The sequence below is a fragment of the Luteolibacter pohnpeiensis genome (genome assembly GCF_016595435.1).
GTDB classification, from domain to species: Bacteria; Verrucomicrobiota; Verrucomicrobiia; order Verrucomicrobiales; family Akkermansiaceae; genus Luteolibacter; species Luteolibacter pohnpeiensis.
The window spans coordinates 1-57671 of record NZ_JAENIJ010000009.1 but is presented as its reverse complement, the minus strand read 5'-3'; the positions used below and the strand labels follow the sequence as shown (position 1 = coordinate 57671).

The window sequence follows — 57671 nt, the reverse complement described above, 5'->3', positions numbered from 1 at the left end:
CCAAGGTCTTGATGGCTTTGGCGGAACGTTCGTCAAACGCGGATCCGCAGCTGAGCCGGAAGCAGTTGCGCATTCGTCCTGTTGGCGTGAATACGGTGCCTGGCACCAGACTGATCCCTGCGGCGAATGCACGCACGGCGAACGCTTCAGAGTCAAATTGGCGTGGCATCTCCACCCAAAGGACAAAGCCACCTGAAGGAAGATTCACCCGTGTTCCTTCCGGAAATGCTTCCAGCACTGCGTCGCGGATTTGCGTGCAGCGCTGCACATACAGGGTGCGGATGCGCCGCAAATGTCGATCATATCCGCCGACGTCGAAAAACTCCGCCACTACCAATTCAGAAATCGTTCCACTAGCCATGTAGTAGACGGATTTCAGCCGGCGTAGGCGTTGATAGTATTTCTCATTGGCAACCCAGCCGACACGCAAACCCGGAGCGAGGATTTTCGAAACGGCACCGCAGTGGATCACCCGATGATCCTGATCGAAATGAGCGAGCGGCAGCGGGCGCACGCCGTGGTGGCAGATTTCCCCATGAAGATCGTCCTCGATCAGGACGAAATCGTGTTGGATCGCCAATTGAACCAGCTCGGCCTTCGCTTGATCCGACATGCAGGAGCCGACTGGATTCTGGTAACTGGGTTGTACGATGCATGCCGTAACAGGAAATCGCTCAAGGAGATTTTTGAAGGTTTCCAGATCGAATCCGTTGCGGGCATCCACTGGGACTTCCAACGCTTGCAAGCCCATGTCGTTGAGCATTTGCAAAATGCCGAAATAGGTTGGCGATTCGACGGCGACCAAGTCCCCTGGCTTGGTGGTTGCCATTAATGACAGGGCAATGGCTTCGGTTGCGCCTTGAGTTGTTAGAATTTTTCCCGCGCCAATTTTCACGCCTGCGGAAAGCAATCGGCGGGAAACTGAGGCGCGCAGTTCATTGCGGCCTGGTGACATCGTGTAACGAAATGCCGCTGCGCCGTGGCGGCGTAAAATTCCATTGGTGATCGATGCCAGTCTTGCACTTGGAATGATGTCATCGCCCGGGATGGATGCCCCGAAAGGAACGACATCCGGGTTGGAAGTCGCATCCATCACGGCTTCAAAAATTTGGCGATATTCCACTTCTACCGGCTTTGCCACATGACGGGCGGCGCGCGGCAGTTCACCACTGGAGATTCGTGGCGGTCGGACGTAGTAACCGGAGCGTGGACGGCTTTCGATCAACCCCTGATCTTCCAGCCGGCCATACGCTTCCAAAACCGTAGTCACACTGACCCGTTGATCGCGACTCATACGCCGTACCGAGGGCATTCGCGATCCGGCAGGAAAGGTGCCGGAACCGATCAGCGTTGAAAGCCGTTGCGCGAGATCTTGATAAAGCGGTGCGGTCATGAACATGGAGAGATTATTTGAACCTCACGAAACCAAATAGTTACAGATTTGATGTTGCGACACCAGTACAGATTTAGAAAATAGCTCTGTACTGCATAACTGTTATTTATTCTGTATCTGTTATGGTGCCGGAAATGATGCGAGGTTGGTTCGTCATGAAAGCAACTTGTCCATCAAATCCCGTGGCGCCAACCGGTCGCGTCACAACCCGTGGGAATTTGAACTTCCCACTCCTCGCTAAATTGAAAGCTGCCTGGCAGTTTTATATGTCGACTCCGTTCAGCTGTGAGCTGACTGCTGGCTGGATGACCCGGTCCTCCCGGAAGGAAAAACGCTGAGCTGCGGCGGACTGAAGCGGACCAGGTTGTCAAAATCCGGCAGCCTGGCCATCTTTGCGGCTTTCCGAGGCACCGTGATAGACTCCGTTTTCGGGGTCGCGCAGGATGCCTTGGTAGCCACCAAAGGCGCCATTGCCGATGCGAATGTCGTGCCCGCGCTGTTTCAGGCCGCGAACGGTTTCCCAAGGGATTCCGGTTTCAAGCTCGACGTAGCCACCATCGGTCATCGTTTCGCCAGTCGGTTCGGATGAGCCGAAGTGCTGCCAGCGTGCGGCATCCCCGGCTTCCTGAACGTTCATGTGGAAATCGATCAGGTTCACCAGGATCTGCACATGGCCTTGCGGTTGCATGCCGCCGCCCATCACGCCGAAACTGAGCCACGGTTTGCCATCTTTGGTGACGAATCCGGGAATGATCGTGTGAAATGGTCGCTTGCCGGGCGCGTAGACATTCGCGTGCCCGGGGATCAGCGAAAAAAGCTGGCCGCGATCCTGAAAGCCGAAGCCAAGCCCGGGAACGACAACGCCGGAGCCCATTCCACGGAAATTGCTCTGGATCAGCGAAACCATGTTGCCCTTGGAATCCGCAGTCGTCAGGTAAATCGTGTCACCGCTGCGCAGCGGTTTCCCCGCATCGATGCGTTTTGCGGCCCGCAGTGGATCGATGAGAGCATCGCGTTGCGCGGCATACTCGTCGGACAGCAGGAAATCGATCGGTGCTGCGGTAAAATCCGGGTCGGCATAGAATTTTGCCCGATCTTCGTAGACCAGTTTCTTGGCCTCAATCATGAGGTGTAGAAACTCGGGCGTGTTGTATCCGAGTGCTGCTAATTCGTGCCTTTCCAGAATCTTGAGCATTTGCAGCGCGGCCATTCCCTGCCCGTTTGGCGGCAATTCAAAGACGTCGTAGCCGCGGTAGTTCACCGAAACTGGATCGACCCATTCCGAGTGATGGGCGGCAAAGTCGGCCCTGCGCAGATAGCCGCCATTCGCCTGGAAAAAGGCGTCGATTTCATCCGCGATTTCACCCCGATAGAAAACCTCCGCTCCGCCTTGGGCGATGCGTTCGTAGGTGCGGGCAAGGTCTGGATTGCGGAAAATTTCGCCACTACGCGGAGCATGGCCATTCAGTGTGAAGGTTTCCCGAAACGCGCCGGGCTGGTCCTGCAAAACCGGGACAGATTTGTCCCAGTAGTAGGCAATCAATTCACTGACCGGGAATCCGTCTTTCGCGTAGTAGATCGCCGGGGCCAGAACTTCCTCCATCGGCAATTTGCCAAATTTCTCGTGCAGGGTGAACCAGCCATCGACTGCGCCAGGAACCGAAATCGAAAGCATGCCGTAGGGCGGTAGGGCTTCTAGATTTTGTGCTGCCAGTTCCTGTTTCAGGGCGTCGAAACTGAGCCCCATGGGTGAGCGACCGCTGCCGTTGAGCCCGTAGAGTTTTTGAGTTTCCGCGTCCCAGACGATGGCAAACAAATCGCCGCCGATGCCGCAGCTGACGGGCTCCATCAGCCCGAGTGCTGCGTTTGCAGCGATGGCGGCATCCATGGCGGAACCGCCGTCTTGCAGGATTTTGAGGCCAACCTGAGTGGCGAGTGGCTGGCTGGTCGCAACCATGCCGCCGCTGGCGACGATTTCGGAACGGGTGGCGAAGGGTTTTCCAGTTAAGCGATCCACTTGGGCGTGCGAGCTCCCTGCGAGCAGCCAGAGACTAGCAAGGGTCGCTCCAAAAGCATTGCTGATTCGAATTGGCACGTGTTTTTCAAGTTTTTGGGAGGAAAGTGGCGGCATCAGTCCGGTCGAGCAGTGAGCGGGCCAATCGATCTACCGTGTAGTGGATTGGATGAGTAAAGCTAGGCGGGGTCCAGAGAGTAAATGGTTTGCGCATGTTGAAGGGTAGCTTATGCCATTATAAAATCGGGGCGAGCCCGTCACACAATTTGCGTTGAGGTTGCTCAAATCCGCATGCAGGAATGCTTCATGCATTCGAGTAAAACCCATACGAATCGATTGCCGGGCACCGCTGTGGCGATGTTCGGTCTGATGATGTCTAGTGGCCCGGCGCTTGCCGCCGGGTATGAGTCCTCCGTATTGGCGGACGAACCGTTATTTTATCTGCCTTTGGGGGTTGTGCCGCCGACTGAGTCGGTGGCTCCAAACCGGGGAACAGCGGAAGTTTTAGCGCCTGATGGAGTTCACCAATCGGTGCTCTACGGTTTTACCGGAGCACTGCCGGGAACCTCGTCAAATACGGCGGTTTATTATGAGTCTGCTGCCCGCACGGTGGTCCCCTATTCTGCGGCCTTGAATCCAGCCGCCAGTGAATCCTTCACGATCGAATTCTGGGTGGAGAAGTTGGTGAACGACAGCCCGACCGACGCAAGTCCGGTGTTTAACCGGGAAGAAGCCGATGGCGGGAATTATCAAGGTTGGGCCTTTTTCCAAGGCGCGGATAATGCCGGGAACATTGAGTTCAAAATGTATGACGGAACGAGCAGCTCGCCGACCGCGACTCTCTCCAGCGGGACCAATCTCTTTTTCTGGAACCACATTACGGTGACTTGGCAAGCGGACACGCAAACCGCGACGCTTTATGTCAATGGCACCCAGATGGATACGGCGACTGGCGTGTCCTACAAGGCGGTTGAAAGCAGCGCGTTCAGCCTCGGTGGTGCACCGGATGGCAGCTCAAATACCTTTGCAGGTGCTCTGGATGAGATTGCTTTTTATCCGGAAGCCCTTTCCGCGACCGATATCTCATCACACTACACGATCGGCAGCAGCGAGGCTCCGACCGAGTCGTATCCGGAAAAAGTGGAGGAAAGTGGGCCTGCTCTCTATTTGCGCCAATCGGGCTACTCCCCTACCCGCTCGATTGCAAACAACCTCGGCTCTGTGGGATCGGATGCCAATGGTGTGCATTTCCCAGGACTGGAGCATCAAGTGGCAGGTGCGCTTGCCGGAAGCGAGGACACCGCTGCCGGTTATCACCTGATTTCAAAGACCAGTTCCGATGGATCATATCCGACGGTTCTTCCGTTTCGCGAAGAGCTGAACACTTCGGTGTTTTCGGTTGAGGCCTGGATTCGCCCGACCATTACCGGAAATAGCAATGCCCAATGTCCTCTCTACAATTACAATCCCTCAGACGGGGTACGCAGCGGTTGGGTGATTTGGCAACGCAGTCCGTCGACTGGATGGAACTTCCGCTGCTACAACGACCTGGCAAGCGGGACCAAGACGGCGATCGATGTTGAATTCGGTCCATACGTGATTGGCGAATGGCAGCACGTGGTCGTCACCTTCGATGGCAGCAAGGCGATTTGCTATTTGAATGGCCAACAGGTCGCCACCAAGAATGTGAACGGTACCTACAACCCGAACACGATTGCGGATTCGACCTTGATTCAGGCCAGCATCGGCGGGTTTCCAAATGGCTGGGAAAACGGCTTTGAAGGCGATGTCGATGAAGTCGGTTACTACGATAAAGTCCTCACAGCCGCTCAAGTTGAGGCGCATTATGCCAACGGTGTGGACGCCAACCGATCGGTTCCTTATGAGGATCTGATCCTGTCAGACGGTCCGGTGGGCTACTATCGTTTGGATGAAGCGGCAGTTAGCGTCCAGGACAACCTCGGCACCTTGGGTACTGCGGCAAACGCGACCGTCGTCAACGCCCCGGCCACTACCCCCGCCCCATCGAATGGCGGATTTGCTTCGGGTGATTACGGCAACGTGTTTGACGGTTACTACACCTACGTGGAAATGAACAACCCGACGGGTCTCAATTTCACGGGGCCAATCACTCTCGAAGCCTGGGTGCAACCGGCTTCTGAGCAGGTGAATTATTCGAACAACATCATCGGGCACGGCTTGGCCCAGGACGGATCGGAAGTTTTCCTCCGAATCGAAAATGGAGAGTATCAGGTCGGCGCCAACGGCGGCAAAGCGGTCTACACCGTGCCGGAAGAAGATCTGACTGGTGATGCATGGGTCCATTTGGCCGGAACCTGGGATGGCAGCAAATGGACGCTTTATCGGAACGGGGTAAACGTTGCCGAAGCTGAGGACGCAACCGGTCCGGGATTGGTGGATACCGCCAACTGGGCAGTCGGTGCAAGGGGCCGCTGGCAAACCGCGACTGGATATCCGGATGTTCCAGATAGCGCAGCACGGATCTTCAGCGGTGGCATTCTCGGTGCCGCGATCTTCAACAAGGCACTCACGGAGGAGCAAATCGACGCTCATTATGCGGCGGTGCTAGCCGACATGAACATCCAGATCACACGCCCTGATGGAGTGATCACTCTGACTTGGGAAGGTGGCGTGCTGCAGGAATCAGATAACCTCGTCGATTGGCAGGACGTGACGGTGGACGGAAATGCCGCTGTCTCACCCTATCAGCCAAATGACGGACCTCGTCATTTCTATCGAGTCCGCGAGGCCGATTGAACGGCTTGGCGTTGATTTCCACTAAAAACGGCCCTTGGGAAATTGCTCCCAAGGGCCGTTTTCGTGATAGGAAAATCAGCGATTATGCCCGGCGGCGGCGGCCGAAGGCGAGCAATCCGCCAAGAACTGCCAGGCCGATGCTACTTGGCTCTGGAATGGTCTCGTTGATCGACATCGCGCCCAGATAGCCATATTGCGTTCCTTCGTTACCCGTCACTGTCAGGGTAATTTCTCCGGAGGCATTCGGGGTCAGGCCCGTGAAGATCGCGAAATCATCGTTGTTGCCGGTCGGGTTAGCAGCATTTCCGGCACCGGTTCCGGAGGTTTGCAGAACAAGGCTCGAAGAGCCGGAATCATCGGTCACGGTGTAGAGGGTGTTACGATCGCCATCGGTGGTTCTCGTCGCAAACAAGGTCAGATCGTAAGTGGCACCCAAGGTCAGGCCGCTGATCGTAAGAGTCATGGTGCTGAACTCGCTGAAGAAGTAGTCCCCGGTGGCAGTCGAGTAGGCGAATTCTCCAAGCAGTGCTGAATCCGGTGTCAACAAGCCCCCATTTCGATAGCCGTTGGCCCGCACTCCTGTGGCGCTGATGCTGATGGAGCTGCTATTCCCCGTCGAATCGATGAGGTTGCTCACCGAATAGTCAGTGAGAAGTGTGGTGTTAGAACCACTGGTGAGGTTGTTCCACTGATTCCCGCCAGAGGCAGGAGTGGTTGTGCCGTCCAAGCCGTTGTTCGGGCCGAGATCGACGTAATAGGTCGATGCTGCAACAGTGGATGCCAAGCCGATCCAGGCAGCAGCAGAAACAGGAAGCAGCGTTTTGAGATTGGATAAATGGGTTTTCATACCGATGTTGTTTTGTATACAAAACCGATCTTCGTCAATACATAGATCTGGAAAACCATGACGGAACGGCAGTTGGGAAAAATCCACCCCCGTTTGGGTAGAATGAGATCAATCGTTCGAGACATGTAAGGACAAGCTTGCCTGCCGGGTATACCCGGGATGGCCTGTGCGTGCGGAAACGCGCGGGCTCGAATCGAACCCATGAAATCCAAATTCCCTACGACCTCATCCTTTTTATCGATTGGCGCAGCCACTGTAGGCATGGGCATTTCTTGCGTGGATGCCGTGCCGGAAGGATTCGAAATCCACGAATTCGCCGGCCCTCCGAATGTTGAGTATCCGACCGGGGTGAGTGCCGCTGCGAATGGCGACCTTTATATCTCATCGGATAAAAACGGATCATTGGGCCACCGCGAGAGCTTTGGCAAAGTGCTCGTTGCGAAGGACACAGACGGCGATGGGAAAGCGGATGCGTTCAAGGATTTCGTGCCAAGTGTGAATAGCCCTCGTGGCGGGCATTTTGTCCATGGCACGCTTTATCTGATTCACCCACCCTATCTGACGAGTTACCGCGACACCGATGGCGATGGGGTTGCTGATCAGGAAAAGCAGCTGGTGAAAGGTTTCGGTTGGGGAATTGAGCATCCACGCGGGGCGGACCATACCACCAACGGAGTGCGCATGGGAATCGATGGCTGGCTCTACGTTGCGGTTGGGGATTTCGGCATGCCGGATGCGGTCGGGGCCGATGGGAAACACGTCACCTTGCAAGGTGGCGGGGTTGCGAGAATCCGCCCGGATGGATCGGAATTGGAGATTTATGCTTCGATGACGCGGAACCTCTACGACCTCGCGATTTCTCCCTATCTCGATTTGTTTTCGCGCGACAATACGAATGATGGCAAGGGATGGAATACCCGCTTTCATCATTTCACGGAACTGGCGAACTTCGGTTACCCACGGCTCTATAAAAACTTTGCCGACGAAGCTGCACGATCCCTTGATGACTACGGTGGTGGCTCAGGAACGGGCGGCCTATACCTGCACGAACCCGGATTTCCGGGAACCTTTGGGGATCGGGTCTACACGTGTGATTGGACGACAGGGAATGTCTACGATCATCCGATGACACCAGATGGTGCCACCTTTGTCGCAAAGCAGGAAGTTTTTCAAACGCTCCCACGGGCGCTCGATATCGATGTGGATGGATTTTCACACCTGTATCTCGCGGACTGGCGAAATGGTGGTTTTGATTTTGCCGGGCCGGATGCAAAAATTGGAATGATCCAGCAGGTCACCGCACCGGGAGAAACTCCTGCCAGTTACCAGGATGTGACGAAGGTCGATGACGGTGAACTGGTCAAATTGCTGGCTTCACGCAGTGGAGTGCAGCGCATGGAAGCACAGCGTGAAATTCTCCAGCGCGGCTCCAAAAAATCGATCGCTTCGGCGGTTTACACGATCTGTAAAAACCAGGATTTACCGCTCTATGGTCGCGTGGCAGCAGTGTTTACCTACAAGCAATTGTTAGGTGCAGAAAGCGCGGCTGGGCTGGTTGACCTAAGTCATGATGCGACCATCCGGGAGTTCGCCTTGCGCGCGCTGGCAGATCGGAAGTCAGAACTTGAGAATGCACCCATCGAGCTTTTTGCCGCAGCGCTGGACGATGCAGCGCCACGTGTGCGATTGCAGGCAGCCATCGGGCTGGCTCGGTTTCCGCAGGCGCGATCAAAGGAATTTGCGACTCCCCTCCTGACGGCGACTGCACGCTGGGCAACTGATGGAGTTGAGGATGATGGCGTGCAGCGTTTGGTCCACACCGGTATCAAAGCACTGGTTCAAATCGGGAACGTCGATGCCTGTCTTGCCGCGATAGATATCAACTCCCAACGAGAAATTGCTCTGCGCGCTTTGCAAGAGATCGGTGGAGAAACCGCCGTGGATGGGTTGATCCTGAAGCTGAAAAACACCACGGATAACCAGGTTCGACTGGAGCTCATCAATTGCCTGGCGCGCCTTTACCATCAGGAAAAACCTTGGGATCTGGAATCCTGGTGGAGCACCCGGCCAGATGACCGCGGGCCGTATTATGAACCGGTTGAGTGGTCGGCGACGGCAAAGATCAAGACCGCGATCGAACAGAATTTCGGAGCTTTGCCAATTTCGTTGCAGAATGAGGCGATGCAGAATCTGTCTAAAAACCGGATCAAGATTTCTGATTTGAATCTAGGCGAAGTGGATCCCTTGGTCATCGCTCTGGCAGCGCCAAGATTGGATGAATCCCAGCTCGGGATGCTCAAGGATGCGGCACTCAATCCCAAACTGGATTGGGCGAAAAAGCTGGAACTCTACCGGGCGATGGAACGCGGCCCAGATCATCTTGTTTTACCTACGAAACTCATCGTACTGGCTCATTGGTCGGAACAAAAAGATGCGCCACAATCTGCTCGAGATGCCGTTTCGGATTTCATCAACGATACCCAACGTTTTGGTGAAGTGGATGTGTTGAAAGAGTTGGCTGCAGGTTCTCAGGACCGCGAAAGCACCCTGGCTTGGAAGGCGCTGCTCACGGTCTTGAAGAGTCCCCTGTCCAAGCAGGATGCGAAACAGAAAGTCCAGAAAGCGATCGATTCGAATCCGAAAGAGATCGGGTTTTTCCATGCCATTGCAGAGTTGGGATTGGTCGGCTTCGGGCCACAAATCGAAGCTGGTTTGAAGAGCGACAACCATCAATTGATCGAAGCTGCGCGGGCTGCTCAAGTTTCTGGAAATGCGAAGGTTGCGAGTGGTGGCAAGGTCGGCGATTTGCCGGCTGGGGAGGTCGAAAAATTCGCTTTGGAGCACCACGGTGACGCAGCGGAGGGCAAGCGGCTTTTCACCGCTCAAGGCTGTATTGCCTGCCACGCCACGAGCATGGAAGAAGCTCAAAAGGGGCCGTACCTCGGAGCTGCGGGCTCCAAATTCACTCGTGATTATTTGATCGAATCGATCCTTGATCCGGGCAAAGTCGTGGCTCAGGGATTTCGCACGGTGGTCTTCAACATGAAGGACGGAAGCACTCAAATGGGCTTCATCACCGGCGAAGCGGATGGAGTGATCAGCCTGCGGGATCTTACCGGTCAATCGAGCCAAATCAAACGATCTGATGTCCGCGAACAGTCGGAGCTGACGACTTCCATGATGCCGCAAGGGCTTGCGAACCAACTGACGCTCGATGAGTTTGCCAACCTCATCGAATACCTTTCTTCGCTCACACAAAAGGGCGGCTAATGATTTTTTTCTCTATCAATTGATCCACTACCGAAATGAAACGCACCGCCACAGTTCTCTCTCTCCTGCTCGCCGCAGCCACGTTTAGTCATGCTGAAGACGCTCCATGGGTTCAGTTATTCAATGGCAAGGATCTCACCGGATGGACGCCTAAAATTCGGGGCTTTAAAGCGGGTGACAACTACAAGAATACCTTTCGTGTTGAGGACGGTGTTCTGAAAGTCGACTATTCGGAGTATGCCGAATGGGGGGATCACTACGGCCACCTTTTCTATAAGGAGAAATTCTCGAACTATCGCTTGCGGGTCGAATATCGATTCGTCGGCGAACAATTGAAAGGCGGAGCAGGATGGGCGCTGCGCAATAGCGGCATCATGATTCATAGTGAATCCCCGGAGACCATGGAATTGGATCAGGAGTTTCCGAGCTCGATCGAGGTCCAGTTGTTAGGCGGCACAGGCCAAGGCACCCGACCAACGGGTAACTTGTGCACGCCAGGGACCAATGTGGTGATGAATGGCGAGTTGAAGCTGGACCATTGCTTCAACTCAACTTCGGAAACTTATCACGGCGAAACCTGGGTAACCATGGAAGTCGAAGTTCACGGGAACAAATTGGTGAAACACATCGTGAATGGAAAGGAAGTGATCCATTACACGCAGCCACAACTCGATGAACGCGATGCTCATTCAGTCGAATTGATCAAACTTGCCAGCGGAGAAAAGCAACTCTCGGAAGGCTATATCTGCCTCCAATCAGAAAGTCATCCCGTTGAATTCCGTAAGGTTGAAATCCAGAAGCTCGACGAATAATCGGCCGGAAGCTGGTGAGTTACTACGGTGAAAGCCGTAGTTGCTCACCGCGGGGAAAAAATGGGTCGTTTTTTGCCGACCCAAAGATCATGGATGGCTGAAATACGAGTTTAATACCTTTTTGATTGCCTACTACCTTGCTTTGCAAGATACATGGTGGCGATGAGTAACTTGGAGGCCAATTCCGAGTTTTCGAGAGAAATGTTCGAGAACTGGACGATTCAAATGCGCAAGGGCGTATTGGATCTCTGTATTCTTAACGCATTGGCAGAGAGGGAGTGGTATGGCTACGAGCTGGTGAAAGCACTGGTCGCTGTGCCGGGAGTAGGTGTGGCGGAGGGTTCGATTTACCCGCTTTTGGCCAGGCTTCGAAAGCAAGGTCTGGTGGAAACAAGACTGGAAGAATCCAGTGAGGGGCCCGCCCGAAAGTATTACCGGGCAACGACTGCCGGGCGCTCACTGGCAGTAGAAATGGCCGCCTATTTCGAAGAAATGACCCGTGGAGTCCGTGGCTTTCAACAAGCGTCCGATGCCGCGGCAAATCCCGACGGTTCGTCGAGCTTCAATCATTCAAAAGACAAACTTTCATCATGAAAACTTGGACACCACAAGCCGAGCAACGATTTACCGAATACCTTCAGGAGCGCGTGGTCCGGGAGGGACTCGATGCGGAAGATGGCGCTGACTTGAAAGAAGATCTGCGCCGCCATGTGTACGAGGAAGCAGAGCGTGCGAAGGCAGGGCAAATCGGTTTGCTTGAATTGGAAACGATTTTGGCTCGGATGGACACGGGCTACCGTCCTTTGCCTCCGCAACCTGTGAAGAAACAGAGGGGGTGGCTGAAGCGAATCCAGCGGATGATGCTATGGTTAAGTGCCGTGATCTTGCCGTTGGCGGCGGTCATGATCGAGTGGACCACTTCCATGTGTGGCACCATATTTTTTGATCCGATTCCAAGCTATTGGCATCTGGGAATGGTTTCCTTGGTTCCGATCGCGAATGCCTGGTTCCTGTTTGGTGCGCCGAAGGGAAATGAAATGCTGAAAGGGCTCATCGCCGGAATGGTCGCAATCATTTCCGGGTTCTACGCCGTGTGCTTTCTGCCACTGGTACCATTGTCCCTGATCGCTTTGATCTTTTTAGGCATGGGATTTCTTTCGCTGTCGCCACTGCTCGCATGTTTCGCTTCCTGGAGGATTCGCAGGAGCCAACGAACGAACTCGGATCAACCGAATCAATTCCGTAAAGGTTGGTATTTTGGAGTAGCTACGATACTCATCGGACTTCTGATTTTGGAAGCACCCGGTGTGTGGACAAAAGCTAACCTTTCGCTGATTCGCGCAGGGGAACCAAATCCATCAGCAATTGCCAGATTGCGGATTTTTCACTCAGAGAAAACACTGCTCACCTCCTGCTATCGCAACACGGGCCGTGGTGCTCAAACCGATCTGGAATCCTGGCTGTTTGATGGATGGAGGTATGCGTTATTGATGTTCAATGACATGATCGCAACTGACGCGGTCCCGCTGGAGACGTATCACGATGTGTTTTTCCGAGTGACTGGGAAGCCTTTTAACTCCGTAAAGCCACCGGATCTAGCCCTCAAAACCTATTCCAGCCGAACCATGGATCAGGAGTGGGAGTTTGATCCGGATATCGGTGGCGACAACGTGGCGATTCGACTGAAAAATCTGAATTTGAAAGAGTCGAGATTTGATGGTCATTTGGACTCAGTTTCCGAAATCGGCTATGGCGAATGGACCCTCGTATTTCATAACACCTCGCGAAATCCGTTAGAAGCACGCTGTCAGGTAAAACTCCCTCGTGATGGTCGGGTTTCACGAGTCACGTTATGGGTGAATGATGAGCCGCGTGAAGCTGCTTTCAGCACAGTTTCCAAAGTGAAGGCCGCGTATAAACAGGTCGCCGTGGTGCAACAAAGAGATCCGGTTTTGGTGACGATGGCAGGGCCTGATACGGTGATGGTGCAGTGTTTTCCCGTGCCCGCCGGTGGTGACATGAAAATCCGCATCGGCATCACCGCTCCGTTCGATGGAAATCGATGGGAACTACCAGAAATGATCGAACGCAATTTCGGTATTCTCCCGCAGGTTGAGCATGCGGTGTGGCTGCAGGCGGATCGCGATTTTCAGCTCAAGGGCGCAGGGAAAACCTATAGCCCGACCGCAGATGGACCGGGAAAATCTCTTGCAGTGACCTTGAACGAGGCCGCGATCACCGGCCCCGATTATGCGGTGGAGATGATGGAAACCTCCGCGCCCCAAGAATTGGTTTGGTGCGAAGATCCATTTGCGTCCGGACCAGAACAACGAATCCTGATCCGCGAGTCCAAACGGGTCATGGTGCCCGGAGCACCAAAAGTGGTTCTCGTGATTGATGGATCGGTTGCACTCGGCGCATCGAAAAATTGGCTCAAGCCTGCCATTGGCCCGAATGTCATCGCCATCCTGGCGGACGATCACGCGGTGGAGTTGGATGTGAAAAAACTTGATGACTATCGATTCAGTGGTGGTCGCGACAACGAGCCAGCTTTGAAAAAGGCGATCCAACTCGCGAAAGAGCAGGGGGGATTGCCGATTGTCTGGGTTCACGGACCACAGGCCGTCAAGCTTTCGCAAACGGAAGCCCTGCTTCAGTTGTTAGAGCGAGGCTTGATGCGGCCGGTGATCTATTCAGTTCAGGCCGTTCCGGGCCCGAATCGCCTCGCGGAAGCGATTTATCGAACCGGCTCATTGCGTCGTGGCGCAACCTTGCGGAGCCCTGAAAAAGATTTTGCAGAATTTCTAACAACTCTCGAACAAGGGGGCCAACATTTCGATTGGGAGTGGCGCAGAGCGTCCGCTGCTGAGGAAATCGATGGCAAGCAGGTCTGGGATCAGCTTGCCAGATGTTGGGCCGCAAAAGCCGTGGAAGATCCTGCGATGATGCTGCCGACCGATCAACGCACCGCAACCGCCGCCCGGTATCAATTGGTAACGCCATTCTCCGGTGCCGTCGTTCTCGAAACACAGGCGCAATATGTGACAAACGGCCTGGAACCGATCGATCCCAGCGCCGCACCTCATGTCCCAACAGTGCCAGAACCATCGGCTGCGCTTCTGATCTTTCTCACCCTCGGTGCCGGCTTGTTGCGCCGGAAACGCTGAACCTTCTAACCTTATCTAACCCATGAACCGAATTGTAAAACGAACCATTTTGATTCTCGCCGGTGCGGGAGCTGGCTGTCTCTTCGCCGGAATCGGGATGTTCCTCGCAATCGTCCAGCCTGGGGGCAGTGGCGTGATCGCTTCGAAGCGGCTTCCCGATGGGTCCGAATACATGGTGATCCAGCATTGCAATTGGAGTATTGAGCCTTACACGGTGCATTTTTACGAAAAGCCGAAAGGAGGACAGTGGGGGAGTTTTTATCTGGATCACGAAGCGGATCGTTGGAAGGGGGTGACGATGAATTGGGATCAAAGTACGGACACCATCGTAGTCAAAGAGCGTGGGAAAATTCGTGCCAAACTGGACCGCCATACCGGAATCTTTCGCTACGATAATTCGAATTTTGCGTCGCTCGCCGACAATGGATTTCACGGGATGCATGAATCCAATGAGCCACAATGGCGCGATGAACCACGGTATCCATTTCCCTAAATGTCAGGAAATTCGGAGGACATCCTTTGATGGTTTTTTCTCCGATCTGCGCGGTGCTGAATTTGGCGGATTTGCTTGGGTGAGAGCTCTTCTTCCCGATCTCGCCATGATTTCCCGGAATCGCCTGCCATGATGCACCCTAGCGGACGGATCTCGCCAACGACTTCCGCGAGATTGAACTTCGCGATCTGGGATTTGACCTGTTGCGCATTCTTGTAAGCGACTGGTGTTTCGCTCAGATCCGGCTTCCCGCAATACCAGCGAACATCCAGACCTGCCGTCGCGCGCGCGATTTCTTCGCTTTTCGCCAACTCACCAGGAAACCTTCGGCGTAGCGCCGCACGTGAGATGTTTCGCCCCGCTCCGTGCGGCGCGAAGGAAAGGAAATCGGGATTATCCGCTCCAAGGACCACAAGAATTGGCTCCGCCATGTTTAACGGAATCAGGCCTAACAACGGCTTTCCATCGGCATCACGCCAAGCGGGAGTCGCACCTTTACCGTGGAAAAAAGTATCGCCACGCTGCCAGACGAAATTGTGCTCGTTCGCGATTTCTGCGACACCGCTAGCACCAATTCGCTCAAGGAACCGCCGATGGATCGAGCGATGATTCGCCTTCGTCCACATGGCGACGTATTGCAGCGCTTCCCAATAGGCAGGTCCGTCGCCAGATCTGGCATCTAACCACGCGGCATTTTCTGGAAAACGATCGAGCAGTTTTGCAGTGTGTTTCATCGCGGCGATCTGGCCACGCTTGAAGACGTGAGCGCCAAGCCCGCGCGATCCGTGATGGGTTACCAAAACCCGATAGATCTTGCCTGCTGTCAGACCAGCGGTGACAGAGTGATGACCGGTGAGCCTGAGCACGGCTAGCATTTCCTCCGTCACCTCGATTTCGCCAAGAAACGCGAAATGGTTTCCATCGCCTTGATCGGCCATGTGCAATTTCGCCCGATCGCGCAGTCCGGTTAGAAATGGATTCGACCAAACGTCTTCATCGTGCACCGGATCATCGACCAGCAGATCGAGATGGCGATGTCCGGTACCAAACCGGGTGGATGACATCAGGGCATCCATTTCTGATGAAACACTACTACGGGCTTCGTAGAAAGTTGCGAACATGGAGCAGCAAATGTCGGACGAATGGGCTGCAGGGATGATTGCATTCTCCACGGCAATGGCACCGCCCACCGGAATGGATGCGGATTTACCACCCATGGGACAGGCATCGGGCAGGATGACTCCTTTCGAAATGACCGGTGTTTTCAGCAGCTCCTGCATGTGGCGGCGCACGGCGTAGAGATTTTCCTGTTCGTCCCTGCCGTTCGCTTCAATGGCTTCAGCGCATTCGACCGGTTTTTCCCGCAGAACGAGCTTTGGCGGTGGCTCGCCAAATTTTCGGCGAATCAGTTTGAGCGCATACTTGGAATCGGTGATGCCTTTTTGGTCGAGTTCGACCAGATGTTGCAGAATTTGCTCCAGCAGCGGCCCTTCATGATAGCCTGCCTCAAGGAGCTGTTTTTTTGAAATGGGATTCATAAACAAAGGTTCATGCCGGACCCTTGCCAGCATGGTTGGATTGGAGATACGATTCTCGGAAAAACGATTGGGTTGACTCACCGGATTTGAACCGGTCCCTCGGCATTCACAGTGCCGGGTGCTACCACTACACCAGAATCAACATGGAAATTAGACATAACTCGACGGTGATCTATAATTTCGAAATGATGACATTCCGAAGGTTTATAAACCTAATAAAGATAAAATGATTTGCCTTAACCTATGAGTTAAGATCGAGCTGGAACGATTCGTTCCGTTAGAACAAAGTCATGGTCATAAAAGGATTGAAAAATGATCATAAAAAACCCGCATCCAGATGGAGGCGGGTCGGTGAAATTCCTGAAGTCCTTGAAATGAAATGGATCAGGAGAATTCAGACACGATGTCGTGTCGACCGGCTTCCGAGAGGTCGGGTCATCGGGATTTGATCGCGGTGGCTTTCATCCAGCCCGGATGAATTTCCGGTAAAGATACCAAAAAGGTTCCGCACATCGCAGCCCGACTCACCAACAAGTGAGTTGATATTGGCTTCATGATGTGAATGTTTCAGGAACATGGCGAGCGGATTTAAGTTGGGATGTATCGATATGTCAAATTTAAATGACATATCTTTTCAGAAATACAGTTGTGGAAAATCATTCTGCGTGAATTCAAAAATGAACGGATCATACGGGTCGATCGTGTTGGAGATCGTGGTTCCGTGATTTTGCGGTGTAATGCTTTCGATTTAGGTTTTTGTTGTTTCTTGCCTGATTATCCGCTGTGGTGAAGCCGTTCCTTATGACCCGCATTCGATTGATTCCACTGTTCACCGGTTTGCTCCTGTCGGTTCAAGCCTCCTATGCCCAGCCTACTGGAGCGCTGGTTCCATCGAGGTTGCGATGCGAATCTTTAGAGAATCCGATCGGCCTTGATGTCGAGCATCCAAGGTTTTCTTGGGTCGATTCCGCGACTGAACGCGGACAGAAACAATCAGCCTATCAAATTCTGGTTTCAAGTTCTGCAGCCAAGCTTGCCGCGAATCAGGCAGACATTTGGAACAGCGGCAAAGTCAGTTCCGATGTGACAACGAATGTTCCGTATGAGGGCAGAACTCTCACTTCCGGCCAAATGGGTTACTGGAAGGTCCGCGTTTGGGATGCAAATGGGAAACCTGCGGGAGTCAGTGAGCCCGCCACTTTCGAAATGGGATTACTTTCCCAAAAGGACTGGGGTGGAGATTGGATCGCTAGAACCGATGACATCAACGAGCTCCCGGCTCCGATGTTTCGCCATGAGTTCAGGGTGAGTGGCAAGGTCAAATCCGCACGGCTTTACATCTGTGGCCTCGGATATCACGAAGTGGAATTGAATGGCTCGAAGGTCGGAGATCGCTTTCTGGATCCTGGCTTCACTCGTTACGATCGCTGCATTTTATACGTCACTCATGACGTCACGGATCAGATCAAGGATGGCGAGAATGCGATCGGTGTGACTTTGGGAAATGGTTGGTTCAATTCGCAGACCATCGCCGTTTGGAATCTGGAAAAAGCGCCGTGGCGTGCGGCACCGAAGATGATTCTCAAACTCGAAGTCGACTACACCGATGGGCGGAAGTCGGTTTTGGTATCCGACAAGACTTGGAAAACTTCCACCGGCCCCATTGTTTTCGACAGCATCTACGGTGGGGAAATCTATGACGCCCGCTTGGAAAAATCCGGTTGGTCCACGGCTGGATATGACGATTCCAAATGGGACGAAGTGAAAATCGTTAAGGCTCCCACGGACAACATGGTCGCGCAGGCGATGCCTCCCATTCGCGCGACGGCAACGATCAAACCGGTCAAAATCACCGAGCCCAAACCCGGGGTTTTCATTTTTGACATGGGTCAGAATTTCGCTGGCCATGTGAATCTAACCGTTAGCGGTCCGGCGGGGACATCGATCAAGATGCGCTATGCGGAATTGCTGCACGGCGATGGCACGTTGGATAACGATGACATGTCGAAGCACGTGCGTCGCGGCGGAGCGGATCAGGCTTTCCAAACCGATACCTACATTCTCAAAGGTGAAGGCACGGAGAAGTGGCATTCACGTTTCAGCTACTACGGCTTTCAATATGTTGAAGTCACCGGCTTTCCCGGCAAGCCGACACTTGAGAGTCTGGAGGGTGTCTTCATCCATTCGGATGTCGAAAAGATCGGCCAATTCGAATGCTCAAATCCTTTGTTCAACTGGATCACTGAGGCGGCCCGCTGGTCTTACCTGAGCAACCTCTACGGACTGCCAACCGATTGCCCACACCGCGAAAAGAACGGTTGGACCGCTGACGCCCACATCGCCGCTGAGCAAGCCCTATACACCTTCGATCCAATCACCATTTATGCGAAATGGATGAACGACATCGCCGATGAACAGCGCCCGGACGGCAATATGCCAGGCATCATTCCGAACGCAGGGTGGGGCGATAACATCGGTCCCGCCTGGGATTCCGCATTCCTGATCATTCCGGATTATATCAACACCTACTGCGGCGATTCCTCAATTTTGCGCGACCACTACGAGGGCATGAAGCGCTATGTCGATTTCCTCGGAACCCGTGCGGAAAACGGTATTGTCTCCTACGGATTGAATGACTGGGCACCTGCCAGCACGAAAACTCCGGCGGATATCACGTCCACCGGCTACTACTATCAGGATGCGCGAATTGTCGCCCACACCGCTGAGTTGTTAGGAAAATCGGGTGAGGCGAAAAAATACAACCGCCTGGCGGATGATATCAAAAAGGACTTCAACAAAAAGTTCTACAACGCCGAGACCGGTCTCTACGGCAATGGCAGTCAGGCTGCATTGAGCTGCGCGCTCTACCACGATTTAGTCGACCCGGAAAACAAGCAGCGCGTTTTCGATCATTTGCTTGCAGCAATTGAAAAATCCAATGGGCATATTGATGCCGGGATTCTCGGAACCAAATACATCTTTCGTGTTCTAACAGCCGGGGGGCGCGCTGACGTTGCCTACGCGATGGCAGATAAGAAAGATGCACCTGGCTGGGGTTGGTGGAAGGCTCAAGGGGCGACCACGCTGTGGGAACAATGGAACGGGACCGAATCACACAATCACATCATGTTCGGTGACATTGTGGCATGGTTCTATGAATCTTTGGCAGGGATTGGTGCTGATCCCGCGCAGCCCGGATTCAAGCACATCATCGTCCGCCCACAACCGGTGGGAGATCTCACCTACGCCAAGGGCGTAATGGAATCGGTCCAAGGTAAGATTGAGAGCAGTTGGAAGATCGAAGGTGATCAATTCAAGCTGCATCTGCTGATACCCCCCAACAGCACGGCGACTGTTTACATAACGGGAGCAAAAATGGATGAGGTGATGGAGGGTAACTCTATTGCGGCAAAAGCGGCAGGCATCCGATCGGCAAAACAAGAAAAAGGTGCAGCGGTATTCGAAATCGAGTCGGGAAGCTACGATTTCACAGCTCCAAAGGCGATTGCAGGCGAATAAGCCTTACAATCCGTGCCGCTGCTTGAACGCATCTTCGCTTCCCGGGTAGATGCTCTCCATGACCGAGGCAATCCTTTTCAAGGCGGAGTTGCGTATTGGCCCTTCAGGCAGTTGAAGGGCCCATTTCTCCGCAGTCTGGGGTTTCACAAATACGATTTGAGATACGTACGCAGAAATCGCTGGAACCTTTGCTGCATTGTCCGTTGCGCTTTCGAGCCATTCACCTGCCGTCTTATAGTCATTATTTGTCCAAGTAGAAAAAGACTTGGTTACTTGATTTGGAAGCGCCTCGTCAGGTAGATGACTTACCATCCAGGAAATCCATTCACCGGTATTTGCGCATGGGTTCTTCAATGCGAGACCTGAGGTGATGGTGCTAATTTCCTCAGGCGAAAAATCTGAATTTTCGAGCCAAGCGGTTGAGCCTTCAAAATCGTCCGGATCCAGAGAGGCTCCGAGTCCTGCCATCACAGACTCTTTCAGCTTACCCATCTCGGTTGTGTCGAGACTCGTCACGAAAGATGAATTGATTTCCTCAAGAATGGCCATTCTCTGTTCGTTGGACAAAGCATTCTTGGCGATTTTGGCAGCCAAATCATCGCGGTCGGAAGGATCAATATTTTTTAGCCATTGGATCGCTGTGCCAGGTTGTTCACGAGCTATTCCAAGCAATGCAATTTCCAGATTTTCCTTTTGACCCACTTCTGGATGAACTTCCCGATTGTCTTCGATCCACTTCAATGCACCGGCGGGATCGCTATTCGCAAAGCTTCTCAAGGCATTATTGATGATTGCGTCCTCCCACATGAGCGAGCCATTGGGGTCGTGACTGGAAATCACTAAATCAAGTCCAGCGCGTGGGTTCTGGTCACTTGCAAGAATCAGCACAATTCCCATCACTGATTTGCGTAGTTCGTCATCAATGCCGTCTGACTTATGGATTTCTGAAAGGAGAGATTTAATTTGTGAAGGACTGAATTCGGATAAAGTGGCAAGGCTGTTCATCAGTTCGCCCCTATCTTTGGGACTTTCAGATTCCGGGATCATTTTCACCATCTCGATCAAGTTGTTCGCTAGCTGTCTGATATCGACTTCAGGGTCGGCATGCCGCTGTCTGCTGCGACTTGAATAGCTCGCCTTAGGCATCGAAGTGGGGCTATTGCGTGAGATTCCCAATCCCGCGGCGGTTTTATTTAGGCTCACTTCAATCAATCTTAAGCGCGAAAGATGACGATGATTTACCTGAACCGTAAACAAACCGAATAAGATGATGATTAAGGTCGTAATAATGGAAGGTTTCATCAAGAGACTAGTTATGATTTTCGCTCAGTTGAGCGCGTAGCTGAGGGTCTGAAATGTGCCCGATTAATTTCGTGATTTCCTCTTCAGAACCATTTTTGGCATTTTGGATCAGTGACTTCAACAGGAGATCTCGATTCAAATTCCCCTGATAATTGAGGATAATCTGTGCTATCTCGTCTAGAGATTTTACGGACGAGTTAGAGAACCTCACGAGTGCGCGACCCAACGTATCGGCAGTCGTTTCAGGTTCTATGTTTGCACCCCAGTCAGCGACTTCTGAAAAATTATCCAGACCATTTGAAAAGACGTTCAGTGATGTGGTAACATTTTGTCTAACAATCGAGTCAATCTCGTCTGACGTGAAATCGGCACTTTTCAGAAATGCATCAATTGATTCCAGCCCATCCCTAGTTGCCATCACTCGAGCGATTACGCCCAAAGCCTTGGCCTTCATCAGATGGACTTTCAAAGGTGTTGTGAATCAAAGCTAAGTAATCTCGCGCGTTCTCTGAAGAGATCGGGGCTTCAGCAAAAAGGGTTATTTTTGCTCCACGACTCAAATTCTTGAGCCGGGCCATTGCAGCCGATGGATCTGATGCCACCAGCTGGGAAAAGAGCAAGGACTCCAGACGAACCCTGCCGTCCGAATTATACGCAGACTTCTCCTCCAACTGTCCTCCCGCAATCTTTTGATCAAGCCAGCGAATTGCCGCAGCTTGATCTTCATTCACCCACTCATTGAAAGCCTTCGATAGATTTGCCTGGGAGCTGGAATTAAACTCGGAATACCGTCCGATAAATCGGTCTAAAGCGGCTTGAGGAAATTGGACTAGGTAGTATTCAAGAATCGCTTCTTCCAATGCAAGGCGCCGTGATTTTGGAAGATCGAGAGCGGCGAGTTCATCCAGCGCAGTCTCGAATTCCTCCTCACTGAATTTCATCAAGCGTTGTTCGAGATACATTTTGGTCGCAATGCCCGCAATACCATCATCCTGAGCGCTCAAGATCAAACTACGACCTAACAATTCCCAATCGATGGGCTCATCCAGATTCGCGAGCTGGTTTCGCTTCCGATTCGGCTGATTCTCGGGGCCTGACGCTTTAGGTCGACTTGCTTTGGCAATTGCTTGTTTGAGAAGTCGCGAATTGGTTTCAGATTCGGAAATGGACTGACGCTGGAGACCGTCCCAGATTCCGAAGAACAGCAGTGCGGCGATCGGTGGAATCCAATATCGATAGTTCATGCTTTGAGGTAATTTTAAAAGGTTATCGATCTACTTCAAACCGTGGCGTTTCTCGAATGCGGCTTTGCCATCGGGATCGGATTCCGGCCATTGGGAGCGAATCATCTGGAGTGTCTGGTCCCGCGTTTCACTAGCCGGCAGGGTGAGTGCCCATTGTTCGGCAATTTCTGGCTCATAGGGAGCAACCGATCTCGCGTATGCTTGGACAGCTGGTGCTTTTGCGGCGTCATCAGGTGCTTGCTGCAGCCATTTGCCGGCGGACTGATAGTCATTTCGAGTCCATTCAGAAACCAGATTGTTCACGCTACCCGCAAGTTGTTCAGACGGCATGTGATCGCTCATCCAGGCAATCCATTCGCCGCTCGATTGCAGGGTGTTGGCGTATTGCATGCCACCAGCAATGAGCGCGTTTTCCTCCTGAGAAAAATTTGCCTCGTCCAACCAGGCGGTAGAGCTTTCGAAATCTCCTCGAGCGAGTGAAGCAGTGAGCGAACTGATGAAGGAGCCCTTGACCTGCTGGCGCTGCTCATCGCTATCCAGATTTCCGAGCTCGGAGCGCATCGCTTGCAATAGTGCCGTTCGCTCTTCATTGGTAGTGGCGGTTTGTGCCAGCATCGCAGCGCCGCGGCTCATTTGATCCGGATCAAGGTCCTTCAACATCTGAAATGCCAGCACCGGATTATTTTTGGCTGATCCTGTTAGGATGGAAATCTGAGTGTCACTGTTGGCGGCGTCGGAGAATTCTTTCCCATGCTGATCCAGCCATTTTTTTGCGGCGAGTGGATCTTCCCTGGCAAGCAGACTGAGAGCTTCAGTGACAATCCGGGATCTCATCTGTTGCTCATGAAAGCGGGTGTTGGACTTTTGAATGAAATCCAATGCCAGAGAAGGATTTTTCTCTGCGATCAGCATGATTGCCAAACCTTTGATACCATCCTCCATTTCCTTCGGGATGCCGGTGATTTGATCGAGCTCCCCAATGACATATTTGATTTCCGCGGAACTCATCTCGGACAGTTTGCCAAAAAGTTCCATCGCTCTTGCCTGCAAGTCGGCATCGTCGACCGAGTTGCCTGCGTCCTGTGCCGAAGCCATCTCCTCCATATCCTGCACCAGTTGCAGAAGATCCTTGGAAAGGTTTTTCGCGTTTTGGCTGATCTCAACCTGATTTCTGATATGGCTCGCATAGCGGAGCTTGGGATCCGGGTTTGAAGGGTCGCCTGAGATGCCTAGCGATGTTGCTTTCGCAACGAGTTTAACTTTACGCAACTTCAGATCAATCAGCTCGTGCTGATTGCGCGTAATGAATATGCCTCCAACTACGAGAATTATCGTAGCAATGATGAATGAGAGCTTCATGGGGAAATCAGTTTTGGAGTTGCTGCTCCAGCTCAGCACGAAGTGTTGGATCTGAAACGGATTGTAGTAATTCCATCGCTCTCTCGCGATTTGGATTGTTCGTTGTATTCCGAATAAAGGCAGCGATCACGGCATCATTATTGCCATCGGGATCATAACTTTTCGCAAGGGCTGCAAGATTCTCGTAAGTATTTTTTTGCGACCAGCTGGCGCGCGCGAGTGCCAAGCCCACCGCTTCTGCGTCACTTCCAGGTGATTTTTCTGCAGCCCAAGCACCGATGGCCCGGATATCTTCGCTGGTCACGGCGCGATCGCTTGCGAGATATTGTGGGGCGCTTTGCTTCACTACCGCATCGATTTCCATTTGGCTAAGTCCTGCATCCTCGATGAAGCGATTGACTTTTTCGAAGCTGCCCGGGCTGGCATGGCGACTTCCTAGACCTCCCAACGCGTTGATGGATTTCGAAGATTCCGAGAATGAATCTCGCGCCAGTTTGGCGAGAGCTGCAAAGTTATCCGGTTCGTTTCGCATCGATTCTAACAGCTCAATGCGCTGATCTTCCGGCAAGTCCATCACCCGTGCTTGTGCCGCTGCTGGATCGGACTGAATCAAGTGATTGAGCAATTGCGCTTCAAATCGGATTCTTGCTGAATTCCGGTTGTCGAGGGATTTGCTATCAAATTTGCCTTCTTGGATCGCTTGGTCCATCCAGGCGATGGCGGTGGGCAAATCTTGATTGGCCCATTGATTGAATGCCTTTGATAGATGCCATGATGCCCTGGTATCATCACCTTGGAGCCGATCGGAAAACCGCCTGAGCGCGCCCTGTGGATCCACCGAAGCATAGCCTTCGATCAACAAATTATCCAAAGTCAGGCGTTGCGCCGGTGATAAGTCCAATTGATCAAGTGCGGCAAAGGCAGCTTCGAAGTCATCCAGACTGAATGCTGCAATTCGATTGTGTAACCGCAGCATCGCTCCGAGGTCGTCCGGCCTGCCGCTTCCTGGTGACATCTGTTCAACAACCGCTTTCCAATTGATCTCATCAACTGGCCCGTCCAACCCATACTTATCGCGTTTCGGCGCGGGGGGAGTCGCTTCTGCCGCCATCACCGGCGTACGGGCGATGGCTTGCTCCAGACTCACCGTTTCTTCCCGGAGACTGGAGATCGACTTTTGTTGAAATCCAACCCAGGTCCCGACCAGGAGAATTGCAGCAGCTGGAGGTGCGATCAAACGAAGCTTCACACTATGAGTTCATGCGAATTTGGCCCATGGATGTCAAGAGGCTCCAATCAGCGCCAAACATGGGAAATGCGCGGGGCGAGATTTCGACTAGACGCAGGTGCAGACCGCATCTTAGTTCCGCGAGCTCGGATGTTCATCCCCGCGCCATATCATTCCCATGGACTTCGCTTTTCAAATTCTCGCCTTGTTGGTGATCGCTGGAACATTTGTTCCACGACTTCGCAGTGATATTTGGATCGTTCGCAGCTGGGATTTCCCGCAGGTGCAACTGGCCTTGGTTGGAATTTTTGCGGGTGCGGGAATGTTGATCTGCGATTTCCAAGGATTGTGGTGGCACGGTGCCATCCTGATTTTGTTAGGCCTTGCTCTGGTTCGGCTGGGCTTGGTGATTTTTCCATATACCAGGCTGGCAAAGCAGCGCGTCGTTTCCGGGAATGGGAAAACCCGTCTCAGCGTCATGGTTTCGAACGTGCTGATGTCTAACCGTGAGAGTGAAAAGCTGATTGAACTACTACGAACCTACGAGCCAGACCTTTTTGTGGCACTGGAAACCGATCAGTGGTGGGTCGATCAGTTGGCGGAAGTCGCCGGGGATTATCCACACGCGGTGGAGCTGCCGCAGGACGATACTTACGGGATGTTGCTGCGTTCGCGAATTCCGTTAGAGAATGCGGAGGTCGAGTATTTGGTAAGAAAAAATATTCCATCGATCCATTTTGCCGTTGAGCTGGACGATGGCACTCATGTGCAAATGCACGCGCTGCATCCGAAGCCGCCATTTCCAGATGAAGATACCTCATCGACCGATCGGGATGCGGAGCTGATGATGGTAGGCAAGCGGGTCAAGGATCATCCCGGCCCCTCCATCGTCTTTGGTGACATGAACGATGTGGCTTGGTCGCATACGACTCGCTTGTTCCAGCGCACCAGCTCTCTGTTAGATCCACGAATGGGGCGGGGCTTTTTCAGCACGTTTCACGCGGAGCACCGGTGGATGCGCTGGCCGCTGGATCATTTGTTTGTGTCACGTGAATTCCGGGTCTGCCGGATGGAACGATTGCCATATGTGGGCTCTGATCATTTTCCGATCTTTGCGGAGTTCTCCTATGAACCGGATAAACAGGCGGCGAATGATCCTCTGGATGGAGATGCGGACGACCGCAAAGAGGCGGCGAAAAAAGTCGCGGCGGTTCAACAAAGCTGATCTGGGATCGGATCGCTCTAGCCGAAATTAAAAAACCACGCTGGTAACTCGTGGCGGGACTGCTCCCGACCGGACGAGATGCCAGCGTGGCGAATGATGAGACGAGAGATGTCCTTCGCGCGAACGAAGGGCGATCAAGCGTTACGGGAGCGGCGATTGCGGCCGAAAAGCATGAAGCCTGTTACTGCTGCACCTAGGAGTGCCGGAACACTTGGTTCAGGCACAGATGAGACGGTATTGAAAACCTGGCCGAGTGTGAGATCGCCAGTGAGAGAATAAGCGTTGTTGCTGTTGAATAGTGGATTGGAGGCTGCGTCCACCAAGCCACCGCGGTAGCCGTTGTTTCCGTTCACCACGGTTGCGTCGGCGATTCCGAAGCTGGCGGTGCGGTTGCCTGCCCAGTTCCAGCTGGAAGTGATGCCGGAAAGGGCAAAGGTGGTCACGATCGAATCTTGGCTGATCAACAGGGTGCCGTTCGTGGTGTTGAGTGAAGCGAAAATCGTCGATTGCACACCCGCAGTGACGGCGCCGAGCTGAACTCCGATCGAGTTATCCGAAGCATCCACGTCTGAGGACGATGAGGGAGCGGTGGTCGCGGTGGTGCTACTTCCGAGCAACCAGAGGTATCCATCAATGATGTAAAGACCGGTGCCGCTGGTGGTGCCGCCAATTTCGATGACGGAGACCGCTCCGGTCGTGCTGTTGAGGAGATCGGATGCATTCGCAGTAAATTGAGCGGCCAGAGTAACTCCTTGGGAAAGAGTGACTGTCCCAGTCGTGGTGGTGTTTGCCGTGGACTGGCTGTAGATGGCAAGGGAATCGTCAAGGTCAGGGACGATGGTGCCAGCGTGCGCTGCCGATGTTGCACCCAGGAGTGCGGAAAGACAAATCAGGTTTTTCAGGTAGGGCTTCATGTCCAGATTGGTGTGGCAGGACATGAAGGTGTTACCTTTTCGCTAAAAAAATTTTCAAAAACCTTCAGAAAGGTGAAACAGCATCATTTTCCATGGCCTCGCAGGCGCGCGGCGAGTTGCGCGATGCGTTCTGGCCCAAGTGCTGCTTCGAACACATAGACCTCGTCAATTTCACCCCGGAATGCCCGTCCGGCTTGGGGTCGGTCGGTGTAGCCGATGACCAGTGGCATGGATCGTTCGTCACGGGTCAGGGTGAGCGGGCCACGGCTACGGTACGGCTTCACCGCGGAGTATCGCGGGTTGAGCTTTTCCGGTTTACCATCGACGTAGATTTGGACGATGGGTTTTTGGTCTGCAGAAACTTTTGAAGATCCGGCAACATGATGCCATTTGCCATCGGCAAGATTGGTGGTGCCGGAGAACAGATATTGGTCAAACGAAAGGCGCAGCACCGTGGAGGCGGACGGAGTGGGTTGATAAAGAAGGAGTTCGCATTTGCCGGCTTTTCCAATGGTGGGGTCGCCCCAGCCGGCGATGGTTTGATAGGGTTTCCATGGCCTGTTGGCGTCCGCCTTGATCCACGCACAAATCGTTCGCGGGGCGAAGCCTTCCACGCCTTCCCAATTGGTCATGACGGGGGTTGCCTTGCCATTGAAGCGGGCTGCTTTTCCTATCGGGCCATCCACCAAACCCGGACCTCCCGGATACAGCAGGGCCACGGTGGATGCGGCGGCAGGATGGCTGCCATCGACTTTCAACGCGCCTCCCGGACCTTCATCAAAGGACAAATGAATGAATGGCAGATCGCTCGGAAGTTGTTGGTAGAACTGATCCGGCGTGATCTGGATTTTCTCAAGATTTCCAGAATTGGTGGCCATCACCGCGTTGCCGGCACTCAAGATTTCGCTATTTCCGGCACCTTCTTTCGAGGCGATTTTGACCCGTCCCTTGAAAACATGCAGCTGTGGATTGCGGCCAGGGCGCTGGACAATTCCGAACTCGGTTCCCAGGTCAATCGCCACCAGTTCAGGAGTGATGACCTTGAATCCGTGAGCATCCTCCGGCACTTGAAACCGAGCGCTGCCTTCATCCAGTAACACCTCCATCGGATGGTGCACGGTGAATTGCGCCGGACCGCGGACAAATCCGGTGACACCGCTGGAAAAACGCAGCTCCAGTGTTCCTTCACTCAGATCGACCCGGGAGCCGGAGTCGAGATTGGTGCTGCTGGTGGCGTTTCCACTCCCGTCCAATGTGGTGAAGCTGCTCCCTGGAGCGGGCGTGATGGCCAGGGTGGGTGGGTCGACCGGTGGGCGCGCGAAGTAAAAAATCAAGCCGGCGATCAAAACCACCGCCGCGGCCATCAGACCGATGGTGACTTTGCGATGGCGGTGCTCCTTTGCCAGACGGACATTGGTTTCTGGGAGTTCAACCTCGTCGAGATCCGCGAGACTGGGTGCTTCCATCATCAACATTTCGTGGATCAAAAAAGAATCCAGGTAGATCCGCCGATACGCTTCGGATTCGAGCATGGCCGCTTCGAGCTGCTTGAGCTCTGCTTCCTTGCACGTGCCTTCGACCGCCCGTTGGGCCAGACTTTCGAATTGATCCTGGTTCAAGATGAAGACGGTTGATCCCGTAGTTCGTTTTCCACGCATTTCCGCAACGCGATGCGTAGCCGGAAAAGAATGCCCCGAAGTGCGGCGGCACTCCGGCCAATAGCGCGTGCCTCTTGCTCGACCGCGCCGTGTTCTGAATACCGATCCAGCAGCAAGCGCCGCTCGTTTTTCGGCACTTTGAGCAAGCAGCGACGCAATGCCGTGAGTCGCTCCTCGAAATGGGGATCAGCTCGTTCGAAATCTTCCGCCAGCGCTTCCATCAGTTCGTCGCTAAAAACCAGGCGTTTGTCGCGTTTCGCCTTTTTCTGGTAATTCATTACCACATATCGGGCGAAGGTGTAGGCCCAATTGCGGAAACTCGTTCCCGCTTCAAAGCTGGATCGCTTTTGCCAGAGCAGAAGGTTGACCTCCTGCAGCACATCCGCCCGGATATCGATCACCGGGGTGAGGTGCCCGATGAATGCGCGCAGTTGCGGTTGGAGATCGATCAACTGAAATACGAAATCGCCGGTAGCCGAGTCTTCGGGATGATCACTCGGCGGAAACATGAGAGCGGTGGAATTGGAATTAGAGCTGCTGATCGTTTTGCATGTTTCGGGTGAGGCAAGCGTTCGCGGATTTTCGAAAATTCGCACGATTTCAGGTCAGGTTTGTCGGCCAAGCGGCACTTCAGCAGTGTGAGGAATTCGACTCATCTTCGATCTTCAAAGACCTCGTGTCATGAAAAAAGCCCCTTTTGATGAACCATATGGTGCCGAAAAGCGATGAAAATCAGTTCGTTGTGCCAGGTGATGAGTGAACCATGTTTGCCGCGCTTTTCCCAGTCTCTGCGTGCTTTCCCAGCGCCGCCGCAGAAAGCTTTCTATCGAGTTGAGTCAGTGCCCGAACCCTGATCGGAAACTTGATTCAGAAAACTGGCGGTGGCCTTCTCGATGAGGGTCACCGCTTTTTTCTACCACGATTTTTGAACCGGAGGTGACAACTCGACTCAGGAAAGGGATGGGGCTTGCCAAACAATCGTTTCGTGCGAGCTAATCCCGCGCTTTCCCGCTGCCCCACATGGATTCCCTTGAAACCAACCCGGTTGAAACTCCACCACGCCTTCTGTCTGAACGACTTCTTCTGCTCCTTCTGGCCGCCGTCCAATTCACCCACATCATGGATTTCATGGTGATGATGCCGCTGGGACCGCAATTGATGCGCGAACTGGGAATCAGCCCGGAACAATTCGGCAATTTAATCTCCGCGTTTTCCCTGACTGCCGGCATCGTCGGCTTCTCGGTCGCACCGTTTCTGGACCGCTTTGATCGACGGCATTTGCTTTTATTCTGCTACGCCGGATTCGCCCTCGGAACACTGGCTTGCGGTTTGTCCCACACGGTTGGGATGCTGATGCTCTCCCGGGCGCTTTGCGGTGCCTTTGGCGGGGTTTCCGGGGCGACCTTGATGGCGATCGTCGCGGATGTTGTGCCGCCGGAACGCCGCGCGCGTGGCATGGGCATCATCATGACTGCGTTTTCCGCCGCTGCTGCATTGGGCGTTCCCTTCGGCCTGAAATTGGCTCAACTCTGGAAGTGGGAAGCGCCTTTCCTAACGGTCGCCACTGTTGCTGGCATCGTTTGGATCATGCTGTGGAAAGTGCTGCCTCCGGTTCGTGGCCACCTTCGGGATCAAAATAGTGCTTTGTCCGGCAAGCCGACGGACTTTTTCTCACTGTTGGCTAATGGAAATGCCTGGATGGGCATGCTTTTAATGACCATGGCGATTTTCGGGCACTTCACCGTGATTCCATATCTTTCGTACTACCTGAAACACAACGTGGGCATGGATGAAAAGAATCTGTTCCTCTTTTATCTCGTGGGTGGTTGGGTGTCGATTTTTACCGGCCCGCGCGTTGGCCATTTGGCGGATCGCTTTGGCAAGCTAAAGATTTACGCCATCCTGGTTGCATGTGCATCGGCGATCATCTGCTTTCTCACCAACACCGGCCCGCTGAGCCTGACGGAGGTGCTGCTTTTATCGGCGGTGTTTTTCATTTTTGCCAGCGGTCGCTTCATCCCGGTGCAAGCCACGGTTTCGCTCGCGGTTCCCACGTCGCAACGCGGGGCTTACATGAGCTTAATCTCCTGCTCGCGCGACTTGGGTATAGGGATCACCGCATTTGTGGGAGGTAAGGTGGTGATCGAAGGGGCGGATGAAAAACTGCTGCATTTCAACTGGCTCGGCTGGATCGCGATTACCGTCAGTGTGAGCAGCCTGCTGGTATTTCGCAAAGTGCGGGCAGTGGAGTGAATTCTGGTTTGAATCGATATTCCGATTTTTTTGTTGTGTCCGGTTGCTCAGTTCGGCAGGACGATGAGCAATGAAACGGGTTTTGATTGCAGCGGCGATTTCGCTTTTTCCATTTTTCGCCCAGGCAATACCGGCGGGTTTCAAGCCGCGGGTGGATCTCACGGAATCGACCAATTTCTCGTCGAGTGTCTGGATTGATGCCGATGGCAACGGGGTTGAGGAATTGGCGGGGATCAGTGTGGAGCGCAACCAGCTCATGTACAGCCCACGTTATGCGGCGTCTGGAGCCTCGAGTGGCCGGAAGTTTTTGCCGGGTGTGCTGATTTCTCCACACGGCTCTGTGCTCAAAGCCGACATCGATCGAGACGGACGAAAGGATTTGGTGATGCAGGATGAAAACCGACTCGTCTGGTGGCGAAGTGTCCCTGATGCGGAAATGGTTTTCATGAATGACTGGGTCACGGATCTACCTCAAGGGAGGCAGATCGATTTCATCGTGGATATGGATGGTGACGGGGTGTTGGATTTGTTGATGGGGCCGGAAACTGAGGTGGTTAACTTTGATACCGTAACGCATTCCGCCGAGATTGGTTATGGTAATGGCAACGGTGCCTTCGAGTGGGTGGTGGTGATCGCTGAAGGTGGAGACGCTGCTGGCAGCGCGGGTTTCCCCGTCGATGTTGATGGAGATGGCGATCTCGATTGGCCGGTTAATTCGAACCTGATCGCGCTGATGCAAGGCCGTTCGGTAGTAACGCTACAAAATTATCCAGAAGGTGTATCGAGTTACAGAACGATCTTTGCGGATATCGACGGTGAAGCGGGCGCTGAGTTGTTGTGCATGCAAGGGTTCAGATTCACAAACGAACTAAATCCCAAAATTGAGGTCATGAAATGGCAAGCAGGTGGTGGGTGGAGTATGATTGACGATTTTAGCTTATCCGATCTGGGGGTTTCGTATTTTGAGAGGCCGACTGAACTCGGAGTGGTGGTAGGAAATTTCGATAGCGATCCTGCAGAAGACATTTTGATTTGCAGTGGCAACTATGCTTATAAGCTGGGCTGGAGAATTGGCTCGTTAGTAAAAGATCAATATTTATCGTGGGAAAACGGGCCAGCCGTCGAGGATTGGGCAAGTGTCATCAAGAACGATGCAGGGGGACTGGATTCGCTGCTGATTGATTCAAGTTTGAAATGCGACAACGTCTTGGGAGAAACCGTGGCGCTTGGGGGTGGCCCCTTGTGGCGGGTGGATTTCTCGGAGAGTAGGTCCATCCCTTCAATACCGGTGCAAGTGACCTCGTTTCATGATGCTCGCAGTTTTGCGATGTTCAATATGGATGGAAAGCCGACCCTCGCTAGTCTGGGAGGGAAGGATAAGAGCCTGTCGGTGTGGGATGATCTGAGTGGTGTGTCCGGGCGTAAAACCATCACAACCATGAGTCTCCCTGGCATCGGGATCTTCGGTGGAAATTTCCGCGGCAATACCGATAACGAGTTGGTTTGGATGACCTCAAGTGAGTATTCGACGGTATCGTTTGTTGCTGATTATTCCTACCTGATGGCCGGACGTCCATACACCAATGATGGCCAGAGTTATGGCGATAGCCGGAGCACAGCCTTCTTTGGATCGAGACCTGCCGCCCTCTTGGGAGCGGGTGATTTCGATGGCGATGGAATTGATGATGTTCTTTATGCAAGATCCAGTAATGGAATGTTGATCTGGCGTTCCGGCGTGGAACCCTCGACTGCCGACCTGGCATTGAAAACGTTTGGCATTGAAGAGCACGAAATCGCTGCAGCCCCGTTTCTTTTCAGCAATTCGTCGGGATTCGGCTCGGTATCAGAGAGAGCTCAAATCACAGGTGCGGAGCCACAGAACTATGTTGTGCGTGACATGGATGGCGACGGGGATTTGGACATCATCCAGTTCCCCTCCATTTACGGAAACGTCGCTGCATTATTCAGCAATGACGGAACCGGGGAATTCACCAGCAAGCCCATCGGCCCCGAAAGTGCGGATGCAGGTGCTGCCGTGGCAGTCGGAAATTTTGACGGCAGCGGCGCCCTTGATTTAGTTTTGATTTACCGCAGTTATAGCAGCTCTGGGGAAAACGCATGCACGGTGAAAATCTGTCCAGATGTCGGAACCGGGCCGACTGAAGATATGCAATTGGATCTCCTCTTCGGCAAAGCCGCCGTCGCGGATTTCAATGCGGACGGCTTGGATGATCTCGTTCTAGCAGGTGGAATTGGCCTCAAAGTTATGGGTGAGCCAATCACCGATTCTCAGCTCATCGTTTACGCCAGAAAACACTCCCAATCATTTGAACCGCCGTTTCTTTTGAGTAACGAGGTTCGCGCCGCATCGGCATTGATGGCTGGCGATTTCAACGGCGATGGGAAAGCGGATCTCGTGCATGGGTCGGCCATTGATGGCACGGTGTCTTATTTCGAATCGGCGGATATGGATGCCTGGCCTTCGTTTTCAGATTGGGCCGCTGCTAACGGAGTTGAAGCTACCAATCAAGATGCGGATGGCGATGGAGCGACGAATTTCCAGGAATACCTGACCGGCAGAAATCCGAAGCTCGCGGAAGATGCAGGCCACACTGGAGGGGAACCGGGCGAGGCACCATGGATCGAAGTCGAGATGGATGATTCATACTTCATGACTTACCACGGCACTCTCCATGCGAAACATGCGATCCCACGGCAGTTGGCATCCGGCACGTCGACGGTGGTGCTGGAGCAATCCGATGATTTGATTGAATGGGAGCCGGTCGAATCCAGCCCGACCGCGACTCAATCGACGACGGACCCCAACTGGCTGACTTTGTCCTGGGATTTGAACGTCTACATTCAAGAGGGTGGGTCCGCGAAATTTTATCGATTCAACACCTCCCTGAACTGATCTCATCGCAATCCACCACGGACTGCCGCATCGCCACATGGAGTCGGGTGAGCGTCGATGATGGACAGGCCTAATTTTTCGGAGTGGGAGTCCAATTCAAGACCTGGCCGTCAGCGAGAAGAGCAGCTGCTAGTTTTTTGTAGGGGAGTTTCTGCACGCTTGTTCCCTCATCCAGTGAAAGTACGGCAGCAGTTGCTGCGGATTGGCCCAGTGTCATGAAAACCGGTTCCATCCGGATCGAACCGAAGGCCATGTGGGAAGCGGAAAGGCTCCACGGCACGACCAGATTTTCACACTCATCCGCTTTGGGAATGAGGGAGCGGTAGGAAATCGGGTAAGGTATTGGCAGTTTGATCTGCACATCGCCTTCGTTTTTTACCATGCCATTTCTCACGATTCGCTGGGTGTGGTGCGAGTCCATGGCATAGGCAGCGAGTCCGACGGAATCATCCGCGACGCGCGCGCCTGTGCAGTTTTTTTCCTGCATCACGTAGTCGGAAATCATGCGCCGCCCTTCCCGCACATAGATTTGCCATGGCCAGTGACCGTTGTCGGTGAATTCGTCAGCGGGCAGGCCGATGTTCTGATAGAGGTTCGTTCCGCCATTTGCTGCCGCTACCCGGGGATGGTGCTGCAGGGTCCAGATTAAGCCGAGTTGCCAATTCCGGTGTTTGGCGGCAAGGGCCTCGCGCTGTTGATAGTTCAACGTGGTCCAGTCCCAATCGTCTCCATAATTCTCCCCGATGAAATCGGTGGAGATGCCGCCGGTGTTGTTCGAGTCCGTCTTGAAATTCGGCATCGCGTCGAATTTGAAAAAGCCACTCTTCTGGCCTGCTTCGATGGCGCGGAAAAGGAGTTCATAGTTGGTCTCGTCGTAATCCGCAGGTTTCTCGATTTCCACCCGGTTTGGCGCGTAGCGGGTCAGGCACATGCGGAAACAGTAGGCTTGGAGCCGGTGATCCGCCGTGCCGTCGGCACCACCGGCATCAGGATGGACGCCTGGGAGAAGTCCACTCGCGGGATCACCTTTCACCACATAGGGATCGATGCCGTCCGGGAGCTGGTTTTTTCGCGATTTTACCGCCTGAATGCCACTAATCGTTTCGCTGTAGGTGGCGTTTGCTTCGCGGCCTACGGTAAAACTGACTCCAGCGCCGGGCAGTAGGTCACCTTCGTAGGTTGCATCGATGAACATCTGTCCGTGGAACTCCTGACCGTTCTCCATTTTCAGTGCCCGAATGCGTTTTCCTGCCATCAAGACCCCGTCGCTGAGATCGAGCTTTTCGGTAAAAACCTGAACGTGATTTTCGGCGAGTAGGTCGTTAAAAATCGCCTCTGCCACCTTCGGTTCAAACACCGAGGCCGTTTCGGTTTCACGGTTGAAGGCCGGGCCGCCTTGGCCCTTGTTGCCGTAGGCCGCCCGGGTTTGCAGATTCCAGGCGCCCTTTTTGGTCATCGGTTCAGCCGTTTCATAATGCAGGTAGACACGGTGGTAGAAATCGCGGCTCAGACCGCCGAGAATTTTCTCATCGCCCAGATCAGTCCATCCCAGGCCGCTGCTGGTCATGCCGCCGAGGTGCTTGGTGGGTGAAATCAATGCGACCGTTTTCCCCATTTTGGCAGCTTGCACGGCAGCCGTCACCCCGCCGGAGGTCCCCCCATACACGATTACGTCGTAGGGTTTCGGCTGACTATCCGCTAAGGCGGCATCGAATGCGGTGAGGCTGAGAAATGTGGCGCTGATCAAGGAAAGGAAATGCATCTCGGGCAAAGGCGTTCTGTGGGGCAATAGCAACGGTGGCAGCAGGATGGCTCTATCAATCCGGATGTTCCGGCATCGCGGATTGTCATAGCGGGTTTGATGCGCTGGAATGCGGCGAATGGCACGGAACAAGCGACGTTGGACTCTGGAAAACCTGATCGATTTCGAGCAGACGCTCGCTTCTGGAAAATTGGACACGACTTCGTCAACACGGACGGTGGTGGCGGAGGCTGTGAAAGGAAAAACCGGATCGGAAGCACGTCGTGCCGGGCTTCACGCGTGGCTGGAGCAAGTGCGTGGGCCGGTCTCGATGGGCCGGAAATTCACTTCGGTGCTCGCCTTGATGGGTGCCGCCTTGATCATTTTCATGTGGTTTGGCGGAGTTTCCGCCGTGATGGGCATGCTCGACCCGGTTCGCGGCGGCATCAATGTCACTTGGTTTCTCGCCGCACTCATCGGCGGGCAATGGCTGGTTCTGGTGCTCGCCTTCGTTGCCTTGGCCATGCGCAGTCGGGTCGGTGAAGGTTTCAGTGGACTGCAAGCCCTGATCGGAAAACTCGCGCGCCGCTACACCGCTGGTGGGGAAAAGGAAAACCGCTGGTGGCGTGCCGTGATGGATGGCGGCGGAGCGCCGCGCGCGGTTGTGCTCTGGCGATTGGCGCGCCTCGCGCAATCAGCCGGAATCGGGTTTAACATCGGCATCATCTGCGGCCTGTCCGGACTCGTGCTGTTCCGCCAGGTTGGATTTTACTGGGAAACGACCACCCAATCCGCGCTGGAAGAAGGCCTGCATGTTGCGGTCAAATTGCTGTCCATCCCCTGGGCGGCGGTGTTTCCGGCAGGCGTGCCCGATACCTCGGTCATTCATGAATCTCTCTGGAAATCCTCCGATCCGGTGCGATTGGGACCGGGCCCTTCGCAATGGTGGCTGTTCCTGCTGATGACCACGTTTTTCTGGGGATTGATCCCGCGACTGATCCTGTGGGGCATCGCCTGGCGCTCCGGTATCACTTCGCTGACCAAGCTCGATTTTCAGGCACGCCACCATCGCTCGCTGTGGCGTGAACTCACCGGGGTGGATCGGGTTGAAACCACGGAAAAACCGCTTGATGGCGTGCTGGTTCTCGATGTCGGCGGCAGCGGCCTGACCGAAGCCTCGTTGCGGCCGTTCATGCTGCGACGGCTGCGGGTGCATCCGGCAGCTTGGCATACCACCGCGGTCTTGGACTCGGGCGCCGAGGCGGATGCGGCAAATTCCCTGGCTTTGGCGCCAGCGGGAATCGTGTTGCTGGGCGAAGGTTGGGCGCTTTCACCGCCTCGGATGACTGCCTTGCATTCGAAAATCCGCGGAACCATGTCGGCCCAAACGCCGCTCAAATTCCTTGTCGCCAATGCGGATGCGGCTGGAAATCCGTCCGCGCCGACCGATGAAGAACGCCGCGAATGGGAAAAATTTGTGGATTCCCTGCGCGACCCGGATTCCGAGGTGTTTTTCTTCGACGAAAACGCCTGATGCCGGCTCCGGTAGGGCTCAGTCGGATGGAATCAGCTCCGCGAACACCATCGTGCCGGCACTCGTTTGCAGCGTGCTGACGACCGTCGCCTCAACCGTGGAGCCGATTTTTTCCACCGAATGGTTCACCACGATCATCGTGCCGTTGGAAAGATACCCGACGGCTTGATGGCTTTCCTTGCCGTTGCGAACCAGCGTGATCCGCACCTTGTCGCCGACGGTGGCGCTTGGTTTCAAGGCGTCATCCAGCTCAGTAATGTTGAGCACTTCGATCTCCTGCAGCTTGGCCACCTTGGTCAAATTCTCATCCACCGTCATCAAGCGGGCGCTGAGCAGACGGGCAATTTCGATCAGCGCGGTGTGGTTCGATTTGCTCTCGCTGGCAATGACGCTGTCGTCGATGGAGACCTGCACGTCAGCCGCGCGTTGCATTTGATCGAGAAAATCCAAGCCGCGCTGGCCACGGAGGCGTTCGCCATTCGACATGGAATTCGCCATCATTTGGAGGTCCTCAAGGACGAATTTCGGGACAATCAACCGGCCGTGAAGGAATCCAGCGCGGAAAATGGATAGCACCCGGCCATCCATGATCGCCTCGGCATCCAGTACCAGCGGCTGCCCGGTGGTCGAGTCCTGGCGGAAGCGGACGTAGGGGATGATGAACGCGAAGTCATCGCGGTTGCTGCGTAGCGAAAGGGCTGCGCCGAAAAACCCAAGGGTCGAATAAAGGAAGGCATCCATCACCGGATTGACCGCTTTAACGATCTCCTGATCGCTGTATTTTTCCTGAAACATCAATTCCAGGACTGCGAAAATTTGCACTCGGGTCAGCAGCCAGGCGCAAAATAATCCGACTCCCAAACCGAAGGTCCCGGTCGAAAATCCGCGCAGTGTGAACCCGCGGGTCAGGGTCTCGACCCAGATGAAAACTCCTGCCACCACCAATCCCGCGAGCAGGCCTACGGTGATCGATGCGTCAACCCCTTGGGCAATGGCGACTCCTGCAGCTTCGCAAACCAGCAGGTAAATCAGACGGACGATGTTGACGGACGGTGGTGCAGCCATGGGTGTCGTTTGAAAATTTCACCGATTTTCTCCATGCGCGGCAAGGTCAATCCTCCCAGTCCGCTGCAGTGTGATTCGCAACGGCGAACTCACTCGTTTTCGTCCGCCGTCGCTTTGATATCGGTTAAAGCGGCGATGAAGTCTTCCAAAATCTCAGCCGGCACCATGATGGTGTCCCGGTTTCCGCCCACGTCCTCGGTGATTTTCACCACCATGCCGCGCGCGTTTTGTTTGAGATCGAGAAAGAAAATTTTCCGATCAGCGAGAATCTTTTCCGTATGCAATAAATCACTATCCACTTTAGACCTCCTTTGGCGTTCTAATGCTCCTTTCGACGATTGCGATGAGGATTGGGATGTCAATCGAATTCCCGGCCAGCCGCATGCGCGATCTCCTTCCTGCTAACAGACCCGCTCTCGTTCTTGCTCCCATGCAAGACGTGACCGACCTGCCGTTCATGCGTGTCCTCGCCCGGCGCGGTGCTCCGGACTGGTTCGTGACGGAGTATTTCCGTGTCCATCCGGATTCGCGCTTAGACAAATACATTGTCCGCTCGATTCAGGAAAACGAAACGGGCAAGCCGATCTTCGCCCAGATGATCGGCCGCGATATCCCGAACTTGATCCGCACGACCCAGGAGCTGGCAGAGCTCAACATCGCCGGCATCGACCTCAACCTCGGCTGTCCGGCACCGATCGTTTGCCGCAAGGACGCCGGTGGTGGCTTGTTGCGAAATCCGGAAAATGTCGATCGGCTCATCGGTGAACTTCGCGCTGCGATTCCCGGTCGATTCACCGTGAAGACCCGCGTGGGCTACGAAACGCCGGATGAATTCGAGGGTTTGTTAGAGATTTTCCGCCGCCATGCGATTGATTGCCTCAGCATCCACGGCCGCACGGTCAAGGAACGCTATCAAACGCCGGTGCACCCCGATTGCATTCGCGCCGCGGTGGCGACCATGCCGTGCCCGGTCATCGCCAACGGCAACGTCGTCGATGTGCCGACCGGATTGGCGTATCTACAACAAACCAACGCGGCCGGTCTGATGATCGGGCGCGGAGCGATCCGCAACCCGTGGATCTTTTCACAACTCATCGCCGCATTTGAAAAACGGGACTCCATCGCTCCGACCCGGCGTGATCTGTTAGATTATATTTTCGATCTGTATGACGAGATGGCGCGGGAGACTTTGAAGTTCGATCCCATGTCGCATGTGCAACGGATGAAGCGGCCGCTCGTTTACATCAGCCATGGACTGGACGCGGACTTCGAGCATCGCATCCGCCGCGCGAAAACACCGGACGAGTTTCACGCCATTTGCCGCGATCATTTGGACAACGATCAACGGCTGCCAGTCCAGCCACCATCCACCTCGAAGCTCTATTGCGGCTTCGAGGATTTGGTCCGCGCATGATCAAGCGAGGGCTTTGCGTTGCGGAAACAAGAACTCGAGGATCCCGGCGAAAATTAGCATCAGCAAAGGTGAAGTGACTAACCCCAGCACTCCACCCAGAGCGAGATTCAGGAATTGATTTGGCGAAACCGAAGATCTGGGAACAGCAGGTTGCTCGTCAATCTGTATCTCACGAATCCAAGGTAGTTCTCTAGCACGTTGCTGTGCTACCTGGGTAAATGTTTCCGCAAGTTGCTTTGCAAGTTCGGCATCGTTGCACCGTGCTCTGATGGAAACTAAGTCGGTTCCCCTGATGTTGTCGAAGTGAATCAGTGTTTTCAAAAGGGGAATGGTTTGTGCGCGGCTCTTACCGAAATATTGATCCATTTTCAGCCTGTCCGATACCTCGCCAAGCGATTTTTTAGATTGGAGCACTTGATAGAAAGTCTCAAATTCCTTTGATGTAGGAAATCCATGCTCCAGATGTAATTCGATCACTGCAAACGACTCATACGTTTTCGGCATGAAATACGTCGCCATGCCTGCCACTGCGATTCCGAAAATCGGGCCAAGGATCAGCCCCACCAAAAGCAGCCACCACCAGCGCCCGAACAGCCCTTTTTTCTTAGCCGGAGGCAAGGGTGGAGGTGTCGCAGGCGGGAGAGCATTTTCTTCAGGCGACACGCAGGCTTCCACCTCGGTTTTGAAATCGGCTGCCGTTTGGAATCGCTTTTCCGGCTCGCTCCGCAACGCTCTCGAAACCACCGAACTGATCTTGGGATCCATCCCGCTGGTGCTGATTTTTTCACCAAAAGGGCCATCGGGATGCTGACCCGTGAGCATTTCGTAAAACAAAACGCCGAGCGAATAAATATCAGCCCGATGATCTACGCCATTTGCCTCTCCGTATTGCTCGGGAGCCATGTAGGGAGGAGTTCCGGCATTCATCCCCGTTCCGGATCCAGCCAGTTTCGCAATGCCGAAGTCCGCGATCTTCACCCGCCCATCGCGATCTAACAAAATGTTCTCCGGCTTGATGTCGCGGTGAATCACGCCTGCGGTGTGAGCCATTTGCAGTGCATCACAAATCGGCGGAACGATCGCCAACGCCTGCTCGGGCGAGATTTTTCCATCGCGCATCACATCGCGCAAATTCATGCCGTCCACGAATTCCATCACCAGGTAATACAAATCATCGGCCACGCCGAAATCATGAATGGTGACGATGTTCGGGTGATTCAGCTTGGCCAGAGTTTGCGCCTCGAATTCAAAGAATGCGGAAAACCCGGGTTCGCTCTGACGTTCACCCGCCAGGATCTTGATCGCGACCCATCGGTTCAGCGCTTTTTGCCGCGCCTTGTAAACCACGCCCATCCCGCCCCTTCCCAGGCACTCGGTGATTTCAAATTGGGGCAATTTCTCTGCCAGCTCTTGCGGTGAAAGCGGCGCTTGCTGGATCGGTTCTGGCCCGTCCTGCCGGGTTTTTGAATCCATCGCGACATCGAGCAGCCGTTCTGCTGGAAGCCCTGGGTCGCTGGTTTGGTTGCTTTCGTTAGAGTGAGAATCTTGGGTCATGCAGACGAATTCAGGAACATCGGCAATTTGTTACAGGTGAGTCGGCGGGCCACCAGACAAAGCGTTGCGCAGCTCCCGCATTTCCGTCTCGATCTCCTGATCATCGGCGACCGTGCTCGCCACTTCCTCGCGGAAACAGGCGCGATACCGCTTGCGCAAACGATGCACCGCCACCCGTGCCGCGCCTTCGCGAACTCCTAACCGATCCGCAAGTTCCGCGTAATCCACCTCGCCATTCTCCGCCACAAGGCAGGGTTTCAGCGTCGCAAATTCGGCAGCTCGGTTCGATTGCTGGTAATCGTCCGCCAAGCGCTGCATCGCCCGATCCAGCAAGGTCAGCACCCAGCGCCGATCGAACAATTGCTCAGGCGTAAACGACTGCAATTGATCGCGGGCAATCAGGTTTTCCGCATGGGCGAAATCCAGCGAGATCCGTTCGATCCCGCCACCGCGTTTCACGGTGTTCTGGTGGTGCCACTGGTTGATCAGAAATCGTTTCAAGGTGGTGATCAGAAACGCCCGGAACCTGCCACGATTCGGATCCGCGATATCCAGCCAGCGCTTTTCTAACAACTTCTGGAAAAACTCCTGGGTCAGATCCTGCGCATCGGCGACCTGATGCCCTGCTTGGCGAACCACCGCATAGACGGGAATCCAGTAAATGCGGCAAAGCTCTTCCAATGCATCGCCGCTTTCCGCTTCGCCCACCGATCGGGCAGCGGAAACAAGCGTCCAGCGAGTGGTGCAAAACAGCGGCGGTCGATCGTCAGGCATCGGAGATTTTCATTTCTGGATTCGTTTCACCCATTCAGGAAATCCCGCAATTTGTTACCGCAATTCGTTCTCACCAGCCGCGCTTCGAGTGTTCGCGATAGGCGGCGGGAGGCAGGCCAACCGTCGATCGAAATTGCCGGGTAAAGGCGGTTTGATCGCTGTAGCCGCAGGATAGGGCGATGTCCGCTACCGGGATTTTCGAGCTCGCCAGCATCCGGGCTGCATAACCGATCCGAGCCTTGCGAATGAACTGCGAGGTGGTGAGCTGGAACACCTTGCGCATCCGCCGGTCAAGCTGGGTAGGGGACAGCGATGCCATCTGTGCGAGATGGGCAATGCGCAGGTCGTCCTCCAAATGCTCCTGAATGTAGGAGACGATTTTTTGTACGCCGGCGAATTTCATGTCCTCCGCGCTCGGGCGTCCGAGATCGCGCGAAATCGAGGCCAGCCCGACCACGCGTCCGGCTGCGTCGTGCAACGGCACTTTCGTCGCCAGATACCAGCCGAGCGAGCCGTTTCGATTGGTGATCAGTTCCAGCTGGTCGACGATTTCCCGCCCGGTGCTGAGCACCATTTCGTCCTGCTCGCGGTAAACTTCCGCCAGATGCGGCGGGAAAAAATCCTCGGCGGTTTTGCCGATCAATTTCGACGGTGCATCCAAACCGGTGCGCGCGGCGAAGGCCGGATTCGCAGCTTGATATCGGCGTTGGGAATCTTTGAGACAAAACACCACGTCCGGCAAAAAGGTGAATAGCCGTTCACAAAAGTGGGGAGATGCCACGCTCTTGAAAAAATCGCTGTCTGCCGCCATGGGTGAAAATACTGGAATCTGTGCAGCAACGCATGCTCTCTGTGATCAAATCGGTCAAGACGCCTGTGCGATCCTAGTGGGATGAATCGAGCGCGCATTGACCAAGCTATTTCCAAAGTCAAACAACATCCAGAGGACGATGCGTTGCTCGCCGAAATGGCCGTGAACGTTGCTGCTGAGTTACTTCGAGCCAGCCAGAAGCGCGAAAAATGGTCGGAAAAACGCCAGGGCGCGCAGCTTGCCCGCATGATGCATGACCCTTCCGGAAAAGCATTCACGCTCGCCATGGCCGATCAGGTTTTCCGTCCACCTTCGGAATCCCGCTCCGCTGCTCAGTTTCGCCATTTGGTGGATGGTTACGGCGTTCCGGAATACCTTTCGATGCCGGAGCGGATTGCCATGCTGGCCGGTTCCGCGGCTTCAGCGGTGGCTCCGGAAATCGTCATGCCTGCGATCACGGAAGCGATGCGCCGCCAAAGCGCATCGGTCATTCTTCCCGCCGAAGAGCGCAAACTGAAGCCACTTTTGGATAAACGCCACAAGGCTGGCATGCGTATGAACCTCAACCAGTTGGGCGAAGCAATCCTCGGTGAGGAAGAAGCGGAAAAGCGGATTCAGGCGGTCATCGAACGCATCAAGAGCCCGGATTGCGATTACCTTTCGGTCAAAATTTCCGCCATTTTCAGTCAGATCCATCTGGTTGGTTACGACGAAACGTTGGAGCGCATCAAAGACCGCCTGCGTCGGCTTTATCGCGTGGCGATTGAAAATCCGCAGAACGGCAAGCCGAAGTTTGTGAACCTCGATATGGAGGAGTATCGCGACCTTCGCCTGACCTGCGATGCCTTCCGCCAGGTGCTCGAAGAGCCGGAGTTTTTCCAACTGGAAGCCGGGATCGTGCTTCAAGCCTACCTGCCTGATTCATGGCCGGTGCAGAAGGAATTGAACGATTGGGCGCGCGGCCGCGTCTCGAAAGGCGGAGCGGGCATCAAGATCCGCATCGTCAAGGGCGCGAACCTCGCCATGGAATCCGTTGACGCGGAAATCCACGATTGGGAGCTTGCTCCGTATTCGACCAAGGAAGAGGTGGATGCAAATTTCAAGCGGATGCTGCACGAAGGCTGCCGTCCGGAAAATGCCGGAGTGGTCCGGCTGGGTGTGGCGAGTCACAACCTGTTCGACATCGCCTACGCGCTGCTTTTGCGGACCCGTGAAGGCGTGGAAGGCCGGATCGAGTTCGAAATGTTAGAAGGCATGGCCAATCACCAGGCCCGCACGGTTCACGAAACCGCAGGTGGCCTGCTGCTCTATGCGCCAGTCGTGCTGCGTGAGGATTTCCACAGCGCGATCGCTTATCTGGTGAGACGTCTCGACGAAAACACCTCCGAAGAAAATTTCCTGCATGACTTGTTCGGCATGAAGGAAGGCGGCGCGGCTTGGGAAAAGCAGAAGGATCGCTTCCTCAAGGCGTGCGCGAGAAAAGACACCGTCGCCTTCGGCCCACGCCGACTGCAGGATCGGACCACCGAAGAAAATCTGCCACTGCCCGCCGATGCACCGTTCCACAATGCGCCGGATACGGATTGGTCGTTGACGCATAACACCCGCTGGGCACGTGCTCATGTTGAGGCCCTGCGCAAGTCGGAGATTGCCACCGTTCCACTGGTCATCGATGGCAAAGAAGAAGTCGGTGAATCCGAAGTGGAAGCCCAGGATCCATCCCGCCCGGGAGCGGTTCCCTACTGCCATGCGCTGGCGGGTCCCGAGCAAATCGAGCGCGCCCTGCAAGCTGCGGTGAAAGCACGTGGCAGCTGGATTGAGCTTGGTTTTGAAGGTCGTGCCGAGCTGCTGCGGAAAGTCGCGGCAGAAATTGGCAAGTCCCGTGGCGAGGCGATCGCGGCAATGGTGATGGACGGCGGCAAGGCGGTGTATGAGGCGGATGGCGAGGTTTCCGAGGCGATTGATTTCGCAAACTACTATGCACGCAGTATTCAAGCCGATGGTGCCAAGCTTGAGCCATTCGGAACCGTGCTGGTGACGCCTCCGTGGAACTTCCCGTTTGCGATTCCTTGCGGCAGCATTCTCGCCGCATTGGTTGCCGGAAATACCGTGATTTTGAAACCTGCGCCAGAAACCGTCTATACCGCCTGGATCATGGTCCAAACGCTCTGGCGTGCCGGGATTCCGAAAGACGTGCTGCAATTCGTGCCATGTCCGGACAATGAGATTGGCCGTTCCTTGGTGACGGATTCCCGCATCGGCGCGGTCATTCTAACAGGTGCCTATGAAACAGCCCGCATGTTCCTCGGCTGGAAACCGGAGCTGCGTTTGTTTGCGGAAACCAGTGGCAAAAATGCCCTGATCATCACCGCCGCAGCGGACCCGGACCAAGCGGTCAAGGATTTGGTCAAGAGCGCGTTCGGTCACTCCGGCCAGAAGTGCTCCGCGGCCTCGCTGGCGATTGTTGAAGCCGAGGTTTACGACAGTCCAGGCTTCCGCCATCAGTTGTATGATGCCGCTGCGTCCTTGATTTCCGGATCATCCTGGAACTTCGATGCGACCGCGACTCCGGTCATCCGCGAGCCGGGTGATGCGTTGATGCGCGCGCTCACAACCCTGGATGCGGGCGAGGAATGGTTGCTGAAACCGGAAATGGTCGATGGCAATCCGTGCCTGTGGACGCCCGGGATCAAACTCGGTGTCTCCGAGGACAGCTGGTTCCGCCGCACCGAATGCTTCGGCCCGGTGCTGGGTGTGATCCGCGCTGACAATCTGAAGCATGCGATCCGCATTCAAAACAACTCCGAGTTTGGCCTGACCGGCGGCATCCATTCGCTGGACGATCGCGAGATCGAGGTGTGGAAAGATCAAGTGGAAGTCGGCAATGCCTACATCAACCGGCCTATTACGGGAGCCATCGTACAACGCCAGCCATTCGGCGGCTGGAAGCGGTCGTGCTTTGGTCCGGGCTCGAAGGCGGGTGGACCAAACTACGTGGCCCAGTTCGGAAACTGGAAAACTGAATCGCTGCCTGAAATGGTCAGCACACCGCCGAAGAAAGTCGCGGATTTGTTAGGCCAGCTGGTTGCAGCCATTCCTTCCGCAGAGGCGGCGCTCACCGCTGCTGCCGGAAGCGATGCGTTCTGGGACAAGCACGAATTCAGCGTCAGCCATGATCCAACGGCCATGCGATGCGAGGCGAACCAGTTCCGCTACCGTCGCTTCCAGCGCGCGCTGATTCGTGTCACGGCTGAGCAAACTGACGAAGAAGTGGCCCGCCTTCTCCTTGCGGCGACTGCGATTGGCATTCACTTCGCGATTTCTTCCGAAACCAAGCGCCCTTGGTTCTCGGTGTTGAAAGTCGGTGTTCAGGTGGAATCCGTGGAGGCTCTGGTTCGCCGGTTCTCAGGCGTTTCATCCAACTACGATTTGCTCCGCTGCCCACAGGCCCCGGCTTCACTCCGTGCGGCGGCGATCGACGCCGGCATGCGCTTGGCGGATGGCCCGGTGATCTTCAATGCCAAGCTGGAATGGCCGGCCTGGCATCGTGAACAAGCGGTGACCGAAACACTGCACCGTTACGGCAATATCGTGCCGAAACCCTACTAAGCATTCTTCCGCTGAAACTTGCGCCGGTTCCGTTGCCACCACATGAGGGCACCGGAAACGGCCAGGATTCCGGGAGTCAAACCACCAATGCACCAGAGGATTTTGATCGGGAGTCCGCCGAAGGTGCCATAGTGGAGCGGGCGAAATGCGTCCTGGATTTGCGCCCAGATCCCCGACTCGGGAATGGATGTGAAGCTGGTCACCTTGCCGGATTTTGCGTCGAAGCTGAGCGTGGAGCCGTAATCGCTGCGGAGCACGTTTTGCCCGTCGATGGCGCCGAAAAACAAAATCGGTCCGCCTGGCTGCATCGGTAGGCTGATCCAGTTGGTCTCATAGCCTGGGAGAGTTGCATCTGCGGTCATGGCTAATTGATCCAGAGAAATGCGATCCGACCAGTTGCGGTCGACATTTTGAACGACGGGTTCCTCATGCCCCCATTCGAGGATGATGTGGCCGATGTTCCACCACGCTCCGGTGAAACCGAGCACGAGATTGAAGGCGGTTGAAGTGATGCCAACCATTTTGTGGACATCGGAGAAAAAGATCCGGGCACTTTTTTTCCAGCGAAGCTGAAACAGGGTTTTCCAGAAATTCCGATAAATCCAGACGCCGGAAATTCCCAGAAGGCAAAGCGCAACGCCGAGCAGGCCGACGATCAGCAAGCCGGTGTGATCGGCGAAGAAGGAATAGTGCAGTTCTAACAACCAGTTCGTCATGGTCTGGCTGTTCCCGGGATCCGGATCGGTTAGATTGCCGGTCGTAGGGTCCGCATAAAGCGTGTGACCCTCACTTTCGCCGACCGGGATCACGTAAACCATGTCCGCTGCTCCGGGTTCCAGTCCTTTGCCCCAGCCGATGATGCGATCGTTCGGCAGCTTGGCCTGTAGCGTGGCGATCAAGGTGTCCAGGCTCATCCGTGGAGCATCCGGATTTTGCCTCATCGTCAGCTCCGGATTCACCAAACGATCAAGCTCCGGTTTGAACACCAAGGCGCTACCGGTGAGGCCGATGACTACGAGGGCGATCCCGACGATGAGACCGAGCCAGGAGTGGAATTGATAGATGTAGCGTCTCATGGAAACATGAAGAAACCACCGGCGCGGATGGATGCCCGGCCGGTGGTGGATGCAAATCGAGGTTTCAGGAAATTAGAATCTCCAAGTCACGTTCGCGCTGACGTTGAATGGCTCGCCTGGCAGCACGTAGAGGTCATTGTAAGATCCGACGAAGTGGCGCTTGTCGGTGAGGTTGTTGAAGTTCACCTGCACGCGGTAGTTTTCCTTTTCGTAGTAAAGTGCGGCATCGAGCAAGCCGTAGGCTGGCAGGCTGAAGCTATCCGACTGATCGCCGGCTTGGCTGGTGTAGTAACGACCGCCGAAACCAAAGCCAAGGCCTTCGAAAGTGCCATCCTGGATGGTGTATTTGAGCCAGGCGTTGATGCTTTGGTCCGGGACTCCGATGAGCCGGGTGCCTTCCGCGATGGTGTTGTCTTCGGTGACTTCCGCATCGATGTAGGTGTAGGCCATGGTGAACTTCAGCCCAGGGGTGATTTGGGCGGAGTTTTCCCACTCGAAACCACGGCTGCGTTGCTCACCGCTGACGATGCTATCGTAAGGATCGGCAGTTGCAGGGTTGTCGGTGGCGACGTTTTTGCGGGTGAGTTGGAAGACGGTGGCCATCCCGTTCAGCTTGCCGTCAAACAGGCTGTATTTGATGCCGGTTTCCCAGTTTTCACCTTCTTCGGGATCGACCGCGTTGCCATTCGAATCGGTTGAATACCATTGAGGTTCAAACGAGCGGCTGTAGTTGGCGTAAACGGCGACGTTCGGTTGGAGGGCATAGGTGATGCCGGCCTTCGGCGTGAACGCATGCTTCTTTTGCTCGTCCGATCCTCCGTCGTAGTAAACCTGATCGTAACGGCCGCCAAGGGTGAGGGTGAGTTGGTCGGTCAGCTTCGCGTGATCCTGGAAGTAGAAGCCGAGGCTGTCGTTCTTGGACTGCGTGTGAGTGAAGGTGCTATACCCTGGGATCGTGTCCGGATAAGTCGGATCGTAGACATCAATCGGCACATACGAGCCGGGGAAGTCGCTGTAATCGATCTGCTCGGAATGGTTGTCGGATTCTTCGCGGTAGTAATCGACACCGACCGTGGCGAGGTGGTTGATGCTTCCCGTGTCGAAATCGAAGTCCAATGCGGTATCGACGCCGAACCGGTCCATCGATTCGTCATACTGGTAGGGGTAGGTGTAGAGCGTCGTGCCATCGAAAGACGCGGGATAGAGCATGTTGTCCCACTTTTGCTTCAGATGACTGTAGCTCAGGTTCTGCCGCAACGAGACGACTTCGTTGAACTTGTGCTCCAGTTGATAGCCAACACGCGAGCGTTCCCACTCGAACAAATTGGCAATGTCCGGTGCGCCGATGAAAAGATCGGTCGAAATTTTGCCGTTTGGATTGTAAAGCACCGATCCATAGGCGGGCAGAGGAAACGCGTGGACACCTTCGTCATGCTGGTGACTGGCGAGGAAGGTGATTTTCGTGTCCGGAGAAATTTCCCAAGTCAGCGATGGTGCGATGTAATATCGCTCGGTTTCCGCATAATCGACGAATGAATCCTGGGTGCTGTAGAGCCCCACGATGCGTCCGTAGAGGGTTTTGCTTTCGTTAAAAGTGGTGCCGGTGTCACCGGCGACTTCCATGTAGTTCCAGCTTCCGCCGGTGAGGGACAGCTCGCCGAAGGTTTCCGCTTTTGGTTTTTTGCTGACCACATTGACCATGCCACCAAGCGGGCCTTGGCCATAAAGAGATGAAGCTGGGCCTTTGATCACTTCGACTCGCTCCAGGCCGTAAAGCTCGACACTGCGTCCGTAATCGCCACGGAGGCCATCCCAGAAGGTTGAAGATCCGGCTTCAAAACCACGGATGCGGAAGTAATCCCAGCCTTTGTAGTAACCACCGGTGCTCACACCCGAAACGTTCTTGAGCAGATCTTCCAGCTTGCGGGCATCCTGGTCTTCCATCAGATCGCGATCCAGGACGGAAATGGCCTGCGGAGTTTCCAAAAGCGGAACGTCCGATTTCAGCGCGCCAGTCGTGGAGGCAGGGGGAGCATAGCCTTCGGTTTTTTCAGTGGATGATTTGTTGGCGTCGGCTGTCACCGTTAAAGGCGCTAAATCAACGGCTTCTTCGGCATGGCTGGCCTGTAAACCAGCGGCAAGAGCGACAGGCAAAATCCATTTTGCGGGGCGAGAAGAGTGGGGGCTTCGCATGTTGGGGTAAGGTTGAAGTTGGAGATGTGACCGGAGGTGGCCGGTCGGCGGATTCGTGGAGGCGAACCATCGCCGCGGGAAGAAGTATTGAGATCGATTCTCAATATCAAATGATTTCTGCATTTGTTAGAGATGGGCCGATTTTTACGCACACCCCGCAAGTGCCGAGGCGCTTAAGGAATCGACGAACATGAACCACTGGTGTAGCATCGTCAGAAGCCTGTAATTGCATGAGCAAGACTCCCGACATGCCCCGCAGCGAAGCGACCCCGGAATCGGTTTATCGAAACCGACGGTTTTTCCTGAAAACCTCAATCTGGGCAGGAACCTCGTTGGCGACTTACGGACTTTACCGGCAATTCCGACCCCAACCGGAAATCGTGAATACCGGCGGTAAAATCGATACCGCAGAAACTACGAAATTCGTGGATGGATTGCCCGCCGATGAGCGCATCAACACCTTTGGCGAAATCGCCGGCTACAACAACTATTACGAGTTTTCCACGGATAAGTCAGAGGTTGCGGGTCGGGCCAAAGATTTCATCACCGATCCATGGTCGGTCCAAGTGGGCGGGCTGGTGAAGCAGCCACGGAATTTCAGCATGGCCGATTTGTTCGATTTCGAACAGGAAGAGCGCACCTATCGTTTTCGCTGCGTGGAAGGCTGGTCGATGGTCATTCCATGGGTCGGGTTTCCGTTGGCGAAATTGCTGGATGTGGTCGAGCCGCTGGAAAATGCCACCCATGTGGCGTTCGAGACCTATTACGATCTCAAACAAATGCCGAACTCGGTGCATGCCGGAATTGATCTTCCCTATGTGGAAGGGCTGCGATTGGACGAAGCAAAGCACCCGCTCACGCTTCTCGCCACCGGGCTGTATGGCAAAACCCTGCCGAACCAAAACGGCGCGCCAATCCGCTTGGTCGTGCCCTGGAAATATGGCTTCAAAAGCATCAAGTCTCTCGTCAAAATCACCCTGACCGACTTCGAACCGCCGACGACCTGGAACCTTGCGAATTCTCGCGAATACGGCTTTTACTCGAACGTGAACCCGCATGTGGATCACCCGCGCTGGTCACAGGCTCGCGAACGCCGGATCGGCGAAGGCGGAACGCGAGAGACCCTGATGTTCAACGGCTACGAAGATCAGGTGGCGCATCTCTACCAAGGCATGGATCTGCGGAAGAATTACTGAACCCGGTTATGGAATTTTCGAAAGACTCCAAGTTTCATCAGCAGTTGGTGATCGTGAACGGGACCCTGCCAGCTGTCTTGGTCGCAATCGATTGGTGGCGCGGAAATTTGGGAGCAAATCCGGCGGAGTTTGTCACCCGGGCGACAGGTGTGATGACTCTGGTGTTTTTGGTGCTCACTCTCATGGTCACCCCGTTGCGGAAACTCTTCGGCTGGAACTGGCTGCTGAAACAACGCCGGCTCATCGGGCTGTTCGCATTTTACTACGGTTGCGCCCATTTGCTGACCTACTTTTCGTTCGATCGAGATTGGCACCTGCTGACGGTTTGGCCGGACATTCTGAAGCGGCGCTTCATTGCCGTGGGCATGATCAGTTTTCTGCTGATGGTTCCGCTAGCAGCCACTTCCACCAACGCGATGATCAAGCGCCTCGGCGGCAAACGCTGGCGGCAACTGCACCGGCTTACCTATTACGTCGCGATCGGCGGGGTGATTCACTACCTGATGATCGTGAAATCAGACATCCGCTATCCCATGGCCTTTGCCATCGCCGTGGTTGTCTTGCTTGGCTATCGCGTGGTCGACAAGGGAAAGCCAAGCGCCAAAACCGCCTGATTGGCTCACGGCGCAGGCTTTGCAAGCGCTGCGATTTCTTCGGGTTTGCAGAATTCGTCGACATTTTGGCGCTTCGCCGCCCAGGCGATCCCGCGCAATAAAATCGCCCGGTAATTTGGTCGTTCAAAGGTCGAATAAAGGTGGCCCGGAATGGTGACAAACGCCCGGTAGTGATCTTTTTCATAAGTCCACATCTGGGCCTGCACCTTCGGTTCGCCATCGCCGGTATCCGTGACGGCGAGGACTTTCACGTCAGGCTGCATGTCGAGATTGTAGTAGATTTCATCATCCATCTTGAAGCCCTTCGCGCCTGCCGTGATCGGGCTTTGGGTGGCACCACGAAATCGAAGTTCCATCATGCCCTCGTGCCATTTGGTTTTTCCCTCAACCCATGCGCCGCCGATGACGGATTTCCACCAGACTGGATCATTGCCGACGACTGCGGTGTGAATCACCACCAAACCACCTCCTCGCTTGGTGAAAGTCGCGAGATGGTCTTTTTGTTCCTGGGTCGCGTTCGCTCCATCCTGCGCATACATGACCAGCACATCAGTTGCCGCGAGTTGTTCTGCCGTTGGCCAATCCTTCGCGCCATCGGTTTTCATGCCACGCTCGGCCAGCAGCTTTTTCCAGTCGTTTAGAAATCGCTCATGCTCATGCGCATTGGGACCATGGGTTTTTTCGCCCCCGCGGATGAAAACACGCAGCGGTTCGGCGGCATTTGTTAGAACGGGCAGGGCGGCAAGCAGCAGAGTAAGAGCGAGTTTTTTCATCGGGAATCACCGGAATGGAACGGAGCGTAATCGTAAATCTTTCGACCTGATCGGCCAAGCTGCGGATTCCAATCCAGATTGACAGGCCCCCCGATTGTTCAAAAGCTGGGGCATGGCTTGTGGCATCATCGTGATCTTTTTCACCCTGCTGGTGTCGCTCGCCGGAGCGCAAAGCCCCGATGATGTGGGCGAGATCGAATCCTCTTCCGCCGAGGCCCTACGGAACATCCAGGTAAACTCCGCGCAGGAAATCGACAAACTGCGCCAGCAATTGATCGCCGCTCTTGAGCGGGCTAGGCAAACCGAACAGGCAGCCGGCGATACCGAGACGGTGGAAGCGTTTGATGACGAAATGGCGCGTATGGCCTTTGATGCCAGCCCATTCGAGAAGCCGTCCAGCGTGGCAGCGATTGCGAAAATCGAGAAAGTCTACGCGACGGAATTTTCCACCTTGGACGAGAAAAAGCAACGGGACATCGTCGCATGGCAAAGCGACTTGGACCAAAAACTGGGCGCCTTGGAGCAACAGTTCCGCTCAGTCGACAACGTGGAAGCCGCCGATGAAATCGCCTCGAAACGCAAGGAACTGCAACAGCGCTCCATCGTCCAAAAAGCCATCGCGGCGGTGGCCACTTTTCAGCCAGCGTCGGATCAACCACCGGAACCGACTCCGCAGCCACCGAGTAACAAACCGTGGAGATATCTGACACACGTGAAATGGGCGAAAATTGAAGGCGGCAATTACTTCAAGGCCATGATTGAACAGCCGCCTGCCATCACCGTGAAAGGGAAGCGATATCGTGAGAGCCAGATTCTCTACTGCCATCCGCCAGGCCGGATCGAATACCAGTTTGACGAACCGATTACCGGTTTCCAGGCCACTGCATGCCTCGAAGAACGATCGATCAAGGGCAGCGTGACCTTCACGATCGAAACCGACGAAGGAGAAGTATTTCGCAGCAAGACGGTGGATCGGAGACACAACCAGGAAGCGATCGAAATCAATTTCCGGCCGACCCGAAAATTGATTTTGCGGACGGATGAAAATGGCAAGAGTGAAGATAATTGGGCATTTTGGTTGGTGCCGCGAATTCGCTGATTCGCCCAACATCCACGAAATCCGGATTTATTCCGGAGAAGCAGCGCATTTTGGTTGGGATTGTTGGTGGATCACCGCTTGATGGGCGTCGTGAAGATCAAATCCGCTAAATTTCTAACCAGTGCCCCGGACTTGCAATCCTGCCCTGAGCCGGGACTTCCGGAAATTGCGTTCATTGGCCGGTCAAATGTAGGCAAGTCTTCACTCATCAACATGCTGGCCAATCGGGCCAACCTGGCAAAAGTCTCCGCAACTCCCGGGGCGACACGGCTCCTCAATTTTTTCACCATGAACGAGAGTTGGTATCTCGTCGATCTTCCCGGATACGGCTACTCTAAGGTCAAGCAGGCAAACCGTGAGCAATTCCACCAAGCGGTGTCCGATTATCTCAGCCAGCGAGTTTCACTGCGATGCATCTGCTTGCTGATCGATTCGCGCCTGCCGCCACAAAAAATCGATTTGGAATTCTGCGATTGGCTCGTCTCTGGAGAGATCCCATTTGTGTTGGTCTTCACCAAAGCCGACAAACTCAAAGCCAGCAAACTTAAGTCAAACGTCGCCACATTTCTGCAACAACTGGAAGAGATGATTCCAAATGAACCGCCGCATTTCATCACCTCGTCGAAAGACCGCTCGGGCCAACGCGAGCTTCTCGGCTTCGTTGAAGAGGTGGTGAATGGATGAGGATTTTAGCGAAGAGTTATCAGGTTTTTGAGTTGGAAAAGTCAGAACAAAATCGAATTTCAGGATACCGCGATTGATGCTGGGCTGGTTAGATGCTGTTATGCAAATAAAACTTTGCACAAGGAGCTAAATCTGAATAGTGTCACCGACATGCTCTACCTCTACGAGGGTTGGAATCCGGTGGCGATCGGCACTCGGACTGGCACCGCCAGCTCGATGGGCACGATGAGCCTCAAATGGACCAACCTGTGGGGACCAGACATTGGATCTTTTGGAAAGGTATCAGGATCTGCCGATTTCCAGGCCCCAGGCGGGGTGGGAGGCTTGTTGGCAAGCAGCTACTACAACTCCTCCACGACCACTCCGGACAATCACTTCGTTCCAAGCTATGACGCGAATGGCAACATTCTCGCCTGGACCAGCCAGACTGGAGCGCTAGCCCGTCAAAACGACTACGATCCATTTGGCAATGTGGTGATGAAACGTAGCCTGCTTTCCGGAGTGCCGGACTTCGGCTTCTCGACCAAACTTCAGGACACTGAGTCAGGTCTACTCTATTTCGGGTATCGTTTCTACGATCCAATCACCGGCAGATGGCCGAGCAGGGATCCGATTGAAGAGGACGGAGGAATCAACCTGTATGGATTCGTGGGGAATGATGGGATGAATCGGTGGGATTTGTTAGGGTTAAAAATCGAAGCTCCGGAACAAGCTAAAGAATTATTAAACAAAGCTAAAAACTTAGATCCTGGACTTAAAAAAATGATCGAGGATCTGGAGAATAGCCCTCATGTAATAAAAATTATATGTGTTGAGTCTGTCAAAAAAGTTCAAGAAATTACTGGTGGCAATGCAAGAATGAGTCCTGATGCAGGCAATATAAAGGATTATGAAAAATCCATGGAAGGAGGTCCCGGGCAAGGGTCAATGATAGAGCTCTACTGCGGCTGCAATGGAGATGAGTATCCACAAGAGGAATTTTATCGCAGCTCGTTAACGGTTTTAGTTCATGAGTTGCAACATTCGTGGGATATGGCAATGGCTAAAGCGGCATTGAAAAAAAATAAGAGAGGAAATGCTGAATATTATACTAATCCTGGTGATTCTGTGCAAGAAAGCGAGCAAAGAGCTGTAAGGACCGAAAATATTGTCCGAGATTGGCTTAATAAGGATATTCGAACCACATATGGGGGAGATCCTGTCACAAATCCGCAAGGGAATTTTTCTCCTGTATATATCCCTCCATCAAAATGAAAGTAGTGAGATTTTTTTTAATTTTAATAGCTATTTTACTGACGGTGTTTTCTTTCCCGACTGCTAAAGGTGAAGAAGCCGATTCAAATGAAGAAATCGTTGTCGAAAATGGGAAGGCTTTCCTTAATGTAAGACGCAATTTTGATTTTAATGGAACCCCTCTTCCTGAAGTAATAGATTATATCAGAATTTTGGCGGCAGAGCATTGGAATAGGTTGATTGAATCTGGTCGAGTTAAAAATGCCCACGTTCAGAAATGGAAAATTAAAAGTGTCGATTTAGATGTGAATTTCTCATTCACTTCTAACAACTCATTGATTTCCGAAGTCCTAGATAAATTGTGCGAAAACATTGGGGCTATCGCGGTGATTGATGAAACAGGATTAATAATCATTCCAAATTCAATTTTTTTAGATAAAGATAAATACGAAAATATTTCAAAGCAGATATATTATAAAAAAATCAAATGAAGCATCACCGGGGTGTAGTGCTCCCTTCGAAGTTGGACAGCCTGAAGTGTTAATCAAGCTGCGTGGTTGCATATGGCCTGGTGGTATTGGTTTGGGGTTTTGTAGTTCAGTGATTGGTGAGGTCAGGTCTAATGACAGAGGGACAGGCCTTCTATGACACTCGCTTGGACCAGCCAGACTGGAGCGCTAGCCCGTCAAAACGACTACGATCCATTCGGCAATGTGGTGATGAAACGTAACCTGCTTTCCGGAGTGCCGGACTTCGGCTTCTCGACCAAACTTCAGGACACCGAGTCGGGTCTACTGTATTACGGTTATCGTTACTACGATCCAATCACCGGCAGATGGCCATCAAGGGACCCGATCGGGGAAAGGGGGGGAATCAATCTGTATGGGTTCGTAGGGAATGATGGGATTAATCAATTCGATTTTTTTGGTCTTGCTGCTACTATCGATGATGCAAATGCAGCATTGGCCAATGGGTTAGACTGCGGATGTTACAAAGCTCATGCAACATTTTCACAGTATGAGACATGGACTAATGGTCCTGATGGAGGTATAAAAGCAGATATATCAATCAGTGCGGTGCCAACTAATAAAGATGGTTGTGCGTGCGATTGCAAAGAGACTAAACTTATTCAGATGGTTAAAACTGAAAATGCTGTGATACCTGATTTCAGACATAGAAGAACTGGAGTCGGTGGTTGGAGAATTGATGCAGAAGAGCATCTTCCATATCCTTTCGTTTCTGATACTAGTCATGCTAGTACTTCCGGTTTGAATGGACATATAAATGATACGCCTGGCAATAGGCGAATTAAGAGTAGTGGTAGTTCGATGAGGTTTACCGCAGTGACGTGTTTAGTCTGTTCAGATCCAAATGCTGCAGATAAGGGCAAGGTGTTGGCGTGTGTCAGCTGGGGATACACGATGGCTCAAAATAGAAATGGAGGGCCTACAGGGAGTAAGATAGTAAAGTTGATGAAGCCATATCTTCAGTGTGGAAATAATCAAAGCTTGAATAAGGCATTAAATGATGCTGTGAAACAGTGGAATGTTGCAGAGGGGCGTAATAAAGTCGAATTTGAGTTAAATGGTCGGTAGTAATATTGATGTAAGTAATTTCTTTGGGATATGAAAAAAATATTATTGATAATAACTTGGATTTGCTTCCTTATGGGTATTTGTTCTTGTGATAAAAGCACAGATGCTCGCCCACGGCGAATTCATGAGGTAATAGATAAAGATTCTCTGGAGGATTATAACCCATTTGATGATAATATTGAAATACAAGATTTTGAAGAATCAATTAAGAGGATTTCTGGGGATTGGATATCAGAAGATCATGCATTGAAGCTATATTTCACAAATGACAAAATGTCATTTAAATATGATTATCATCCGAATGATTTGGAGTATTTATCGCTTCTGGACGGGATGAGTTTCAAAGTTAATGAAACTCTGAGTTTTGAAATTAATGATATTGTATATGATATATATTGGGTTCCGGAGGAGCCTGATAATATGCGGCTCACTGCAAAATCTTCATCATCTAATTTGATTAATGGTATAACTTTACGGAGAAATGAAAGTGAGTGACGCATGACAGGACAGGCTTTTATTAATATGGTAATATGATGCATCTTAATGACAAAGGGACAGGCCTTTAGTAAGAATCGAGCTTGTCGAATTTTTCAACTTGGGTAGGGTGTAGGGTAGGGTGTAATGACAAAGAATGACAAAGGGACAGGCCTTTAAAGGAATGACAAAGGGACAGGCCTGAATGGCACGGGATTAAGCGGTTTTCTTGTAGCGGCTGCGGTGGAAGACTTCAACGTATTCTTGGCGCGGGGTGTTGAGCAGAGGGTGATTTTTCGGTCGC

At 53.8% G+C, this 57671-nt stretch carries 42 protein-coding genes and 1 tRNA gene (1 of these 43 running past the window's edge); 21 read left to right on the top strand and 22 right to left on the bottom strand.

Annotated elements, in window-relative coordinates; translation table 11 throughout:
* Together JIN85_RS07575 and ggt are read right to left on the bottom strand one after the other, a co-directional pair.
* On the bottom strand, positions 1-1393 hold the 5' portion of the coding sequence (locus JIN85_RS07575; protein ID WP_200269258.1) for an aminotransferase-like domain-containing protein. The gene continues 38 nt to the left of window position 1, outside the view; only the first 1393 of its 1431 coding nucleotides appear in the window; it begins with the start codon at positions 1391-1393; its stop codon lies beyond the left edge, outside the window.
* A 367-nt stretch (positions 1394-1760) separates the two neighbouring features.
* Positions 1761-3488, bottom strand: coding sequence for a gamma-glutamyltransferase (gene ggt / locus JIN85_RS07570; RefSeq protein WP_200269256.1), 1728 nt, complete (start codon positions 3486-3488; stop codon positions 1761-1763).
* A gap of 225 nt (positions 3489-3713) precedes the next feature.
* Here ggt and JIN85_RS07565 point away from each other — a divergent pair, with 225 nt between their 5' ends.
* Positions 3714-6185, top strand: a complete 2472-nt coding sequence (locus JIN85_RS07565; protein ID WP_200269254.1) for a LamG domain-containing protein — start codon at positions 3714-3716, stop codon at positions 6183-6185.
* 82 nt (positions 6186-6267) lie between these two features.
* Here the strand turns inward: JIN85_RS07565 and JIN85_RS07560 are convergent, their stop codons facing one another.
* Complete coding sequence (locus JIN85_RS07560; RefSeq protein ID WP_200269253.1) at positions 6268-7032, bottom strand: PEP-CTERM sorting domain-containing protein; 765 nt, start codon at positions 7030-7032, stop codon at positions 6268-6270.
* A gap of 201 nt (positions 7033-7233) precedes the next feature.
* Between JIN85_RS07560 and JIN85_RS07555 the strand changes: the two genes are divergently transcribed.
* From JIN85_RS07555 to JIN85_RS07535, 5 genes are all read left to right on the top strand, one after another.
* On the top strand, positions 7234-10302 hold the full coding sequence (locus JIN85_RS07555) for a DUF7133 domain-containing protein (RefSeq protein WP_200269251.1): 3069 nt from the start codon (positions 7234-7236) through the stop codon (positions 10300-10302).
* A 35-nt stretch (positions 10303-10337) separates the two neighbouring features.
* The gene (locus JIN85_RS07550) at positions 10338-11114 is read left to right on the top strand and encodes a 3-keto-disaccharide hydrolase (protein WP_200269249.1); all 777 of its coding nucleotides are present in this window, start codon (positions 10338-10340) and stop codon (positions 11112-11114) included.
* Between the two features lie 162 nt (positions 11115-11276).
* Positions 11277-11708 carry a PadR family transcriptional regulator gene (locus JIN85_RS07545; RefSeq protein ID WP_200269247.1) on the top strand — a complete coding sequence of 144 codons (432 nt, stop codon included), beginning with the start codon at positions 11277-11279 and terminating at the stop codon, positions 11706-11708.
* Positions 11705-14281 (top strand): VIT domain-containing protein, encoded by a 2577-nt coding sequence (locus tag JIN85_RS07540; protein WP_200269245.1) that lies wholly within the window; start codon positions 11705-11707, stop codon positions 14279-14281. Before JIN85_RS07545 ends, JIN85_RS07540 begins: the two co-directional genes overlap by 4 nt.
* Before the next feature lie 22 nt (positions 14282-14303).
* On the top strand, positions 14304-14774 hold the full coding sequence (locus JIN85_RS07535; protein WP_200269243.1) for a hypothetical protein: 471 nt from the start codon (positions 14304-14306) through the stop codon (positions 14772-14774).
* Here JIN85_RS07535 and JIN85_RS07530 read toward each other — a convergent pair.
* Complete coding sequence (locus tag JIN85_RS07530; protein WP_200269241.1) at positions 14771-16312, bottom strand: RtcB family protein; 1542 nt, start codon at positions 16310-16312, stop codon at positions 14771-14773. The two genes, JIN85_RS07535 and JIN85_RS07530, sit on opposite strands and share 4 nt — an antisense overlap.
* Before the next feature lie 68 nt (positions 16313-16380).
* A tRNA-His gene (locus JIN85_RS07525) sits at positions 16381-16454 on the bottom strand.
* A 659-nt stretch (positions 16455-17113) separates the two neighbouring features.
* Between JIN85_RS07525 and JIN85_RS07520 the strand changes: the two genes are divergently transcribed.
* Positions 17114-19831 carry a glycoside hydrolase family 78 protein gene (locus JIN85_RS07520; RefSeq protein WP_200269239.1) on the top strand — a complete coding sequence of 906 codons (2718 nt, stop codon included), beginning with the start codon at positions 17114-17116 and terminating at the stop codon, positions 19829-19831.
* Between the two features lie 3 nt (positions 19832-19834).
* Here the strand turns inward: JIN85_RS07520 and JIN85_RS07515 are convergent, their stop codons facing one another.
* Genes JIN85_RS07515 through JIN85_RS07495 form a run of 5 tightly spaced genes read right to left on the bottom strand, consistent with a single transcriptional unit; the run spans position 19835 to position 24985 of the window.
* Complete coding sequence (locus JIN85_RS07515; RefSeq protein ID WP_200269237.1) at positions 19835-21133, bottom strand: hypothetical protein; 1299 nt, start codon at positions 21131-21133, stop codon at positions 19835-19837.
* A gap of 7 nt (positions 21134-21140) precedes the next feature.
* The gene (locus JIN85_RS07510) at positions 21141-21587 is read right to left on the bottom strand and encodes a hypothetical protein (protein ID WP_200269235.1); all 447 of its coding nucleotides are present in this window, start codon (positions 21585-21587) and stop codon (positions 21141-21143) included.
* Positions 21541-22377, bottom strand: coding sequence for a hypothetical protein (locus JIN85_RS07505; RefSeq protein ID WP_200269233.1), 837 nt, complete (start codon positions 22375-22377; stop codon positions 21541-21543). The genes JIN85_RS07510 and JIN85_RS07505 overlap by 47 nt, the downstream gene beginning before the upstream one ends.
* A gap of 30 nt (positions 22378-22407) precedes the next feature.
* Positions 22408-23736, bottom strand: coding sequence for a hypothetical protein (locus JIN85_RS07500; protein WP_200269231.1), 1329 nt, complete (start codon positions 23734-23736; stop codon positions 22408-22410).
* Positions 23737-23743: 7 nt separating this feature from the next.
* On the bottom strand, positions 23744-24985 hold the full coding sequence (locus tag JIN85_RS07495) for a hypothetical protein (protein ID WP_200269229.1): 1242 nt from the start codon (positions 24983-24985) through the stop codon (positions 23744-23746).
* Between the two features lie 157 nt (positions 24986-25142).
* Between JIN85_RS07495 and JIN85_RS07490 the strand changes: the two genes are divergently transcribed.
* Positions 25143-26189: an endonuclease/exonuclease/phosphatase family protein gene (locus tag JIN85_RS07490; protein WP_200269227.1), complete on the top strand. Its 1047-nt coding sequence runs from the start codon at positions 25143-25145 to the stop codon at positions 26187-26189.
* 134 nt (positions 26190-26323) lie between these two features.
* On the opposite strand, the gene JIN85_RS07485 is transcribed toward JIN85_RS07490, so the two are convergent.
* Genes JIN85_RS07485 through JIN85_RS07475 form a run of 3 tightly spaced genes read right to left on the bottom strand, consistent with a single transcriptional unit; the run spans position 26324 to position 29270 of the window.
* Complete coding sequence (locus JIN85_RS07485) at positions 26324-27127, bottom strand: PEP-CTERM sorting domain-containing protein (RefSeq protein WP_200269225.1); 804 nt, start codon at positions 27125-27127, stop codon at positions 26324-26326.
* 59 nt (positions 27128-27186) lie between these two features.
* Positions 27187-28761 carry a LamG-like jellyroll fold domain-containing protein gene (locus JIN85_RS07480; RefSeq protein ID WP_200269223.1) on the bottom strand — a complete coding sequence of 525 codons (1575 nt, stop codon included), beginning with the start codon at positions 28759-28761 and terminating at the stop codon, positions 27187-27189.
* Entirely contained in the window at positions 28719-29270 is a 552-nt protein-coding gene (locus JIN85_RS07475; protein ID WP_200269221.1) for a sigma-70 family RNA polymerase sigma factor, read from the bottom strand. The genes JIN85_RS07480 and JIN85_RS07475 overlap by 43 nt, the downstream gene beginning before the upstream one ends.
* Before the next feature lie 511 nt (positions 29271-29781).
* Between JIN85_RS07475 and JIN85_RS07470 the strand changes: the two genes are divergently transcribed.
* Both JIN85_RS07470 and JIN85_RS07465 read left to right on the top strand, forming a co-directional pair.
* Positions 29782-31014, top strand: coding sequence for an MFS transporter (locus JIN85_RS07470; RefSeq protein ID WP_200269219.1), 1233 nt, complete (start codon positions 29782-29784; stop codon positions 31012-31014).
* A gap of 70 nt (positions 31015-31084) precedes the next feature.
* Positions 31085-33928 (top strand): FG-GAP repeat domain-containing protein, encoded by a 2844-nt coding sequence (locus JIN85_RS07465; RefSeq protein WP_200269217.1) that lies wholly within the window; start codon positions 31085-31087, stop codon positions 33926-33928.
* A gap of 70 nt (positions 33929-33998) precedes the next feature.
* On the opposite strand, the gene JIN85_RS07460 is transcribed toward JIN85_RS07465, so the two are convergent.
* Entirely contained in the window at positions 33999-35690 is a 1692-nt protein-coding gene (locus tag JIN85_RS07460; RefSeq protein WP_200269215.1) for an FAD-dependent oxidoreductase, read from the bottom strand.
* Positions 35691-35808: 118 nt separating this feature from the next.
* On the opposite strand from JIN85_RS07460, the gene JIN85_RS07455 reads away from it, so the two are divergent.
* Positions 35809-37203, top strand: coding sequence for a DUF2868 domain-containing protein (locus JIN85_RS07455; RefSeq protein ID WP_200269213.1), 1395 nt, complete (start codon positions 35809-35811; stop codon positions 37201-37203).
* Positions 37204-37221: 18 nt separating this feature from the next.
* Here JIN85_RS07455 and JIN85_RS07450 read toward each other — a convergent pair whose 3' ends face one another.
* Complete coding sequence (locus JIN85_RS07450) at positions 37222-38268, bottom strand: PIN/TRAM domain-containing protein (protein WP_200269211.1); 1047 nt, start codon at positions 38266-38268, stop codon at positions 37222-37224.
* A gap of 89 nt (positions 38269-38357) precedes the next feature.
* The gene (locus JIN85_RS07445) at positions 38358-38567 is read right to left on the bottom strand and encodes an RNA-binding protein (protein WP_200269209.1); all 210 of its coding nucleotides are present in this window, start codon (positions 38565-38567) and stop codon (positions 38358-38360) included.
* Positions 38568-38650: 83 nt separating this feature from the next.
* Between JIN85_RS07445 and JIN85_RS07440 the strand changes: the two genes are divergently transcribed.
* Entirely contained in the window at positions 38651-39682 is a 1032-nt protein-coding gene (locus JIN85_RS07440) for a tRNA dihydrouridine synthase (protein ID WP_200269207.1), read from the top strand.
* Here JIN85_RS07440 and JIN85_RS07435 read toward each other — a convergent pair whose 3' ends face one another.
* The 3 genes from JIN85_RS07435 to JIN85_RS07425 all read right to left on the bottom strand — a co-directional run bounded on the left by JIN85_RS07435 (position 39683) and on the right by JIN85_RS07425 (position 42821).
* Complete coding sequence (locus tag JIN85_RS07435) at positions 39683-41236, bottom strand: protein kinase domain-containing protein (protein WP_200269205.1); 1554 nt, start codon at positions 41234-41236, stop codon at positions 39683-39685.
* A 30-nt stretch (positions 41237-41266) separates the two neighbouring features.
* Positions 41267-42010 (bottom strand): RNA polymerase sigma factor, encoded by a 744-nt coding sequence (locus JIN85_RS07430; RefSeq protein ID WP_200269203.1) that lies wholly within the window; start codon positions 42008-42010, stop codon positions 41267-41269.
* 70 nt (positions 42011-42080) lie between these two features.
* Positions 42081-42821 carry an AraC family transcriptional regulator gene (locus JIN85_RS07425; RefSeq protein ID WP_200269201.1) on the bottom strand — a complete coding sequence of 247 codons (741 nt, stop codon included), beginning with the start codon at positions 42819-42821 and terminating at the stop codon, positions 42081-42083.
* A gap of 81 nt (positions 42822-42902) precedes the next feature.
* Here JIN85_RS07425 and JIN85_RS07420 point away from each other — a divergent pair, with 81 nt between their 5' ends.
* Complete coding sequence (locus JIN85_RS07420) at positions 42903-46430, top strand: proline dehydrogenase family protein (RefSeq protein ID WP_200269199.1); 3528 nt, start codon at positions 42903-42905, stop codon at positions 46428-46430.
* Here JIN85_RS07420 and JIN85_RS07415 read toward each other — a convergent pair.
* Positions 46427-47506 (bottom strand): PepSY-associated TM helix domain-containing protein, encoded by a 1080-nt coding sequence (locus JIN85_RS07415; RefSeq protein ID WP_200269197.1) that lies wholly within the window; start codon positions 47504-47506, stop codon positions 46427-46429. The two genes, JIN85_RS07420 and JIN85_RS07415, sit on opposite strands and share 4 nt — an antisense overlap.
* 72 nt (positions 47507-47578) lie before the next feature.
* Complete coding sequence (locus JIN85_RS07410; RefSeq protein ID WP_200269195.1) at positions 47579-49699, bottom strand: TonB-dependent siderophore receptor; 2121 nt, start codon at positions 49697-49699, stop codon at positions 47579-47581.
* Positions 49700-49929: 230 nt separating this feature from the next.
* Here JIN85_RS07410 and msrP point away from each other — a divergent pair, with 230 nt between their 5' ends.
* Complete coding sequence (gene msrP / locus JIN85_RS07405; protein ID WP_200269193.1) at positions 49930-50895, top strand: protein-methionine-sulfoxide reductase catalytic subunit MsrP; 966 nt, start codon at positions 49930-49932, stop codon at positions 50893-50895.
* An 8-nt stretch (positions 50896-50903) separates the two neighbouring features.
* A complete protein-coding gene (locus JIN85_RS07400) occupies positions 50904-51509 on the top strand; it encodes a protein-methionine-sulfoxide reductase heme-binding subunit MsrQ (protein WP_200269191.1) in 606 nt (201 codons plus the stop codon).
* A 5-nt stretch (positions 51510-51514) separates the two neighbouring features.
* On the opposite strand, the gene JIN85_RS07395 is transcribed toward JIN85_RS07400, so the two are convergent.
* Complete coding sequence (locus JIN85_RS07395; RefSeq protein ID WP_200269189.1) at positions 51515-52282, bottom strand: ThuA domain-containing protein; 768 nt, start codon at positions 52280-52282, stop codon at positions 51515-51517.
* A 112-nt stretch (positions 52283-52394) separates the two neighbouring features.
* Between JIN85_RS07395 and JIN85_RS07390 the strand changes: the two genes are divergently transcribed.
* From JIN85_RS07390 to JIN85_RS07365, 6 genes are all read left to right on the top strand, one after another.
* Positions 52395-53381 (top strand): NPCBM/NEW2 domain-containing protein, encoded by a 987-nt coding sequence (locus JIN85_RS07390; protein WP_200269187.1) that lies wholly within the window; start codon positions 52395-52397, stop codon positions 53379-53381.
* Positions 53382-53471: 90 nt separating this feature from the next.
* Positions 53472-54065 (top strand): ribosome biogenesis GTP-binding protein YihA/YsxC, encoded by a 594-nt coding sequence (gene yihA, locus JIN85_RS07385; RefSeq protein ID WP_200269185.1) that lies wholly within the window; start codon positions 53472-53474, stop codon positions 54063-54065.
* Between the two features lie 150 nt (positions 54066-54215).
* On the top strand, positions 54216-55319 hold the full coding sequence (locus tag JIN85_RS07380) for an RHS repeat-associated core domain-containing protein (protein ID WP_200269183.1): 1104 nt from the start codon (positions 54216-54218) through the stop codon (positions 55317-55319).
* Between the two features lie 5 nt (positions 55320-55324).
* On the top strand, positions 55325-55789 hold the full coding sequence (locus tag JIN85_RS07375; RefSeq protein ID WP_200269181.1) for a hypothetical protein: 465 nt from the start codon (positions 55325-55327) through the stop codon (positions 55787-55789).
* 153 nt (positions 55790-55942) lie between these two features.
* Positions 55943-56893 (top strand): RHS repeat domain-containing protein, encoded by a 951-nt coding sequence (locus JIN85_RS21915; protein WP_200269179.1) that lies wholly within the window; start codon positions 55943-55945, stop codon positions 56891-56893.
* Positions 56894-56923: 30 nt separating this feature from the next.
* A complete protein-coding gene (locus tag JIN85_RS07365) occupies positions 56924-57388 on the top strand; it encodes a hypothetical protein (RefSeq protein ID WP_200269177.1) in 465 nt (154 codons plus the stop codon).
* Positions 57389-57671: the final 283 nt, after the last annotated feature.

Coding starts and splice junctions, on each gene's coding strand:
- JIN85_RS07565 (WP_200269254.1), top strand. CDS start 3,714: ATGCATTCGAGTAAAACCCATACGAATCGATTGCCGGGCACCGCTGTG.
- JIN85_RS07560 (WP_200269253.1), bottom strand. CDS start 7,032: ATGAAAACCCATTTATCCAATCTCAAAACGCTGCTTCCTGTTTCTGCT.
- JIN85_RS07555 (WP_200269251.1), top strand. CDS start 7,234: ATGAAATCCAAATTCCCTACGACCTCATCCTTTTTATCGATTGGCGCA.
- JIN85_RS07550 (WP_200269249.1), top strand. CDS start 10,338: ATGAAACGCACCGCCACAGTTCTCTCTCTCCTGCTCGCCGCAGCCACG.
- JIN85_RS07545 (WP_200269247.1), top strand. CDS start 11,277: ATGAGTAACTTGGAGGCCAATTCCGAGTTTTCGAGAGAAATGTTCGAG.
- JIN85_RS07540 (WP_200269245.1), top strand. CDS start 11,705: ATGAAAACTTGGACACCACAAGCCGAGCAACGATTTACCGAATACCTT.
- JIN85_RS07535 (WP_200269243.1), top strand. CDS start 14,304: ATGAACCGAATTGTAAAACGAACCATTTTGATTCTCGCCGGTGCGGGA.
- JIN85_RS07530 (WP_200269241.1), bottom strand. CDS start 16,312: ATGAATCCCATTTCAAAAAAACAGCTCCTTGAGGCAGGCTATCATGAA.
- JIN85_RS07520 (WP_200269239.1), top strand. CDS start 17,114: ATGACCCGCATTCGATTGATTCCACTGTTCACCGGTTTGCTCCTGTCG.
- JIN85_RS07515 (WP_200269237.1), bottom strand. CDS start 21,133: ATGAAACCTTCCATTATTACGACCTTAATCATCATCTTATTCGGTTTG.
- JIN85_RS07510 (WP_200269235.1), bottom strand. CDS start 21,587: ATGAAGGCCAAGGCTTTGGGCGTAATCGCTCGAGTGATGGCAACTAGG.
- JIN85_RS07505 (WP_200269233.1), bottom strand. CDS start 22,377: ATGAACTATCGATATTGGATTCCACCGATCGCCGCACTGCTGTTCTTC.
- JIN85_RS07500 (WP_200269231.1), bottom strand. CDS start 23,736: ATGAAGCTCTCATTCATCATTGCTACGATAATTCTCGTAGTTGGAGGC.
- JIN85_RS07490 (WP_200269227.1), top strand. CDS start 25,143: ATGGACTTCGCTTTTCAAATTCTCGCCTTGTTGGTGATCGCTGGAACA.
- JIN85_RS07485 (WP_200269225.1), bottom strand. CDS start 27,127: ATGTCCTGCCACACCAATCTGGACATGAAGCCCTACCTGAAAAACCTG.
- JIN85_RS07480 (WP_200269223.1), bottom strand. CDS start 28,761: ATGCGTGGAAAACGAACTACGGGATCAACCGTCTTCATCTTGAACCAG.
- JIN85_RS07475 (WP_200269221.1), bottom strand. CDS start 29,270: ATGTTTCCGCCGAGTGATCATCCCGAAGACTCGGCTACCGGCGATTTC.
- JIN85_RS07470 (WP_200269219.1), top strand. CDS start 29,782: ATGGATTCCCTTGAAACCAACCCGGTTGAAACTCCACCACGCCTTCTG.
- JIN85_RS07465 (WP_200269217.1), top strand. CDS start 31,085: ATGAAACGGGTTTTGATTGCAGCGGCGATTTCGCTTTTTCCATTTTTC.
- JIN85_RS07460 (WP_200269215.1), bottom strand. CDS start 35,690: ATGCATTTCCTTTCCTTGATCAGCGCCACATTTCTCAGCCTCACCGCA.
- JIN85_RS07455 (WP_200269213.1), top strand. CDS start 35,809: ATGGCACGGAACAAGCGACGTTGGACTCTGGAAAACCTGATCGATTTC.
- JIN85_RS07450 (WP_200269211.1), bottom strand. CDS start 38,268: ATGGCTGCACCACCGTCCGTCAACATCGTCCGTCTGATTTACCTGCTG.
- JIN85_RS07440 (WP_200269207.1), top strand. CDS start 38,651: ATGCGCGATCTCCTTCCTGCTAACAGACCCGCTCTCGTTCTTGCTCCC.
- JIN85_RS07435 (WP_200269205.1), bottom strand. CDS start 41,236: ATGACCCAAGATTCTCACTCTAACGAAAGCAACCAAACCAGCGACCCA.
- JIN85_RS07430 (WP_200269203.1), bottom strand. CDS start 42,010: ATGCCTGACGATCGACCGCCGCTGTTTTGCACCACTCGCTGGACGCTT.
- JIN85_RS07425 (WP_200269201.1), bottom strand. CDS start 42,821: ATGGCGGCAGACAGCGATTTTTTCAAGAGCGTGGCATCTCCCCACTTT.
- JIN85_RS07420 (WP_200269199.1), top strand. CDS start 42,903: ATGAATCGAGCGCGCATTGACCAAGCTATTTCCAAAGTCAAACAACAT.
- JIN85_RS07415 (WP_200269197.1), bottom strand. CDS start 47,506: ATGAGACGCTACATCTATCAATTCCACTCCTGGCTCGGTCTCATCGTC.
- JIN85_RS07410 (WP_200269195.1), bottom strand. CDS start 49,699: ATGCGAAGCCCCCACTCTTCTCGCCCCGCAAAATGGATTTTGCCTGTC.
- msrP (WP_200269193.1), top strand. CDS start 49,930: ATGAGCAAGACTCCCGACATGCCCCGCAGCGAAGCGACCCCGGAATCG.
- JIN85_RS07400 (WP_200269191.1), top strand. CDS start 50,904: ATGGAATTTTCGAAAGACTCCAAGTTTCATCAGCAGTTGGTGATCGTG.
- JIN85_RS07395 (WP_200269189.1), bottom strand. CDS start 52,282: ATGAAAAAACTCGCTCTTACTCTGCTGCTTGCCGCCCTGCCCGTTCTA.
- JIN85_RS07390 (WP_200269187.1), top strand. CDS start 52,395: ATGGCTTGTGGCATCATCGTGATCTTTTTCACCCTGCTGGTGTCGCTC.
- JIN85_RS07380 (WP_200269183.1), top strand. CDS start 54,216: ATGCTCTACCTCTACGAGGGTTGGAATCCGGTGGCGATCGGCACTCGG.
- JIN85_RS21915 (WP_200269179.1), top strand. CDS start 55,943: ATGACACTCGCTTGGACCAGCCAGACTGGAGCGCTAGCCCGTCAAAAC.
- JIN85_RS07365 (WP_200269177.1), top strand. CDS start 56,924: ATGAAAAAAATATTATTGATAATAACTTGGATTTGCTTCCTTATGGGT.